This window comes from Paenibacillus sp. JT31N7, assembly GCF_059692095.1.
Genome location: NZ_JCAUAT010000013.1, coordinates 1 through 57671 on the forward strand (window position 1 = coordinate 1; position 57671 = coordinate 57671).

Genomic DNA, 57671 nt, shown 5'->3' on the forward strand with positions numbered 1-57671 from the left:
GAATTTCTTCTCATTAATGTCTCGATTTCTCGAGACGCTTCAATCACTCGTTGTTCAGTTTTCAAAGGACAATCTCGGCTTGTCAGCCTCGTTGTCGGCACCGTGTTTCAGCGGCGACTTAAATAAGATACCACGGCATAAATACGAAGTCAACAATTTTCAAACATACAATTTTAACCAGGTGAAATATATACGCCGGCAATTTACACAAGCACGACTTTGAGAGCGGTCAAAAGCATCAATCCGGGTACTCCTAGCACGGACACGGTTCCTACTGTGTAGATGTTAATCGGCAGTTCGAACCGCGTATATCCGCTTAACAGCTGTACACCATAAAGCAGGAATGCGGCTATTACAACATGGACCCCGATGCTTGAGAAAATCTTGCGGGCACCCGGCTGGCGAACCAACAAAAACAACAGGGCTCCGGCCGACAAAGCAAGCATTCCCCACACGGCCGGTTTCATCCCTTCACCTCCGCAGTAATATGATAAGCGGAAGTCACGTTCAGCTTTTTAGCTTGCCTGAGCAGCATCTCGTAGCGCTTTTCCGCCGCTTCTACCGCATAGATGGAATAATCAATCTCGTCTTTTTCCAAGGCATGTTCGAAATGGTGCTGCGCCGTTTTCCATTGCGAATGAGCCAATCTGATCTCGGCCAATAGCTCCTGCTTGTCCTGCTCGGCTGTTTTTCGGGTCCCCCGCTGAAACAAGAATGCACTCTTCCTCGGTTCATTCATGCCTTTTCCCCCTGTACTCATAATCGCCATGAGCCTGTCACCTTTAATATCTATGGAGAAAAGGGACCGGTTTAGAACCTGTCCGAAAACAAAAAAACCGCCTTCAAAAAAAAGGGCGGTTAGCTTTTATCTTCACCAAATTAAGAATGCAGTGTAGGCAGGCGAGATAACGTTTCTAGATCTCCCTGCGTCCTTCAAGCGCCTTGGTGAGCGTTACCTCGTCCGCATACTCTAAATCTCCCCCGACAGGAAGACCATGCGCGATACGGGTTACCTTAAGTCCGAAGCCTTTAACCAGCCTGGAAAGATACATGGCCGTAGCTTCTCCTTCAATGTTGGGGTTGGTTGCCAGAATCATCTCTTTGACCTGCTCGTCTCCGAGCCGTTTCAACAGTTCGGCAATGTGGATCTGATCCGGTCCAATGCCCTCCATGGGAGAGATGGCGCCGTGCAGAACATGATAGTAGCCGTCGAATTCTCTCGTCCGCTCCATCGCAACCAGATCCTTCGGCTCCTGAACCACGCAGATAACGGACCCATCGCGGCTCTTGTCCTGACAAATACGGCACGGATCGATATCCGTAATATTGCAGCAGACGGAGCAGTAATGCAGATTGCGCTTGACGTTCACGAGCGCCTTGGCAAAATCAAGCACATCTTCTTCCTTCATGCGGAGAACGTGAAAAGCCAGACGTCCGGCGGTTTTGGGGCCGACACCGGGCAAGCGTGTAAATGCGTCGATTAGTTTGGAAATCGGTTCTGGATAATGCAACGCCAGGTTTCTCCTTTTTGTAAATAAAGATGGAAAAAAGGCTTCTCACGAAGCCCTTTAGCTTAAAACAGACCCGGAATATTCATTCCGCCCGTAAATTTACCCATATCTTTACCAGCCACTTCTTCCGCTTTGTTAAGCGCATCGTTCACGGCTGTCAGAATAAGGTCCTGCAGCATTTCGACATCGTCCGGATCGACCGCTTCCGGCTTAATCGAGATTGCCGTCACTTTCTTATGCCCGTTTGCAGTGACCGTGACCACTCCGCCACCGGCCGTTCCTTCGACAGTTTTGCTGCCGAGCTCCTCTTGGACTTTCAGCATCTGCTCCTGCATTTTCTTCACTTGTTTCATCATTTGGTTCATGTTATTCATATTCCCAACTCCTTCGTCTTAATGGGGCCGATCCTTATTCATCCTTAATGCTCACCAGATCTTCGCCGAACAGCTTGATCGCTTCGTCAACCCACGGTTCCTTGTCCGGTTCCGTGTCTTCGGCTTGAAGCGTCAGTTCTTCTCTGGCAGGCTCGGAGGCACCTTCGCGGGCTTCCTTCCATTCTTTCTGCATGACGGTCGCCAGCTTAAGCGTTTCTCCGAGCGCTTCGGAAATCACTTGCTCGATCAACTGCTTGTTGGCCGGCTTCTCCGTCGTGTCACGGTGCATGGCGCTTTTGAAAGCTACAAGCACCGTGTCTCCGTGAACGGCGACGGGCTCCCCGTCCACCAGCCAGGCATGAACGGTGATCTTCCGTTCCTTGACCATGGCCAGAATTTGCGTCCACTTGCCAAGCGCGGCACGGGTATGGTGGCTGTCGGCTGCGGCCGTGAAATCGCCCAGCCGGACCGAAGCCTTGCGCACCGCGGCATTAGACGAGCGCGGCGCAACCGGAGACCGGGCTGCCGGCTGAGTCCCGGCGGCGGGCACTCCCCCTTGCATCAGTTTGGCAAGCTGTTCTTCCAGCTGCTGGATTCTGCGAGTAAGCTGGGAAAGGGCCTCCGGTTCCGGTTCAGCCGCCGAGCGGGAAACCGGCGGGACTTCAGCCGGACGGCCCCCGCCTCCCGAAGCGATGGCTCCGCACGCTTTCATAACCGCGACTTCCAGGATCGTCTGCGGCTGCACGGAATATTTCATTTCACTTTGGTACTGATTCAGCACTTCGATGATCGCGATAAGCTGTTCGGACCCGAAACGGGACGCAACCTGCTCCAGCCTGGCGACATCGAAAACGCGTTCCGTCAGCACGGACGAATCCGGAACGAGACGGATCATCAGAAGATCGCGGAAATAATGGATCAGATTCTCCATGCATTTATCCGCGCTCTTGCCTTCCTGCATAAACTGATCAATCAGCTCAAGTGCGGCACCAATGTCCTGTTCTTTCATGCTTCCGACCAGTTTCTCAAACTGATCCGATGCCAGGCCGCCCGTCATAGCGACCACATCGCTTGTCGTAATGGTTCCGACGGCAAAAGAAGATGCCTGGTCCAGCAGGCTTAAGGCATCCCGCATCCCGCCTTCCGACAGGCGCGCAATATAGTGAAGAGCCTCTTCATCGATAGATATGTTCTCTTCACGGCACACGTAGGCAAGCCGCCCGACCTGTTCTTCCATCGACACGCGGCGGAAATCAAACCGCTGGCAGCGAGAGATGATAGTAGCGGGAAGCTTGTGAGGTTCCGTCGTAGCCAAAATAAAGATAACGTGAGCCGGCGGCTCTTCCAACGTCTTGAGAAGCGCGTTGAAAGCTTCCGTGGTCAGCATATGGACTTCATCGATGATATATACTTTGTACCGAACTTCCGTCGGTGCATATTTCACTTTGTCCCGGATGTCGCGAATCTCTTCTACACCGCGATTTGACGCGGCGTCGATTTCGACGACGTCCATGACCGAACCCTCGGAAATCCGAATGCAGGCTTCACATTCATTGCACGGTTCTTCGGCAGGCCCGTGCACACAGTTAACGGCTTTGGCCAAAATCTTGGCCGCGCTCGTCTTCCCTGTACCGCGGGGACCGCTGAATAAATAAGCATGGGTAAATCGTTGTTCACGCAGAGAATTCTGCAGCGTCTGTACGATCGGCTTCTGGCCGACTAACTCCCGGAAAGCTTGGGATCGCCAAGTCCGGTATAAAGCGATATGTGTCATATGTTTACTCTCCAATAATTCGTTCTGAATTATTGAACCCATTATACTATAACCCGGGCGGGAATAAAACTCGGAAAGCGCGTGGGATCAGATACAGGGGATGCTGACAGTGAAGGTCGTTCCATAGCCTTTGGACGATACGCGTATATGACCGCCCATATCGTGGATAATCCGCTGGCAGACCGATAGACCGAGTCCCGTTCCTTCCTCTTTGGTCGTAAAGAACGGATCGAATATTTTATCGATGACATAAACCGGGATTCCGGGGCCTGTATCGTGCACTTCGATATTGACGAATCTGCCGTCGGGATCTAATTTCTCCACGATGGTCAGGGTGCCCCCATCCGTCAGCGCCTCGATGCCGTTTTTGCATATATTCAGAAAAACCTGCTTTAAAAGCTCCTGGTCGGCGATAACGGGCGGCAGTCCGCTGGATTCTTCGTAGTTCATGTGCACTTTATGCAGGATCGCTTCATTGTTGATGATCGGCAGTATTCCTTTGATTACCGTGGAAACGTCGATTTTCTGCAGCAGAACGTTTTTGGGCTTGCCGAGGAGCAGGAATTCGTTAACCAGTTCGTTTACCCGATTGATCTCATCCAGCATAACATCGATATAACCCTGTTCTTTGGCCATATCCTTGGATTCGAACGTCTTCTTAAGCACCTGCAAAAATCCCTTAATCGACGTTAACGGATTTCTTATTTCGTGTGCCGTACCCGCGGCAATCTGTCCGATCATGGCCAGGCGGTCGCTGCGCTGAACCTGGGCTTCGAGAGACCTAAGGTTGGTCACATCTTTAAAAATAATGTAAGCGCCAACGATTTGATCTTCATTATCCCTCAGCAAGTTGGAATCCAGCAGCAGTTCGTACCGTTCTTGATTGTTCATCCACGAAACCGCATGATTCCTTACGATTCTCCCGTCCAGAAGAGTTCTTTCAACCAGCCGGTGTTCCGGCGGGACCGAAGCGAAGATATCTTCTATTCTTTTGAACAGGATGGATTCTTTATGAAAGCCCAGCACCCGGCAGGCCATATCGCTGATATCCACGAGCCGGAATTCGGTATCTATGAGCAGAACGCCCAGATTGACATCTCTTAAAAAGGTACCCGAGAAACGCTGGAGCAAATTTTGTTCCGCTATTTCCTCTAGGTCGTCGAGCAGAAAGAGATAATGAGGTTCGCTGTTTACTTCCGCAAACAACATGCTGCATTTCTGCATCTGGATAAATCCCTGGCTGTCTTTTACGATCGCGATGGGATCCGTCTTGTCGCTGCCTGTATCGAAATGCCGGTTATAAAAACGGTCAACCGGTTCAGGAAGTTGGATGACCTCCGAAAAAGGCGCCATTTTCATGTCCTCCGCGGTATATCCGGTTCGAGTCAAAAATGGTTGGTTTACGTACACCATCTCATTGTGAGCATTAGCTACAATCAAACAGCCCTTAAACATTTCTTCCAATCTTACTCCCAGCTCAGCTGCGGAAATGAACACCCCTATATGATGAAGGCTGGCATCCAACATTTGTCCTTCCCCCTCTTTATAACAGCTTTAAGCCGAAAGACTGCGAATGTTTACCTATTCTCTCATTATTAGCATTTTCCTTCTATTGGAAAACAAAAATCGACGAACTGTCATTTTTATGTAGAAAAAGAGGACGCAAAAAAAGCCCTCCGCTACCGGAAGGCTCGTTTTTTGTAATCTTATATAAGGCCGTGCACCTGTTATTGATAAAGCGATACGAACGTACCTTTATCGTTAGCTCAAGTTAGGCAACCCCTCGGCACATGGGCGGTCCTGCTTACGGCTGCTTCCTTCCGGACCTGACCGGGTTCACTGGTGCTCATTGCGAAGGACCCGACTCTCAACACCACGTGTAAAGGCCGAACCTCACATCGACAGTACCTCTAACAGGGATTCAACCCCGCTACAGCGGATTGCGGGCAACAGGGCACCGCTACCTCCCCGTCTAGCACGGCAAAAATAAGTATAGCCCATTGTGAAGCAAAGTGCAACTCCGGGGAGAAACTTACCAAAGGACAGCGACAAAATTCTGGAATAAAGGCGTTATTCTACCGTTTAACGGTAACGATAAACCGGTATCTCGGCAATTGCGTGTGCAGATCCTGCTCGGCTTGTGCCCGGATCGCGGCCGCTTTCTCCGGCGGTGTACCCGGCGGGACGGACAGCTTCACGTAACCGATCGGACCGTTAAACTGAAGATGAGTGTCCACGACGCCTTTCAGCCGTCCCAGCACCGACAGCGCGATGTCAGAGTCGGCCTGGTAAGTGTGGTAGCCCGGGTTTAACGCCAGATTCGGATTTGCGCTTGTCGTGCCCAAATATCCGTCACTGGAGTAATTGTACGCTCTCGGACCGGCCGGCTGACCCGGACTGCATCCGGTTATGGCTGCGGCCATCGCAAGACCGGCCAATAAGCCTCCTGCAAACCGCTTGACAATAACGTTTCCCAAAGCAAAAACCCCCCTTGGTATCCTGCTTCGTGCAAGGCACGCTATTAGGATGACCCAGGAGGGTTGTGTTATGCAATCCGAATTGAGGAAAAACCTCGAATTAGATACCGTATTTCTTCTTGAACTTGTCCACACGACCGCCGGCATCGATAAACTTCTGTTTGCCGGTGAAGAACGGATGGCAGTTGGAGCAAATCTCAACGCGGAGGTTCTCTCTAACAGAGCCGCTCTCGAAAGTGTTGCCGCATGCGCAAGTTACCGTTGTTTCGTGATAGTTGGGATGGATCCCTTGTTTCATTCCCATTCACCTCTTTCCGCCCTGGATCTATTCGTCGAACCAGAGTTATGATGACACATAAACTCATTATAGCATGAGTGTATCTTTTATTGCAATGGGGTTGTTCAAGCCCGCTGTGCACGGTCGAAGAAAGCCGGGATATGCGTGTACGAACCGATTACCACATCGGGCAGTTCCTCACGGTAAATGTCCAGCATCTGCTTCATGCCCAGAATGTCCCCTTGGGCTTTCGGAATCAGATTCAGATAGCTCTCCGGATCGATGTTGAGATTCCTCATCTGGATCAGACGCAGTCCGGTCCGGCGCACAAATTCGATCATCGCTTCCACTTCTTCTTCCCGGTCGGTTACACCCGGAAAAATCAAATAGTTGATCGACGTGATGACGCCTTTGCTTGAAGCATATTTCAGCGATTTCTCGACGTTGGCGAGCGTGTATCCCCGCGGCTTGTAGTACGCGTTATAGTGATCGTCGAGAGCCGAAATGGTGCTTACCCGCATGAGATTAAGCCCCGCGTCTACAATTCCGCGGATATGGTCGCTTAAGCCCGCGTTGGTATTGATATTGATATAGCCCATATCGGTCCGGCTTCGCACTTCGCGCATCGCCTCGATAATGAGTTTGGCCTGTGTGGACGGCTCGCCTTCGCAGCCTTGACCGAAGGAAATAATGCTGTCCGGCGTCTTGAGATGCTCCAGCATAACCTCGGCGAGTTCTTTAGCCTGCGGTTTGAAGTTCATCCGTGTCTGCGGGGCGGGAAATCCGCTGTCGTCGGGTTGTTCGGAGATGCAGCCGAAGCAGCCTGCGTTGCAGGAGAAAGAAACCGGCACCGCGCCTTCCCAGCGGTTCAGGAAGGTATTCGACGCGGTCAGGCATTCGTATTCCAGCGCGCATTTGGACAGATGCTCGTACAGGCGGTTCTCCGGATACCGGGCGCGCAGCTTTTCAACGCTGACCTCCAGCTCGTCCGGATCGCAGTTGCGCGGGTTCCACGGTTCCGGATCGTCGCACTGCTCCGCGGCTACGTAGAAGGCCCCGTCTTTCCACACGACGGCCGTATAACCGAACAGAGGAAACTTCTCCTCTTTATCGGTTTTCACGTAACCGGGCAGCATAAGTCGTGTAAAACCCTGGGGCAGAAGCGCGCCTACGGCCGCAAAATCCCCGGGCAGCACTTCCATCTCGCCCGTTTCCGTGTTGATCCCAACCGCCCTCGTATGAGGCAGACTTACCAAAGTCGCCCCCTCCGGCAGCGGGATCAGCTCTTCTTCCAGTAGTTCCACAATCTGATCGGCACTCCGTCCGAGCGCTTCGTAATCGGGATGATCGAATACATTGCCGGACGGGTCCGCATAAACCACATTCATTGTCAGGTACTCCTTTGAATGGGTAATTGAAGCGAATTTTTCAGCAACCTACACTCAGGAAGCGGAATTTTTCATTTTCCCTTTACCCAACGTTACGTTCCCGTTGTTGGTTTCCAGGGAATCTAGGAATTCCTGATTCGTCTTCGTCTCACCCAGTTTCTTGATGAAAGCTTCCGTATATTCATAAGTATCGTTCATGCTTTTGCGCAATCCCCATACCTTCTCGAGTTCTTCTTTGGTAAGCAGACTTTCTTCGCGGCGCGTGCCCGAACGGCGGATATCGATGGCCGGGAAGGTCCGGCGTTCCGCAAGTTTACGGTCCAGATGCAGCTCCATGTTCCCCGTGCCTTTAAATTCTTCATAAATGACGTCATCCATACGCGATCCCGTTTCGACAAGCGCGGTGGCCAGAATGGTCAGGCTGCCGCCTTCTTCGATATTCCGGGCGGCACCGAAGAAACGCTTCGGACGATGGAACGCGCCTGGATCGATACCACCGGACAAAGTGCGTCCGGACGGCGGAACAACGAGGTTATAGGCGCGAGCCAAGCGGGTAATGCTGTCCAAAAGAATGACGACATCCTTCTTATGTTCCACAAGACGCTGCGCGCGCTCCAGAACAAGTTCCGCTACCTTGATGTGATTTTCCGGCAGCTCATCGAAAGTGGAAGCGACAACTTCCCCTTTGACGGAACGCTGCATATCCGTCACTTCTTCCGGTCGTTCGTCGATCAGAAGAACGAAAAGCTCGATCTCCGGATAATTGGTGGAAATGCTGTTCGCGATTTCTTTGAGAAGCAGGGTTTTCCCCGCTTTCGGAGGCGCAACGATCAGACCGCGCTGTCCGAGACCGACGGGTGCCATAAGGTCCATGATTCTCGTCGAGAGCTTCTCGGGAGAGGTTTCGAGAACAACTTTTGTCTGCGGATACAGCGGCGTGAGAGCCGGAAAGTGCAGACGTTCGGACGCCGTGTCGGGGCTTTCGCCGTTGACGGCTTCCACTTGCAGAAGTCCGAAATATCGCTCGTTCTCTTTCGGCGGGCGGCATTTACCGGAAACAAGATCTCCTGAGCGGAGGTCGAATTTACGGATCTGGGAGGCAGAAATGTAGATGTCCTCCGTACTCGGAAGGTAGTTAATCGGTCGCAGGAAACCAAAGCCCTCCTGCAGAACCTCCAGAACTCCTTCCATAAACATGAGGCCGCTTTCCGCTGCCTGGGCCCGCAGAATGGAAAAGATGAGCTCTTTTTTCTTAAGCTGCCCATAGTACGGGATCTGATATTTTTTGGCGAGCTTATAAAGCTCCGTAAGCTTGAGTGCCTCCAACTGAGCGAGGTGCATATCCATTCTATTCAACCACCAAACTAGTAAGTTATTAATTTCATAAATCTAGAAAGTTAGTACCCAGTGTTGCCCTAAGGCCGCTTTCTTATTCCGGGCCTATTCTTCGCCGTTCTCGCGCCATACTTCCGCGCCAAGTAGAGTCAGGTTGGCAACAAGATTGTCATAACCGCGGTCGATATATTCCACACCTGTAACCTCCGTAACATCGGACGGCACGGTAAGACCCGCAATAACCAAGGCTGCGCCTGCCCGCAGGTCGCTTGCTTTCACTTTTGCCGCACTTAGCGTGCCGCCCTCGATGATGGCTGTCCGGCCCTCTACTTTGATCTTTGCTCCCATGCGGACCAGTTCAGGCACATGCTTGAACCGGTTGCTGTAGACAAGGTCCGTCAGCATGCTCACACCGCTGGTCTGCGTAAGCAGACTCGTCATCGGGGATTGAAGGTCCGTCGCAAAGCCGGGATAAACCAGCGCTTTTACATCTATACTGTCGTAAAGAGCTCGACCCACCACGCGGATCGACTCATCCATCTCGTGAATTTCAACGCCCATTTCCTGCAGTTTGGCCGTCATCGCTTCCATATGCTTCGGAATAATATTATCTACCGTTACGTCTCCCCTTGTTGCCGCTGCGGCAATCATATAGGTCCCTGCCTGTATACGGTCAGGGATTATGGAGTGACGGCAGCCGTGCATCTCGTCTACCCCTTCGATGCGGATCGTTTCCGTCCCGGCTCCTTTGATTTTCGCTCCCATGGAGTTAAGGAGTGTCGCTACATCTATAATTTCAGGCTCTTTGGCCGCATTTTCAATCAAAGTGAAGCCTTTGGCACGGGAGGCGGCAAGCATGATGTTGATCGTTGCGCCTACACTGACCATATCCAAATAAATTTTGGCTCCGCGGAGCTGTTTGGCCCGAATATGCAGCGAGCCGTTCTCATTGGAAATTTCGGCGCCCAGCGCCTCGAACCCTTTGATATGCAAATCAATCGGACGCGGCTCGAAATTGCAGCCCCCCGGCAAGCCGATTATGGCCTCGCCGAATCTTCCAAGCATGGCTCCCATGAGATAGTAGGAGGCTCTAAGCTTCTTCACGTTGCCGTTGGGCATCGGCTTGCTCTTCATGGCGCTCGGATCGATAATCATCTGCTCGTTGTTCCATTCGATGGAAGCCCCGAGTTCGCTAAGAATTTCTGTATAGATAGCCACATCGCTGAGGTGCGGCAAATTGTCCAAGGTAACCGTCGATTCGGCGAGTATCGCGGCGGGTATTAAAGCAACGGCACTGTTCTTGGCCCCGCTGATTGTTACTGTCCCTTTGAGCGGACGTCCGCCTGCGATCATTAATTTTTCCATAATGCGTTATCTTCCCCCTGCTTCCGGTAGATAGCTTAGCTGCTTAACTACAATTTGTAAAAAAAATCAAAAGTGACCTGCTGCAACAACTAGAAGCAGCTCTTGTTTGGCTGCATACAAAAATAGAAGGCCGCCCGCTAAATCGGGGGCTGGCTCCTGGCTCACACAATAAACGTATCGGATAGAAATCAAGTATACATATCTAAATAAAACGCAGTTTACGTGCGTTGTCAACTTTTAAGGGAGTATGGGGCGTCTGGGATGGATACGGAACCTAAAATAGAAGAGAGAAATGCATCCGTTAAGATGCATTTCCCGTCTCTGTCTCTATCTGAATCGGTATTAAGCTTGGTTCGCGCTGCCGAACAGTTGAATTTTGGATTTCACAACTTCAACCATCGCTTTGCGTGCTGGGGTGAGGTATTTGCGAGGATCGTATACTTTAGCGTCGGCACCGAGAACTTCACGGATAGCGGCTGTAGCGGCCACTTGGTTCTCCGTGTTCACGTTAACTTTGCCTGCGCCTGCTGCGATCGCTTTCTTGATCATTTCGTCCGGTACGCCGGATCCGCCGTGAAGAACGACAGGAATCGGGATGGCCTGCGAAACTTTCTCGATGATGTCAAAGTGAATGTTCGGCTCGCCTGCATACATGCCGTGTGCAGTTCCGACCGCGATTGCCACACAATCGACTCCGGTTTCTTCGTAGTAGCGGATAGCTTCTTCCGGCTTCGCCAGGTTAGCATCGGCTTCGTCTACGGAGATATCATCTTCAACGCCGCCGATCGTTCCAAGCTCGCCTTCAACGGAAACGCCCATTGCATGCGCGGCTTTTACGACTTCTTTGGTCAGGCGTACATTCTCTTCATAAGAGTAGTGGGAACCGTCGAACATAACGGAGCTGAAGCCGGCACGGATACATTTCATCGCCACTTCAAAAGAGCTGCCGTGGTCGAGGTGAAGAGCAATCGGAAGGCCGGACTGCTTGGCAGCCGCTTCCGCGATCGCTACCGTGTATTCGATCCCCATATACTTGAGTGCGCCTTCGCTGACACCGAAAATGAACGGAGAGTTCAGCTCCATAGCCGCTTCCGTGATCGCTTGGGCAAACTCCAGGTTGTTCATGTTGAACTGGCCTACCGCAAACTTGTTTGCTTTAGCCTTAGGTAAAAATTCATTCATTGAAACCAATGGCATGATTTCTTCCTCCTACTGTGTGTGTTGGCTTGATCGTTTTTAAGATGCGCTGCCGCTCTTTTTGTCATACGGTGTTATTATAGCACACTCCCTGACAAAACGTAACCGAGCCTGCCGGGCGACGTGAAAGTTTTCACAAAAAAAGGACCCTTTGCAATCAGGATCCCAGCGGCGTAGTTTCAATCAACTGCGTATGAACAGCCAGTCTTAATTCGTCGATATCGAACGGTTTTGTAAAATGCATGATGGCTCCAAGTTCGGTAGCTTCCTTGATCATATCCAGCTCTCCGTAGGCGGTCATCATAATGACCTTGATGGAGGGATCGATACTTTTGACGTGCTTCAGAATATCTAAACCGTCCATGCCTGGTATTTTCATATCCAGCAGGACCAGATCGGGAGAATGCGTTTTAACAATCTCCAAGGCGGTTTTGCCGTTAGGCGCTTGATAGGTTTCGTAACCCTCGTTGCTGAATACTTCCATAAGAAGCATCCGGATTCCATTCTGATCATCCACGATTAGGATTTTTTTACTCACGGGAAAGCCTCCTTCCACAAGCTTAAGGCTGAGTTCCGAATATGAACTTTGCAGCCGTGCGAACTCGAACTCCCCCCTACTTCGCTATCGACTCGCCGATTTCCTCCCTCCCCTCGGGGAGAATGAACAAATAAGTAAAAAAAAAGAAAAATCCCGGCTATTACGCCCGGGATTCTTGCTTATGATTAAAGGCTGCTTTCACGAACTCACGGAAAAGCGGCTGCGGACGATTCGGACGGGACGTAAATTCCGGATGGAATTGAACGGCCAGGAACCAAGGGTGGTCCGGAAGCTCGACGATTTCGACCAGGCGGCCGTCCGGAGAAGTACCGGAGATGAGCAGCCCTGCGGATTCGATGATTTCACGGTATTCGTTGTTAAACTCGTACCGGTGACGGTGACGTTCGTACACGAGCTCGTCATTGTAGCACTGCATGGCCAGGGAACCTTCCACCAATTTGCAAGGGTAGAGTCCCAGACGCATCGTTCCGCCAAGGTTCTCGATATCCTTCTGCTCAGGCAGCAGGTCGATAACCGGGTAAGGCGTGACCGGGTTGATCTCGGAGCTGTTCGCTCCCTCGAGACTGGCAAGCGCGCGTGCATACTCGATCACCGCAACCTGCATACCCAGGCAGATACCGAAGAAAGGAATCCTCTTCTCGCGCGCATGGCGGATGGCGATAACCTTGCCCTCGATGCCGCGGTCTCCAAACCCACCCGGAACGAGGATGCCGTCCACGCCGCCGAGAAGCTCGTCCACGTTGTGATCGTACACTTCTTCCGCGTTGACCCAACGAATCTTCACTTCGGCTCCGTTGTCGATACCGGCATGGCCGAGCGATTCCACGATGCTGAGGTAGGCGTCATGCAGGGCGACATATTTGCCGACAATGGCGATCTCGGTCGTTTCTTTCAAGCCTTTGACGCGCTGGACGAGCTGTTCCCACTCGGTCATGTCCGGCTGTGCCGCGCCGCCGAGCTTCAAGTGGTTGACGACGATATCGTCAAGCCCCTGCTCTCTGAGCATCATCGGCACTTCGTACAAGGTTTCGGCGTCCAGGCATTCCACGACCGCTTCCGGATCCGTGTCGCAGAATTGGGCGATCTTGCGCTTCATGTCTTCCGTAAGAGCATGCTCCGTACGGCAGACGATCACGTGCGGCTGGATACCGAGGCTGCGCAATTCTTTTACGCTGTGCTGCGTCGGTTTCGTTTTGACTTCGCCCGCGGCTTTGATGTAAGGAATCAGGGTAACGTGAATGTACATCACGTTCTCGCGGCCGATGTCGCTCTTGATCTGCCGGATCGCTTCGAGGAACGGAAGGCTCTCGATATCGCCCACGGTTCCGCCAATTTCGGTAATAACTACATCCGAACCCGCTTCGCGGCCCGCACGGAACACGCGGTCCTTGATTTCATTTGTAATGTGAGGAATAACTTGTACCGTTCCGCCCAGATATTCGCCTCTGCGCTCTTTGGTAATAACGGAAGAATACACTTTACCCGTCGTTACGTTGGAGTTCTTAGAGAGATTGATGTCAATAAACCGTTCATAGTGACCCAGATCGAGGTCAGTCTCGGCGCCGTCGTCCGTTACGAAAACTTCCCCGTGCTGGTAAGGGCTCATCGTCCCCGGATCGATGTTAATGTAGGGATCGAACTTCTGGATGGTCACTTTCAGACCCCGGTTTTTGAGCAAGCGGCCCAGAGAAGCCGCCGTGATGCCTTTACCGAGCGAGGAAACGACACCCCCGGTTACAAAAATATACTTAGTCATCTGAGAACTCCTTTCGAGCATATCTAAAGTCTTGGGTGCATAAAGGTTCGCCGTACAAAAGTGGGGGACCGAACGTCTGATTGCATGCCGCATATGCGGCAGTCCAAGAAAACGGCCGGTCCCTTCTAGGCTTCCACCAAAACCTCCGGGACATCAAATAATGTCCCTGAAAAAACAAAAAAAGTGACACCCGTGGTATACGGGGCACTTTTTATATGGCGTAAATTTGGTCGTTCTTTTTAAAGCCCATGCAATAGTTTACTAAGAACGACATCCTCTGTCAAGAACAGCCACGATGAATTATTTATCCTTCTCGTCGCCCGCCTCGAAATCTTCATCGTCGTCCGAATCTTCGTCGGTTTCCTCATCGACTTCTTCGTCGATTTCGGCACCTTCCAGCTCTTCGTCTATCTCTTCTTCTTCGAAGAATTCGGTCTCTTCCTCTTCCTCTTCTTCCTCTTCTTCTTCTTCTTCGGTGTCTTTGCTGTCAAAGCCGTCCGGAGTGAAGGTATCGTACTCTTCTTCTTTGTATCCTTCTTCCTCGGAGTACGGATCCTCGTCGAGATCGTCGTCTTCGTCGTTGATAATACGCGGACGCTTGGCGTTGCCTACGGCGTCGTCCGATTTCTCGACCGGATACCAGCGCTTCAGGCCCCACAGGTTTGTTCCGACGCAGGCAAAACGGCCATCGATATTAATCTCTGTATATAGTTGGGCAATGACATTCATCGTTTCATTTTCAGCCAAGCCTTTGATTTTCGCGATTTCCTGCATCAGGTCGCGATAATAGAACGGCGTGTTGGCCGCTTTAAGCACCTCAAACGCCAGATCCACCATCGGCATTTCCGCGGCTTTTTCCGGCTTGATTTTCAGTGTGTACGGGCTACTCATTTGTGGCACTTCCCTTCACCGTATTAACAATACTTTAACTACCTTATCCCATTTCATCCTTAAGTAAAACCTATTTTATGTAAAAATGCAACTCCTGCCCGCTTGTCCCCCGATACAAGAGTAAAAGCGAAGGTTTCCCTCCGCTTCCCGACTGTATCCTGCGGTTACGAACGAATCGCCGATCCGCTCATCCCCGCCCCTTGAAACCGAGAGATATTTCACCTCTCCCTTTATGTTATGTAGGCAAGAGCACGTTGACACGGCACTGCACCTAATTATTTGGAAAGGGGCCTTATTCTCAGTCGGGCCCCCCGACCTGTACATATAATAAGCCAGAATTGCACCTTCGGTTTATGGGAGGAATGGGGCTTTGGACTCGAAACGATTGCTCATGATGCTGCATGAAGAAATCCAGGCATCGCAGGGGGAGCGCCGGCACATCATTCTTTTCCAGAGCGATCGGGATTACCGGCAGGTCACCGAGCTTATCCGCCTGCACAAAGATACGCACTCCAGCCTGTCTTCCGTATCTGATCTGAAACTGGTCCGGGGGATCTCGTGCCCTATCCGTAATGTTGCGGAACTGATTAAGCATCCCGCTGTTCTCTCTATTGAAGAGGATGCGGCCATAAATATCCAGCTGCGGCCCAGAAAGACAGTAAAAACATCGGAAATCGTCGAAAAAACGTCCGAAGGCTCTCAGTTTATCCCCTGGGGCGTCCAACAGGTCAAAGCTCCGGACGTATGGAAAAAAGCCAAAGGAAGCCGCGTCACGATCGGCGTTATCGACACCGGCATTGACTACTACCATCCGGACTTGCAGGCCTCGGTCGCGCGGGGCATCAACCTGCTCAATCGCAGCCAGCCCCCCTATGACGACAACGGACACGGGACACATATAGCCGGAACCATCGCCGCTGCGGGACGGATAGGAATCATCGGAGTGGCTCCCAAAGCCGTCATCCACGCGGTTAAAGCATTCGATATGAACGGAAGCGCGTTCGTCTCGGATATTGTGGCGGGGATCGACTGGTGTGTGCGCAACGGCCTGGACATCATCAACATGAGCTTTGGAATGAAAACGTACAGCCGGGCGCTGGAGGAAGCGGTGATCAACGCCTATCAATCCGGCACCATCGTCGTCGCTTCTTCCGGCAATGACGGCAAGGGGGCGGCGATTGACTATCCGGCGCGTTTTCCGAGTGTCTTCTCCGTAGGGGCGACAACCAAGGTCAACAAAGTCGCCCCCTTCAGCAACCGCGGCAAACGCATAGATATTTATGCGCCGGGCGAAAGCATTTATTCCTGCTGGCTGCACGGCAAGTACAACGAGCTCAGCGGCACCTCGATGGCGACCGCGCATGTGAGCGGTGTCATCGCCCTTATGCTATCGGTGAGGCCGTCCCTGCGGCCGCAGCAGATCAAGCAGATTCTCCGGCGCAGCGCAACGCCGCTCACGAAAGCGAAACCGCCGGAGGGTACGGATGCTCCCGGCCTCATCCATGCGAGGCGGGCCGTAACCGCTCTGCTCAAAACAAACACAACCTGACGCCGCTGAAAGCGTCAGGTTGTGTTTGTTTTGGTGCCGTGAAGCGGCAAGGCCGCTGCCGGGGAAGCAAGGCGGGCGCATGCCGGCAGGCACAAAGCGGACGGTCCGGGACGGCTGTCCCATTCAAACGGGAATGGACCGCCGGGTCCCGGGACAGCCGCGTAAAGCCGCCCATGCTCAGCCGCCGCCATGCGGCTCTCCACGACGCGCCGGAAGCTCGCGCGTTGCTTGACGCATAGCGAGAGCCTGTGCCCTGGGGCGGGAAGCGCATGAACGCGGCTGCGCAGTTGTGTACGGCCGCAGCCTACATCCGGTCCGGAGCGGATACGCCTACGACCGCCAGCACATTGGCGATAACGGTGCGCAGCGCGCCCAGCAGTGCCAGGCGGGCCTGCGTCTGCTCCGCATCCTCGGTAATCACGCGCTCCGCTCTGTAGTAGCTGTGGAACAGCCCGGCCAGATCGTACACGTAGCGGATCAGGCGGTGCGGCGCATACAGCTCGGCCGCGATGGCGACTTCCTGCGGAAGCTCGCCGATTTTGCGCAGCAGCTCATATTCGGCTTCCGTCGATAGCCGGGACAAGTCTACCTGCGCCAGACCGCGCAGCTCCACGCCCTGCTCTTCCGCCTGCCGGAAGATGCTGCATATCCGTGCATGTGCATACTGCACGTAGAACACGGGGTTCTCATTGGATTTGGAAATCGCCAAATCCATGTCGAAATCAAGATGCGAGTCCATGCTGCGCATCGTGAAGAAATAACGGATGGCGTCGACGCCGACTTCGTCCATCAGGTCTTCCATCGTAACCGCTTTGCCGGTACGCTTGGACATTTTCACTTTCTCGCCGTTCTGGAACAGGCTCACCATCTGGGCGATAAGCACCGTCAGACGGTTCGCGTCGTAGCCGAGCGCCGTCATGGCCGCTTTCATACGCGGAATATAGCCGTGATGGTCCGCTCCCCATATATTGATCAGTTCGTCGTAGCCGCGCTGGAACTTGTTTCGGTGGTAAGCCACGTCCGGCGTCAAATACGTGAAGGAACCGTCGTTTTTGATCAGGACACGGTCCTTATCGTCGCCAAGCTCTGTCGTACGCAGCCAGGTTGCTCCATCCAGCTCGTACACGTAACCGGATTCACGGAGTTTGCCGAGCACGTCGTCAATCAGGTTATTTTCATAAATGGAGGTTTCAGAGAACCACTCATCAAATTTAACGCCGAACCGTCCGAGGTCGCGCTTGATTTTATCGAGTTCTTTTTTCAGCCCGTACTGGCGGAAATAAGACAAACGCTCGTCCTGTCCGAGCTTGGTCAGACGGTCGCCCTCTTCGGCCGCAAGCTCGCTGGCGAATCCTTTGATATCTTCGCCGTGGTAGCCGTCTTCCGGCATTTCGGCATCCTGGCCGAGAGCCTGCAGATAGCGCGCTTCGATGGATTTGGCCAGGTTGTTCACCTGGTTGCCCGCATCGTTGATGTAGTATTCGCGCGTAACGTTGTAACCGGCAAGAGCCAGCACGTTGCACAGGGCGTCGCCCACCGCCGCGCCGCGTGCGTGTCCGAGGTGCAGGGAACCGGTCGGATTCGCGCTGACGAACTCCATCTGCACCTTGCGTCCTTGTCCCAAGTTTACTGCGCCGTAGGCGTCCGCCTGCTCCGCCACTTGGGCAAGAATCGGATAGAGGTAGCTTTTGTCCATACGGAAATTGATAAAACCGGGACCCGCGATTTGAACATCCGCGATCTGAGCCTTCTCTTTGTCGAGTTTCTGGATCAGCTGTTCCGCAATCACACGCGGATTCTGCTTGGCTATCCGGGAAAGCTGCATGGCCAGGTTGGTCGCAAAATCACCGTGAGCTTTATCTTTCGGGACTTCCAGCACAATCTCGGGAAGCTCCGAAGCCTGTACGAGTCCCGCTGCGACCGCGGCCTCGCCTATGGTTATTTTAAGCGTTTCTTTTACCTGCTCGAGCACATTCATCTTACATCCTCCTGAATCGTTAACGATAATGTATATAAACCGGCATGTTCTTCACCTACATACAGGTCGTAGCTCCAATCAATGACACCGATGCCGTCACGGAGATTCCGGACGTACGTCCGCGTACGCGTTTCGATGGGGAGCGAGCCTTCCGGCATCCGGTACCAGCCTGTCCGGGAATGACCCGCTACAAACGCCTGCTCGGATCCGACTTGCCCTTTTCTCGTGATCTTGAGCTCCTCGGGACCCGCCTTTACCATAGTCGAGGTGCTGCCCATTTCCTCCGATGTCTCCTGGTAGAGGACATATACTTTCCCTTCCCGGATGTACAGCTCTCCGCGGGCTTCCTGTATGATCGATTCCTGTCCGGAAACGCTTGTTATGCGGATGCGGACGTTTTTCTTGTTGGACATGATCCGAACGCTCCGTTCTTTCTTGACTGCGCCTGCCGCTTCGGGGAATTTCCCGGCTAAAATCGCCTTCTCGCCCGTGCGGTCCGGCAAAAAACAAAGTTAGCTTTAAGTGTATAGTATCATACGGGTATTTTCAATGGATCATTGCATCCGCAGCCAAAAGCCTTTATCCGCCGGCGCCGTCGTATACGAAAACCCCGATGAGTAAAAATCCCCCAGACACAAGGCCTGGAGGATGGGATTACGCATCATATGTTGTTGAGGATTAAAAGCTATTTCACCAGACCCAGCAAAATCTCGCGGATCAGCTTGGCCGCGACGATCTGCGTCTGTTCGGACGGATCGTAAACCGGGGCCACTTCAACCACGTCGGCGCCGACGATGTTCAGCTCGGAACCTGCGATAGCGTGAACGGCGGCAAGCAGTTCCTTGCTGGTGATACCGCCAGCTTCGGCCGTGCCTGTGCCCGGCGCCGCAGACGGATCGAGCACGTCGATGTCGATCGTCAGGTAAACCGGACGGCCCGCAAGCTCCGGCAGCACCTTCTTGAGGGGCTCCAGAACTTCGAACGGGTACAAGTTCAGGTTCTTGCGCGCGTATTCGAACTCTTCGCGCATACCGGAACGGATGCCGAACTGGTACACGTTCTTACCGCCGATAAGCTCGGCCGCCTTGCGGATCGGCGTCGAGTGGGACAGCGGCTCGCCTTCGTACTGCTCGCGAAGGTCGGCATGCGCATCGATGTGAATGAGCGCCAGATCCGGATACTTCGCGTACACTTCGCGGATGACCGGCCAGGATACGAGGTGCTCGCCGCCCATTCCGAGCGGGAACTTGCCGTCGCTCAGAAGACCGCGGACGTATTCGCCGATGATGTCCAGGCTGCGTCCCGCGTTGCCGAAAGGCAGCATCAGGTCGCCTGCATCGAAGTATTTCACTTCGTCGAGGCTTCTATCGAGATAGGGGCTGTATTCTTCCAGCCCGATGGAAACTTCGCGGATGCGTGCAGGGCCGAAGCGGGAACCCGGACGGAAGCTGACCGTGTAGTCCATAGGCATTCCGTAAAGTACGGCACGGGAGGACGCGTAGTCCTCGGAGGAGGCGATAAAAATGTTGCCGGAGTAAGCTTGATCTAAACGCATGCAGTCGTCGCACCTTTCTGTTCGGAAACGGTCCTTATTTTACGAGATCTTCAACGAATTTAGGCAGGGCAAACGCGGCCTTGTGAAGGCGCGGCGTGTAGTATTTCGTTTCAAATTCGGGAATCGACGCCTCTTCGACTTGAAGCGGATCGTATTTTTTGCTGCCCATGGTGAATGTCCAGAGACCGCTCGGGTAAGTCGGAATATTCGCGCCGTAAACACGGACGATCGGGAAGATCTCACGAACGTCGCGGTTAACCGTTTGAATCAGGTCCGCTTTGAACCAAGGGTTGTCCGTCTGCGCCACGAAAATGCCGTCTTCTTTAAGAGCATCGTAGATGCCCTGGTAGAAGCCTTTCGAGAACAGTTCCACGGCCGGTCCGACAGGCTCGGTGGAATCCACCATGATCACGTCGTATGTATTTTTGTGATCGTGGATATGCATGTAGCCGTCGTTGACGATCACTTCGACACGAGGGTTGTCCAGCTCGCCGGCAATCTCGGGAAGGTATTTCTTCGAATACTCGATTACTTTGCCGTCGATTTCAACCAGAACGGCTTTTTCCACTTTCGGGTGCTTAAGCACTTCACGGATGACGCCGCCGTCGCCGCCGCCTACAACAAGAACGTTCTTAGGGTTCGGGTGGGTAACCAGGGCCGGATGCGCAACCATTTCATGATAGACGAATTCGTCTCTTACGGTCGTCATGACCATGCCGTCCAGAACGAGCATGCGGCCCCATTCGGCTGTATCGATCATGGCCAGATCCTGAAAATCGGTTTTCTCGGTCACCAGCGTTTCTTTAATCTTGGCGGTGATGCCGAAGTCTTCCGTCTGTTTCTCTGTATACCAAAGTTCCATATTCCCAGCCTCTTTTCTTAAGTATAGTGATGTAAGGAGTGCATGCGGACAAGCCGAAAATGAGACCGACCGCTCCATTATTTCGTACTGAATAGTATCCTCATCATTGTACCACAAGCGGGTAAATCCATGCGCGGAATGAGCCTTGCGCCTTGAGGGTTTGCACACACAAATTGTATTATAGAGGATTGAACCCGAAATGCAAGAAATTTGCAGGACGGGCGGGCCGTTTTACGAAATTTTAGGAAGCGGGAGGAAAAATACCTGAATAGGGGCCGGAAAGCTTTTCCATACTGTGTAATATGCCGCTATTATCTATCCTAAAGCTTACGCTTGATCCCGCTAGGCCCGACAAGAAAGGAGAGTGAGGGACTCTTGGCCGATGAACAGAAAGAACCCGATAACAATGCCGCTCCCGACAAAAAGCCACAAGGTCCGGCGGATAAGAACTGGCCTCACCGTTTAAAACGGGGATTCGCTTTCTCCTTTACGACGTTTCTGGTCCTGTGCGTACTGGGAGGAGTATTCCTTCTCTACCTGCGCTCGCAGGCGCTTCCGGTCACGAAGATACTCCAGACGTCCCAAATTTTTGACGTTAACGGAACTTTAATCGATACGCTGGATTCCGGTCAAAACCGCAAGATCGTGCCGATCAGCGACATTTCCGTGTATGTGGTTAAAGCGACGCTCGCGATAGAAGATCAGAACTTCTACAATCATCCGGGTTTCGATGTCAAAAGCATAGCGCGCGCGGCCATCGTCAATCTGAAAAGCATGTCCAAGGTGCAGGGAGCCGGTACGATCACCCAGCAGCTGGCACGGAACTTGTATTTGAATCATGACCGTACCTGGACGCGTAAAATCAAAGAAACGGTGTACGCCGTGCAGATGGAGATGCAGTTGACCAAAGATCAGATCCTGGAAAGCTACCTGAATCAGATTTACTACGGCCATTCCACGTATGGAATCGAAGCGGCTTCCCAGCTGTTCTTCGGCAAGCATGCCAAGGACTTGTCCCTGGCGCAGAGCGCCATGCTCGTAGGCGTGCCGAAAGGGCCGAAATTTTATTCGCCCTACTATAACATGGAGAATGCGATGGACCGGAAAAACGTCGTGCTCCAGACGATGGCCAAAGAAGGCTTCATCACCCAACAGGAAGCTGACGCGGCCAAGCAGGAGAAGCTGACCGTCCAGCCTCTGGTGGAGAAAAAGCCTTCGCAGGCTCCTTACTTCCGCGACTATATCAAAACGCTGGCCGTGCAGAAGCTGGGCATTACGGAAGACCAGTTCGAACAAGGCGGCCTGAATATTTATACGACGCTGGATCTGAAGGCGCAGAAAATCGCGGAAGAACAGATGGCCAAGCAGCTTCCGAAAGAAAGCGAGATTCAAGGCGCCCTAATCTCGCTCGATCCGCGGACCGGCTACGTTAAGGCGATGGTAGGCGGCAAGGATTATGCAGCGAATCAGTTTAACCGCGTGTTCGCTACGACTCGCCAGCCAGGCTCCTCCTTCAAGCCGTTCGTCTACCTTACGGCTCTGCAGAACGGCTTTACGCCGCTCAGCACGGTCCGAAGCGAACCGACCGTCTTCAAGTACGATGAGGGCCGGCAGTCTTACACGCCCCGCAACTATAATGACCAGTACGAAAATGCGGACATCGACATGCGCCGGGCGATCGCCAAGTCGGACAATATTTTCGCGGTCGATACGATTCTGAAGGTCGGTCCCCAGAAGGTCATCGACAACGCGCGGAAGTTCGGCATCACGAGCGACTTGAAGCCGCTGCCCTCCCTCGCGCTGGGCACCTACCCGGTAAGCCCGTACGAGATGGCGGCCGCCTTCTCGGCGCTGGCCAACCAGGGAGTCCGCGTCGAGCCGACGGCCATTATCAAGATCGAAGATATGGCCGGCAGCGTCCTCTACCAGGCTGCGCCGAAAAGCGAACGCGTCGCCGATGCCGCGCCCGCTTACGTACTCACCCATATGATGGAGAGCGTATTCGAGGATGGCGGTACCGGCAGCCGGGTGGCCGCCACGATCAAGCGGCCCGTCGCGGGCAAGACGGGCACGACCGACGCCGACGCGTGGATGGTCGGCTATACGCCCGAGCTGGTCACCGCCGTCTGGGTCGGCTACGACAAAGGACGGGCGATCAACACGGCGGAATCGCATCTCGCCTCGCCCATCTTCGCCGGCTACACCGAAGCCGTCCTGGAGGCGATTCCGCCGAAGCTCTTCCCGGTGCCGGAGGGAGTCACGACCGTCTACATTGATCCGAAGAGCGGCAAGCTCGCCAATGAAGACTGTACGACCGGCGCGCGCAACGAGGCATTCCTCTCCGGCACGGAGCCGAAGGAGTACTGCACGAACCGTGCCGCCAAAGGCAAAGGGTTCGGCAGCGGAGCGCGCTCCTGGTGGGAAGATGTGAAGCGCTGGTGGAACGAGTAGCAGCAGAGGCAGGCAGCATCGTCATCCCGTATAAGGGATGACGGCCTGTCATGCGGCGTTCCGGCCGCTCCGCTTCCGGTAAGGCGGAAGCCCGGCGGAGGGAAACCCCGTGCGGGAACAAACGCCCGGGACCTCGCTCGGGAGCAATGGAGGAGTTCTTGGTTGACCACCTTCATGTGACGCCGTGCACCGCTCGCACCCGGAACTCGCGTGCGAGCAATAGAATTGTCCGGTCCCGCCATTGCTCGAAGTTTCAGCCTCTTCATTGGAAGAAATCATAAAAAGACGGATACGAGCCAAAGCCCGTATCCGTCTTTTTATTGTACGCCCCTATGACCGGCAGAGACCTTTCCGCAGCTTCTTTTATTGAAGGTTTTCCCAGCGGCGAAAGCTCTTTTAAAGGGAATAACCGGCAGCGGAGTCATTTATCTCCAACGCAAAAAGGCAGAACTAAGCGTCCTTAGTCTGCCTTTTTGCTGTCCTAGTATATGAGTGTAACATACACTAGTGTTAGTATACCCGCTTCCATTGGGTCTCACAATCCATGACACAATTTGTACACATTTTCCGTGAGGCTAGGCAAGCGCCTGTTTGAGCTCCTCGGAAGAGTGATTCCACCATTCCTCATTATGCTCGATCAAAGCCTTGCGCAGCGCGGCTTTTTCCGTTTCGTCCAGACCTTCTACCATGATCTTGCGCTTCATTGCGGCGTCCATCCGGTTCACGTGATCGGCGAGGATTTTCCAGCCTCTGCGCGCTTCCGTATCGATCAGCATCTCGCAAGCCGTCACTCCGGCGTAGAAAGTTCCTTCCGGGGAGCGGTCCACGGCCACCCATACGATCCAGCAGCGGCGTCCGTCCGGGACGTCTTCTTTGTTCGTCGAGAATTTGATCCGTTTCTCCACCTGGCTCTTCGCGTGCAGCGCGCCCATGTCGAGATAAGCTTCATCTCCGTCGATGATGAGGCTGGATACGTTGCTCAGATCAATCGAACCCGCTCCGAATCCTTTGTGATTCACCTTCGTGCTGACGATATTCAATGCCGCCGGTTTTTTCTTCGGTTCTTCTTTATGGGAATCCATGAAAGGCACCTACGCTTTCCTAGAAAAATAATTCTGCTCTTCTTCATTTATTTTAGCTAATAATCCCCGGAATGCAAACATATACATGCTGTAGATGCTTGTCAACGGGGTGAAAATCATGAAAGTAAAGATGGCCAACCGAAAAAAAGCCTGGCTCGTATCCGCGGCCGCCGCATTTCTGGGCGCAGCCTTCCTCGCCAATTCGCTCCTTTCTTCCCCTGAAGAAAGGACGGGCCAGACAAGCCGGGCCGTTCTGTCCGGGACCGCTCAGAATCCAGTCTCCCCGGTGAACGCGGAACCCTCTTCTTCAATCGGTCAACCGCCGGTGTCAGGAGAAGGTGTCCACCAGCCTCTCAGCAAGCGCATCGTCGAATATCACATCAATGTGGAATACAGCCCCGAAAACCAGAAGCTCCTCGGCCAACAGACCCTCACCTGGAAAAACCCGGGCAGTCAGCCTGTACAGGAACTGTACATGCATCTTTATCCGAACGCCTTCGCATCGGAAAAGACGACTTTTATGAAGGAATCCGGCGGCAAGCTGCGGGGAGACGAAGCCAAAAAAGGCAGCTTCGGCGATATGGAACTGCGCAGCATCAAGACCGAGGACGAAACCGACCTCAGCTCCGCGATGCAGTTCGTCCAGCCCGATGACGGAAACCCCGACGACCGGACGCTGATCAAGATTACGCTTCCGAAGCCCGTCGCCGCAGGAGCCGCCATTACGCTGCATACGGATTTTGCGGTCAAGCTTCCGCAAGTGTTCGCCCGCATGGGCGTAACGAAAGATTTCGTTATGGCCGGCCAGTGGTTTCCCAAGCTTGCCGTGTACGAGCCTGCCGGCACCCGGGGACGGACCGCGGAAGGCTGGAACCTGCACCAGTACCACGGCAATTCGGAGTTTTACGCGGACTTCGGCATTTTCGATGTCCGGGTGAAAGTCCCGGCGGATTACATCGTGGCCGCCACCGGTTTTCCGACCAAAAATCCGGTCGTCGAAGCCGGGAAGAAAACCTATCAGTTTTATGCGGATGACGTGCATGATTTCGCCTGGTCCGCTTCGCCCAACTTCAAGATGTTTGAAGAGCCCTATGCCGCTCCCAATTTGCCGGGGGTCAAGATCAAGCTGTACCTCGACCCCAAGCATGAACCGTACAAGTCCCGCTATATGATCGCCGCCAAAAAAGCGTTGAGCCGGTACTCCCAGTGGTATGGTACGTATCCGTACTCGACCTTATCCATCGTTGTGCCTCCTGAGGAAGCCAACGGGGCGGGCGGCATGGAATATCCCACGCTCGTTACCGCTTGGGGAGCCTCCGAGGGGACTCCCGACCTGGAACTCGAGCGCGTTGTCGTCCATGAGATCGGCCACCAGTTCTGGTACGGACTCGTCGCCAGCAACGAGTTCGAGGAAGCCTGGCTTGACGAAGGGTTCACTTCCTACACGGAGGATAAGCTGATGGAACTGGAATACGGGACGAAGCCCAACCTTCCGGTCGAATCCAGTTACATCACCGCTCCGGCTGCTCTGCAGAAAAATGCGTGGGGTTACCGCAGCCACGGCGAATACGCCGACAACGTGTATACCCGCGCCAAGCTGGTTCTCAAGGAAATCGAGCACCGGGTCGGGCTTAACACGATGGACCGTATTATGAAAACATACTTCCAGCGTTGGAAATTCAAGCATCCGGGCACCCGCGATTTTCAAACGGTCGTGGAGGAAATCACCAAAACGAAATGGACGGAGTTTTTCGATCAGTATGTATACGGCAGCATGATGACCGACTATGCGGTCGATAACATCCGCATCCGCCAGGCGAACGAGTCGGGACAGACGTTGTACGAAAGCAGCGTGCTGGTCCGCAAGTTCGGAGGCAATGTACCGGCTGTGCCGATCCGGTTCCATTTTGCCGACGGCTCGGCGACAGAGAAGGTCTGGGACGGACAGGGCGAGCAGATCGAGTACAAGCTGACCCATAAATCCCCGGTGGATTGGGTTTCTCTGGACCCCGCATACACCATGAAGCTCGAAAACCGGCATATCAACAACTATATGAAAACCGAAGTCGACACCACGTGGAGAATCCGCTGGACCCTCGGCGTCGTCAAACTGCTGGAAACGCTGTTCGATACTGTAGCCTGGTGAGGTGATGAGATGCTCCGCTATCTTCGACAAGGCTTGACGGCCGCCCTCAAGCAGCCGTTCGCCGTTTGCGTGCTGTATGTGTACCAGTTTGCCTGGGGGATTCTGCTTTATAAATGGGTCCAATCCATTATCGTCCCCCTGCTCCACCGTTATCCGGCAAGCGATCAGCCCCAGAGCGCCATTCATTTGTTCGTGGCGGAAAGCCAGTTCCGACTTGTAAAAACGGATCTCATCCAGCCGTATCTCGAATGGTTTCTCATTCTGCTGGCCGTCCGGATGCTGATTAGTCCCATGCTGAACGCAGGCGTCCTGTACTCTCTGGAACACCGGCAGATGAATGCGGGTTACCGGTTTATGAAAGGAATACGCGAGCTTCTGCTGCCCTTCTTCCTCTATTATCTTCTTCAAACGGTCCTGGTGCTTGCTCCGCTCTACTGGCTGGCTCCCAAAGCACTTGCTTTGTTCAACGAAGCCTACGCATTCGAGCAGCTTCTCCTGTCCCTGCTTCCTTGGGCGGCTCTCTATGCCGTGTATGCCCTGCTCATTCAGCTTATCTTCCTGTTCCTGCAGTTCGGCCGGGCCTCCGAGGATCGACGTGGACTTCTCGCGGTGCTTCCGGTCGTGTTCCGCCAAGGCTTGCGGATCACGTGCAATGCCCTGCTGCTCATCCTGCTCGGCTTCCTTCTTGCCGTTGCGGCTACTACCGCATCCTATGTGTGGGCAGGCTTGACGGCCCTCATTATCCACCAGATATACCCCCTGGTCCGCACCTTTGTCAAAATGTGGTCCATCGCGGCGCAGCGTGAAATCTGGGAAAGCTACCGGACCTAGAAATGCCCGTTATTCTGCCCGTAAGCCGGGAGGCAAAACAGACGCGTCTCAATCGTCGGACCGTCTTATCAGCCGTTCTCTTTCCGGATGGTTCCGGCGCGATATCCGTCTCCCCCTGCCGTTCACCGGCCAGGGGGGTTTTTAGTTTCCATTTGCGTTTTTTTCAGCTATCATGGAAAGATAGAAGATAAAAGGAGGCATTACCGATGATATCCCCACGGACAAGCACCGTCGTGGCGGCAGTAATTGGCCTTTGTGTCGCCGCCGGGTCGTTCTTTTACGGACAGTCCGACGTTAAAGCCAAAGAGGTTGTGGCGATCGGTCACGACGTCCGCATTTCCAATCAGGCATTCGACAAAATGAAAGCCGAAGTCGACCTGGCCTTTCAAATGCAGGGCGCTCAAAACAATTTGACCAACGATCAGCTGCTCGATCTGATGCTTAAGGACGAGCTCTTCGTCCGTTACGGCCAGAAGCGCGGCGTCAAAGTCAAGGAAGCCGAAGTGAAGCAGGCTGTCGATCAGCAGCGCAAAGCGCTGGAAGCAGCCGGCCCCGAAGCGGCTCAGTTGAAAGAGATGCTCTACAAAAGCGCCGGCTTGACCGAAGCGACCTACTGGACCGATCCTAAAACCGTCAACCAGTACGCCAAATATCTCCTCCAGCAAAAAACGATCGAGTATCTCGTCAAAAAAGGCGAGCTGAAAACGCAGGAAGACCTCAACGCCCTGCAGGAAAAACTGCTTGCCGAAACGAAACCGGGGCTGCGCGTGAAGTTTCCGGATCAACCGAAGACTTAGATTGCCTCTAAGCTGAAAGACATGGAAAACCCGCCCTCTTTATACAAGAAGGCGGGTTTTTTGATCTATTTTTTGCCCTGAAATCCGACTAAATAACTGCTTTTGAAACTTTTTTGTAACTATTTTTAGTTTTTTGGAAGGAATTTCTGGACCTATGGCGAATATTTAGTGTCGAACAGAAAAAGATTGCCGAATTTCTTCTTAGACGAAAAGGAAGAGAACGGGGGATCCACTCTGGGTGAATTGATCTTGCAACAAAGGGATCATAGGGGACACCTTCTACCGAACCCTCCAGCTAACCTCGTAGGCACAGGAAGGAGCAACACAGTTGAAGAAAGTCTTGTTGTTTGTTTTGAGCTTGACCCTGTTTTTGAGTGTGGAAATCGGCAGCGCATCCGCGAAGTCGACGCTCAGCTCCACGATTGACGGATTGGTAGGGACGCCTTACAAGTATTCGGGCACATCGACCAGCGGTTTTGATTGCTCGGGCTTCACGTCCTACGTATTCGACCGGTTCGGCGTTGATCTGGCACGCACTTCAAAAGCACAGAACGGCCAAGGATCCTCGGTTGCGAAAAGCGATCTGAGACCGGGTGACCTGGTATTTTTTAACACCGACGGAAAAGGCATCTCCCATGTAGGTATTTACATCGGGAACAACAAGTTCGCCCACTCCGCCACGAACAAAGGTGTTACAAAGAGTGACTTGAGCGAATCTTACTATGCGAAACGATACGTTTCTGCACGCCGCGTTATCGGCGATGACCTTTTTAACAAGATCACTGCAGACTAGTAAGACGCACTCGTAATGGAACGCAGCATATACCCGAAAGGGAGCCCCGTAATCCAGGTTGCCGCCTGGCTTGCCGGGCTTCTTTTCATTTGCGCCGGTTTTCCTGTTACTATGAAGTTAGACGAAAAAGCAAGGAGCGTCCCTTCATTATGATCCTTTTTATTCATCGCAAAGATTTGCGGATTGATGACATGACTGCGTTTGATTACATTCACAGCTTGGGGCGTCCAAGCCTGCACATCCTGATTCTGGACCCTTTCCTTCTGCGCGACGGCCGGGAGCGGGAACACAGCGGAGTCAACTTCCTCCGTCACGTCTCCAGGCTGATCCGCGAATACCGGAAAGCGGGCGCGCATCTGGAGGTGCTTGCCGGCGAGCCTCATGCCGTGGTGGATCATCTGCTGGCCGAGCTCCCCATTGAAGAAATCGTCCTGCACGGCGACGTTACGCCCTATGCATTAGTACGTGACCGCAAACTGAAGGTTTCAGCTTCCGCCCGCGGCGTTCCGGTTACTACGCTGATCGACCATACTCTCGCCGATTTCGGGGATTTCCAGCACTTTGCGGAGCGCAGCACTCCTTACCAAGTATTTACCCCTTTTTATAAAAAATGGAACGCTTACATGCACCTTTTTTTCCGGCCGTCGTCGGCCGTCACCGTGCGCGATTTGCAGACACGGCCGCTGCCGGACCGCGAAGCCTGGTCCGCGCGATTTCCGCTTCCGCTGGACCCGGAAGCGGCCGGCACGGCGCCTGATCCCGCTCAGACTCTGAGCGGCTTTCTCGAAGGAGGTCTCCGCGCTTATGAAGCGCAAAGAGACCGGTACGCCTTCGAGACGACCAGCGGGATCAGCCGCCACCTGAACACCGGCGCGCTCTCCGTGCGCCGGGCGTATGAAGCCGCTCTCGGCAGCGAGCGGCACGAAGCCTGGACGCGCCAGCTGGCGTGGCGCGACTTCTACCTGTACCAGGCCGTCTATAACCCGGATTTCTTCGTCTACGAGAAGAAATTCGATTTCTCCGGCCTGGAGGACACGCTCTTCGAGCGGTGGTGCCGGGGGCAGACCGGCATTCCGGTCGTGGATGCGGCCATGGCGGAGCTGAACGCCACGGGGCACATGCCGAACCGGCTGCGGATGGTGACGGCCATGTTCCTGACCAAGAACCTGCGCTGTCCCTTCACGCTGGGTGAGCGGTATTTCCGGCGCAAGCTCGCCGATTACGACAACGTGCTCAACCGGGGCGGCTGGCTGTGGAGCGCTTCGCTCGGCTTCGACGCGTCTCCGTACTTCCGGGTGATGAACCCCGTCACGCAGTCGGAGACCCATGATCCGACGGGGATGTACATCCGGCGGTGGCTTCCCCGGCTCGCTCATCTGAGCGATAAGGAAATTCACAAGCCGCAGACGGACGCGATCGTCGATCTGAAGAGCTCCCGCGCCGCAGCGATCGAGATTTACAAGCAAATGCTGGCGGAAGCCAAACCTGCTGTCGGCCCGGGTCCGGCCGGAGCTTCCCGAAATGACTGCCCCCCTGTTTAAAGCTTCGTTCTTCGGGTAAATAGAAGTACGAGGTGATAAACATGGAAAATCCAATGGTGAAATGCAGCATTGCCAACTGCGAATACTGGGAGCAGGGCAATAACTGCAATGCGGAAGTTATTATGATCGAAGTAAACGCTCATTCGAACAAGCCACAACCGCAAGAACGGGACGGTCTGCCTTACGATTCCGGGCATCAGGATTCCGCCGAGGGCATCACCGACACCTGCTGTCAAACTTTCGAGGAACGTCATCATCACTAATTCAATCGAACTTTTCATTAAAAAATGAAAATGCCGACAGCAGAGGAACCGTAGAGTTCCCCTACTGTCGGCTTACAAAAATAATCCCGCTGAGCCAGCGGGTGATTAAGGCCGGACAGGCTTCATGCTGTCCGGCTTTTTTCGTGTGGAACGCTCCGCTTACTACCCCAGCCTTCTACGGGTCCCCTACCCTTTATCACTTACCAGCCGAGATCCAGTTTCTTTCCAGTCTCCACAAACGTTTTGATGGTGCTCAGCAGCATCCACCATGCGGAGTCCGTCTTCTCGTAGGATGGATGATTTTCAACCCACTCATCGTTGATCAGGGTCAGCTTGGTGCAGCCGCCGACCGGCTCCAGCTTAATGGTTACCCGCGTAGTGATATCCGCATGATTCGGATAATACGAAGGACCGGGATGTTCGATGTAACTTAGGACGCGGTTCGGCTCGTATTCCAGCACTTCTCCGTAAATGTGGACCGTCTGCTCGCCGTCATTGCCGGGTCCGATAAACCGGATAGATTCACCGGGGACATAAGAAGAATCGATCACACAGTCGAAAAAGATTTTACGGGTTTTTTCCGGCGTTACGAAAACATCCCACACCTGCTCCGGGCTGCCGTCGATATAAAAATGATAAGTAAGATCCATTGAAAATTCCTCCCTAGCCTAGTGTCGGCGTCTTGTGATAGCTTGTCTGTTTTGCTACCATCAACTTTACAGGGCCACGGCGCAAACGGATTGTAAAAAAGCGACATCTTCCCTGAGACTTCATCTGGAACGGAGGCGGCTCCGCATGAAACCCGAAGAGAATCCGGCCGTCATCAACAAAGGCATTTTAAATTATGAGATTGGCCGGCAAAAGTTCACCATTTCCCGAAGATTGCCCGCTCCGGAGCTGGCTTTTTTTATCCGGCATTACTGGCTGATTCATTGGGACTTGAGAGGACTTCCTTCCCATACCCAGGAGGTGATCCAGCCTCCCTGCTTTAATCTGGTCTTCGAAAGAAACAACACGCGGATCTACGGGACGAATAAAGGGAAAACATCGCAGCTTCTTGAGGGCCAAGGAGAAGTATTCGGCGTTTTGTTCCGGCCGGGCGGATTTTATCCGTTTTACCGGCGTCCGGCTTCGGAGTTGGTTAACCGCAGCCTGGCTTTCCGGGAGGTTTTCGGTATAAGCAGCCTTCCGCTGGAAGAGGCCATTTTCTCCAAACCGGATGAAGATGCGAAGGTAAGCTTCGTGGATGACTTTTTCAATAGAGAGCGGCCCCCGGCTGACGAACAAATCGAAATCGTCAATTCGGTGATCGATTATATTGCGGGACACAGGGAAATCAACCGGGTTGAGGACGTTGGAGCCAGGTTCGGCATTTCCTTAAGAACGATGCAGCGGTTGTTCAGCCAGTATGTCGGTGCCAGCCCGAAATGGGTGATCAAGAGATACCGGCTGCAGGATGCCGCTCTAATGGCGGATGCGGGAGGATCGCCGGACTGGTCGAAGCTCGCGGTAGATCTGGGCTATTACGACCAGGCTCATCTTATTAAAGATTTCAAAACGGTTGTCGGCAAATCTCCGGAGGAGTACGTGCGCAGCAAGCAAGGTTAACCCTGAAAAGCTTTCATGGGAAAATATAACGGCCTGCTGCCGACCTGCACATCGGGCAAATCAGCGATTTAAAATATTCGTGGAGTCTGAATGCTTGAATTAGTCTGTTTTCCGCAAAAGCGAGAGCTTAACAGAAACATGCCGATCTTCCGTCAACAGAGCCTCAGGAACGCCGAAAAGGCCGCATGGATACTTTGCGTATCTCATGCAGCCTTTTAGAGAGAAGATCCCTCAAGATTCGGGCGGAATAATCCCGGCTACCGATTAATTTTTGTACAGCTTGCCGTGCCAGTTAATAAAATTGTTCACGACCACGTTGAGAAACTCAATAGTAGGCTCGTGATGCAGGTTGCCGTCTTTATCGATTTTTTCATGGACAAGACCTACGTACACTTCGTTGCCGGGGAGCAGTACAGAAGAAATGCCGGGCGAGAACAGAATGTCGCGTAGATTCTCCTGTGCGCGCACAGTGCCCAGAGTTCCCATCGAAGCGCCCATGATCCAGGATGGCTTGCCGATCATCACGCGGTCCCCGCGTGACAGCCAGTCGAGGGCATTTTTCAGCACGCCGGGGATCGAGTAATTATACTCGGGCGTAACCCAAAGCACGGCGTCGGCGCCCGCAATTTTGCTGCGGAAATCCAGCACCGACTGCTCCGGATTCAGCTCGATATCTTCGTTGTAAAACGGCAGATCGTTCACTCTGACAATTTCCACGTCGAGCCGATCTTTGAAGGTTTTTTGCACATACTCCGCAAGCTTCAAGTTATATGAGTTTTTGCGGTTGCTTCCGATAACTGCTGCGATTTTCATAAGCGAACCCTCCGATATAGTTTTTTAGTTGCTATATCAACCAAAAGATGAACAGGAGCGCAAGACGGGCTACCGCTTACGCACATTCTCGCGGATCTTTGTAAGAAGCCTCTTCAGCTCAGCTGTCTCTTCAGCCGTAAAGCCTGCTCTAAGATGCTGTTTCATATGGCTGCTGATCTCTTCCACGCTTGCTTTTAACGCCCGTCCCTCATCGGTCAAATACACTTCAATCGAGCGGCGGTCGCCTGTACTGGGAGTACGGCGGATAAAGCCTTTGTTCTCCAGACTGGCAAGCATTCGCGTAATACCCGATTTATCTTTGCTGAGACGTTCCGCGATCTCGTTCTGTGACAAGCCCTCCTGCCTCAGTAGAAGCGCGATCACCAGATGCTGTTCGGGAGCAAGCTGCATGGGAGCCAGCCGTTTCTTCAAGTAGCTGGTAATCTCCAAATCCGCCATATGGATCATCAAACCGATATGCTCTTCCATGTCCCGTTCCATTCGTTCACCCTGATCACATTAGTTGTTATATCAACAATCACAAGTTTATTATCTTAAATGCCGGGGGGATTGTCAAGGGCAGCGGAACTGGTACAGGCCGGTTTTGGATAAATTGGATAAATTTAAACTCAACCTTGATACTAACGGAAAATTGTCCGACGATGGTTTGTAGGGGAACAGACAATCCGCGCACATGCTTAAAGCCTTTGAATCCCAATTAGCGACTTGAAAGAGTGATGTAATTTGAATAGGAAGAAAAACACAAAGAGCCTTCGCAACGTTAAGGGGATGGATATCCCTGGCTCACCGGAGTGGACCGTTCAGCTTGACGATAAGCTGCTGGAAGAATATGAGCGGATAAGTGAACGTTACCGACCAAGCGTCGAACTCAAGCCCATTGATGAGAATAACTGGTATGACTGCACCGAGCTTGAAGTTACGGACGAGCAGAAGAACGTATTTCCTGTTCCGATTGTATATTGGCTGGCAGAGTCCGCTTATTGCGGGTTTACTCCTCTAGCCGTGTATACCGGAGAAGAATTAATCGGATTTGCGGTCTACGCCGTCGACCCTGACGATGGGAGCTACTGGATTATGGCCTACATGATCGATCATAAATTCCAGCATAAAGGCTTGGGACGATCCGGCATGGAAGAGCTGGTACGTTATATCCATGAAAAGCACGGCTGCGATAAAATCGTACTCGGGCATCGGGCCGAAAACGAACGTGCAGCCCATTTATATGCTTCAATAGGTTTTGAAGAAGTTTCCCGGGACGGCATCGAAATTATACGGGAATTGCGCTTTTGATTCGTAACGGGATTTCGGAAGCGACCTTCACAGCTATAAGTATACCGTTCGAACTGTTTTTGCAGTTGTTCAAGCCTGTGAAGAAGCGGGTCTTTACTAAAAACGTTGTATATCTCCGCTACGCTTCTATAAGCAGGCTCTTGTAACATTCTACTTTATTTCTCCTTGATTGTTTGGTCTGTTTGAAGCCCACTCAGTCGCTCTTACCATTAATTTGCTAACAAATAACTCCTTGCCTTCTTGATACTTATACGTGTCGTCCGGGAACATTTCAGCCAGGCTTATTTTCAATTCACCGTATTTTTTAGCTTCTTCAGGATGGGCGAGTAAGTATCCTTTGAAATCCAAATGCTTTTTAATGTTTATATTGCCGGCAGCATAGGTATGTACGTGATGGGTTCTCTTATAGCCACCCTTTGTAAAATATCTTCTTCCTTCAATCCCTCGCTCCCCTCGGGGGGCATACCCCAGTTCGGCCATTTCATTAACGTGTGAGTCGACTATACTAATATCCCTCACAACAACTAATAGGTCTATAATCGGTTTTGCATAACCAATATAGGGAACTGATGTGCTTCCAATATGATAAGTATCGAGAATACTGTCACCAAAAATTCGTCTTATTTCCTTTGCTTCTATAGAAAACATCTCATCCCATTTCTCAGTCCAAGCAGATATTATCGTTTTTCGCATAAACCCTCCTTAGATTTAAGTTCTCTTTCAGCATGAAACTTGCCTGTTTGTCAGACAACTGCTTTCCTCCACCTCTTGTTTGCAAACTGTTGAACGGAAACGCAAAAAAAAGACCGCAACAGCCCGCCCCTCGGCAGTCTGTCACAGCCCTCTCAACCCGCAGCCGCGATAACCTGCGGCCTATTCCTCGTCCCCCGTCGCCACCGGATTGTCCGCGTAGCTGACCCAATCGCTCCAGCTCCCCGCGTACAGCTTCACGCCCGGGATTCCAGCTTCCGCCAGTGCGAGCACGTTCGGGCAGGCGGTGACGCCGGAGCCGCAGTACACGATCAGCTCTTCCGCATTCTCCAGCCCGCGGAACCTCTCCTTCTGCTCCTCGGCGCTCCGCCAGGAGCCCTGCGCGTCGAGCGCGTCCTTCCAGAAGCGGTTCCGCGCGCCCGGGATGTGTCCCGCCACCGGGTCGATCGCTTCCTGCTCGCCGCGGTAGCGGGCTCCCTCGCGCGAATCGATCAGGATGGTGTCCTTCCCGCCCAGCTTCGCCTTCACCTCGTCCATGCTCGCCAGCATGTGCCGCTGAACCTTCGGCGAGAAGGTCGCCGGGCTTGCTTGCGGAGTCTCGGCCGTTACGGGGTAACCGGCCGCCTTCCACTGCGAATAGCCGCGGTCAAGCACGTAAACGCGCTCATGACCGAGAAAGCGCAGCATCCACCACAGCCTCGCTGCCATCGCTCCGCCCTGGTCGTCATAAGCGACGACCGTTTTGGATGCGTCGACTCCGATTGCACTCGCGCGCATAGAGAAAGCGCCGAGGTCCGGCAGAGGATGGCGGCCGCCATGCTCCCGCTTCTCGCCGGACATGTCTTCCTCCAGATCCACGTAGAAAGCACCGGGGATATGGTCGATGCTGTAGTCCTGGCGGCCGCTCCACGGCTCACCCAGCGCAAACCGGCAGTCCGCGATCAGAAGATCGGGGTCCTGCAGGTGTTCGTTAAGCCATTCCAAACTAACAATATTCCGCATCCGAATCAATGTCCTCCCCGCCCTAGCAGGCTGCATAATGAGTTTAAAACCGAAGGGCGGAGCGGGAAGAACCGGCCCCTCTCCGGCAAATCGCAGCCGTCCCGGCTATGGAACCGGCCGACAGCCTAGTCTCCTACACCGATGACAGGCTTGATGGAGTAAGGGTACCATTCTTCTCGTTCTCCGCCCATTTTCTCATAAAACTTCTGGGCATTCTCATTGGCCTTGGACGTTTCCCAAAGCATCGCCACATAGCCATTATAAGCGGCATACTGGTTGCATGCACGGAACAATTTGGTGCCGACGCCCTGAATCCGGCATTTCTCCGTTACGAAAAGGTCGTTCATAATGACGACTTTGCCCGTGCGGAGCGTACTATATGTAAAATATAAGGTGGCGAAACCGACTAACTCCCCGTCGTACACGGCGACGAATTGCGTACCTGCTTTCTTTTCCAACAAGACATCCAACAGATTCTCCAACTTTTCCTCTTCCGGACGCGGATATTGATAAAAATCATAAATATAAGTGTTCATCAACCCACGGAGAGCATCACGGTCGTTCAGCTCCGCCTCGCGTATTTCCACACGGCTCATACACAACCTCCTCTTCTAACCCTTAGTATTCCTTAAATTCCCATTCCTGTCACTTGATTTTTATCGACAAAAAATGTAGGATTTCTTTTTGCCCTTATAGACAAGGTATTTTATAATAGAGATAATAAACGGGGATAAGTATAAGTTTACCATATGGAACCCTATAAGAAAAATATCTATAGCGGTATATGATTTAGATCTAAATATTTATTTAGAATCCTATGCCCGGTAAAGGAGATGGATCATGCCCGAACAGGGTTATCTTGAGATGGAACAGTCCTTCAGACAGCTCTTGAGGAAATTGTCCAATGAATGGACGAAGTACGTCGATCGCTCTTTTTCCAAATCGCAGTTTCTTATTCTGGAAAAGCTGGTCAAAGAAGGACCCCAGAAAGTGTCGAGCCTGGCGGACGCGTTGTTTATTACGGCGGGAGCTATCACGGGAATGTCGGACAAACTGATTGCCGGGGGTTATGCGGAACGGATACGGACGGAAGAAGACCGTCGTGTCGTGTTCCTGGATGTTACCGATAAAGGCCGTGAGATGGTAAAAGTAATGAGCGAATATCGGCTCGGCATTATCAAGCGTATGATGCAGGGCTTAACCGACGAAGACACGACCAACATGTCGCGGATTTTCGCCCATATGATCGACAACCTCGATAAGGCAGAAGAAACGGCAGATTAGCTTGGCAATGCCTGTCCCCCCTGCGCAAGCGGCTGCACTTCCGAATATTTTACACAAAATAACGGCCTATTCCTTCATGCTAACCGCCGGGGATAAGGGGCCGTTTTTACTTTTATACCGGAATTATCGCGGATTCTCTTCCCATTCACAGCATTCGTTTCCGAAACTTGTTCTTAGTCTGTATAAGGTTAAGTTCAAACCTGTTCTAATACAGAATTCTGTTCTATAATAGACCCAATCCTATTTTAACCAAAGGCGGACAAAACATGACTCATGCAACCTCATGGCGCGTGCGCCCTTTTACCGAAACCGATGGAAAGGCCATCTGCACCTGGTCCTATCCCGCCCCCTACAGCGTATACAATTGGCCCTCCTGGGAAGAACTTTCAGCGAGAGCGGAAGAATTCGCCGATCCCGATATCCGTGAAAAACAGTATGCGGCCATTGTCGACGAACGGGACGAGTTGTGCGGGTTTGCGCAATTTTTCCCTCTGACAGGCGTGACCCGCCTCGGACTCGGAATCCGTCCGGATCTGTGCGGACAGGGACTCGGGCCTTCCTACGTGGAATGCCTGGTTGCCGAAGCACGCAGACGGAATCCCGGCAACGAAATTGACTTGGAAGTACTCGTGCGCAACGAGCGTGCCATTAAAGCTTACATCCGGGCGGGTTTTGCCATCACGGATACGTACGAGCGGATGACGCCAACCGGCATGGCTATGATGCACTGTATGGTTCACGGAGCGGAGCCGGCGTAAGCTTATCCGGTTACGGCTTCCGACAATCTCCTCGGCGGCCTTTCTTTTGGCATGGGCCTGCGCTACCCTGTTATGATAGCGTTTACAAATAAGCGGACGCCTTCGTTGCATACCGGATATAGAAGCTGTACATTATAAACGATCTGTAACCTGTTGTCCGGCAAGGGAGGGGGGAATTAAGGCCCCCCTCCCTTCTTGCTTTCTAACGGGACCGGTCTCCACAAGTCCGCAAGCTGCACTAGACGCCCCTTTTCAGCCGGGAAGCGGGAACCCAGGCGTCTTTCTCGTACCCCCGCACTTCCCAGTACCCGATATGCTCGTCGCGGATCAGCTCGATGCTTTGAAGCCACTTAACCGATTTGTAGGCGTACATACTCGGGACGATCAGGCGTACAGGACCTCCAAGCTGCTGCGGGATGGGTTTGCCGTCCATGAGCAGCGCGACTAGCACTTCATCCATGGAAGCCTGATCCAAGCTGAGGCAGTCGGTATAAACGCCGTCACCGGAGATGAACTTCACGAATCCGGCTCCGGGCTGTACCCCTGCCCGGCCGAGCAGCTCGGACAGCCGGATGCCCTCCCAGGTCACGCTGTTCACCGACCAGCCGGTCACGCAGTGAAAGTCGCTGACCTGGACGAGGCGTTCCATCTGCTGCAGCTCCTCCCAGGTGAACCGGAGCGGCTTGTCGACCATTCCCGACACGCTGAACGCCCAGTTGTCGGAAGAGAACGCGGGGATTTCCGTGACCGTGTAAATCCGGAAATCCCCCTTCGCCCCGCCGCCGATGGGAGGCGACGAGTCCGCCAGCGGCACGGGGGCGGGAAGCATGCGGTTCGCATCGGCGCGCACCGCCTCTTCCAGCCCTCCCCCGCCGAAGAGATTGCCGCGCGCCCACCTGACGAACGATGGGCCGATCACGGCCGCGAGCACCGCCGCCGCGCCCAGCTTCAGGAAGGCGCCGCGTGTCAGGCGCCTTCCCAGCGACTCGCTCCACGCGCTCGCTTGAGTCGCCGCTCCGCCCGCATCGCGCGTCTCGTCGCGGAAAACGGCTCCCGTATCCGCGCGGAGAATAGGCTGCGGCACCTCCGCCCGGGCATGTGCCGCTTCGGCTGCCGGTGCAGCCCCGCTCGGCGCGGACGCCGATGCGGACCGCTCCGCGCTGCGCTTCTTCACCCAGCGGCTGCGGGTGACGGAGTGGTAGAGCAGATACGGCACGCCTACCCACGTAAAAGCATCGTGGATGAACAGGGCCGTATTGCTCCACACCGGCGGCAGGCTGCGGAACTGCCACAGGATGACGCCGCTGACTATCCAGCCGGCCGTAAACACCAGCACGCCGGCGAGATTGCCCTGCTGCCCGGCTTTCCTGCGCTTGCGCAGCTGCCCCGCATGCTTGGGGAGCAGAGGCACGTACAGCGCCAGCAGGAGGATGGAGAAGACGCCGAGCCAGATGTGCCCCTGCTTCAGCACCACACGCAGAGCTCCTAGGCCGCCGCGGATCCAGCCGATGCTGAGCACGATGCCGGTCAGGGCCAGAATAAGCGTGACCCAGGCATTCCAGGCGTGCAGACGGGTCAGCTTTTTGCCGAATCCGGCCGACAGCCAGTTGTTCTTACGTTCCATACCGACCTGCTCCTCCCGCTTCATAGTTAACATGATTAACTTTTTTTCATGTGAATGGTTTTTCTTCTATTTTAACAAACGGCCATGCCTTCCCACAAAAAGAGACCGCAACACAGCGGTCCTCTATCTATCCATCCAGTCGGAACCGGAAGCTAAACTACGGGAAGCACACCATCGTATTGTACCGCTGAAGTAAAATCAAGATCTGTGAGACCGCCGGCATCATGCGTGCTGAGCTGCATCGTTACCCGTCTGTCGTCCACTTTGATAAAGGGATGATGCTTTAGAGTCTCTGCCACATCGGCCACACGGCGGACAAAATCAATGGCCGTTTTGAAGTCATGGCATTCATAGGTTTTCTCGATGGTGCGCTCATCCCGCAAATTCCAGCCGTTCAAACCGGCCAGCTTCACAGCCACCTGATCGTACGAAAGCTTGTTTGCAGCAGCCATTGTGTTCCCTCCTTTTCCCTCTATGCAGAAATACCCTCCAGGAAAGGAATTCGAATCTCGATTTGCACACCTTTTCCACGTTCGGTATCCATATGAAACTCCCCGTTCATCAGCAGCACCCTCCCCTGCATCTGATCGAGCCCGATGCCCGCTCCCGAAATAATCCGGTTCTTGCGGTTCAGCTCTTTTAACTGGGGTTCGAACCCGACGCCGTCGTCCTCATAAAACAGACTAATGATGCTGTTCTCCTCCACCAGCCGGATCGTGACGTGCTCGGCCTGCGAGTGCTTCTTCGCATTATTGAGCAGCTCCTGGATCACCCGGAACAGATGCTTCTTCCTTTCAACCTCCAGCAGCTCGATCTGACCCGTGCAGTCCGCGATAAAATCAACCTGAAATTCGCTGTAGGAACTCTCCACATCGACCAGTTTGCGGATACTGCCGACCAGCCCTGTCTTTTGCAGCACGTAAGGGTTCAGCTCGAAACAGCTCTGCCGCAAATTTTCGTTAATCAAATCGATATGCGTGAGAATCCCCGTCAGCTGCCCGTACTCGTCCGTCATTTTTGGGAAACGTTGAAGAATCGGGTACAGCCTTCTTTTGAGCAGGAAAAGATCCTGCATCGTCGTATCGTGCAAGTCCATCGCAATGCGGATGCGCTCCTTCTCCTGGATGTCGTACATCGTTTTGCGGAGCCACACAAATTCCGGCGTCGCCTCCTCGTTCGGGATGTTAGCCATGAGTTCGTACATTTTCAGCGTCAGCTTGCGGATCAGGTATACGTTCTCCAGACTTGCGGACAAGTAAGTCACGATTAAATTGATCCAGTGCCGGTCCTCTTGGCCGAGATGGGTGTTGGACTTTTTGCCCGTTATTATTAAGAAACTGCAATACTCTTCATGTTTATTAATTTCAAATGAAGTATATTTATCGACCCTGCACTTTTCATTTTCCATTAGAGACCTCAGATCACTTTCGTCTATATCTCCCGACGTAATGACTTGTACTCCATCCACTCCCACAAACATGATTGCAGCCCCGTGTATATCCAGGGTATTTACAATATCATTCAGAATAATTTCCTTTAGAGCGCTAAAATTCGTTATTGAACCAAGAGATTTTGATATTTTCTTTAATGATTTTTTTAAAAAGTATTTGCGCGGAAACATGAATCTTTCTAACTTTGTCGTAAGATATTCCATTGAGTAAGCAAAAATAGCAAATATGAATAAAATAACTATGAACATATAAGTAATTTGCACCCAACGAATTGGTTGGTGATCTAGAAAAATAACCGTAGCAACAGTTAAAGCAGCAGGCAGAACAGACACCAGAATAGTAAACAGAATTCTTCGAAGGTATAAGTCAATATCATAAAGTTTTTTTGATAAAATGAGGTAAGCAAAAGACATCGGGAAAATAAGTATAAACCAACTACTATAAAATGAATTAACAAGCTCAATCCCCATAAATAACATGGGTAGAAACGACAAGAAAGAAAAGGGGGCAAAACTTAAAAGGAAAGCGTATAAAATGCTTTTGATAAGAAAGCGCATATGAGGTTGTTTTTTTAACTGGCGATAAGCTTCAACAAGGAAATAGATATTAAAAAATATTCCGGCTAAAAAGATCGGTATTACCGTGGATTCTCCATATTCGTAATAAAAATAAGCCGTATTTTCATTAAAATATAGCATTCTTAGAAATGCCGCTATTCCGGTTATTATATATAATAGTTTTAAAAAAATACCCGGAAATACGACAGCTTCTCTTTCTTTGAAAAAAGTTGTAAGAAATTTTAAAAATGTTATTGGAACCACTAAAATAACGGTCGTTATTATATATTTACCTATAGCATCACCTCGCGAAGATGCCCCTAGTGCCATAAATTCCAATCCTATAGCCAGGAAAACTATGGCCAAGTATCTGGCCGATGAAGAGGAGCTTGCTTTTAAATATAGAAAATAAGCCATAAGTAAACTAAGTGCCTCAATAATAAGCGCGCCTAAATCCATACTGAATAAGGAGTCATCCTTTGGCACTTTTATTTGTATGGTCTCTCCGTTTCTACTCACGTCTATAAAGTTTGTTTGCTCTAAACTACGCCATCGCTTCCACTGGTCATGGTTTAATTTCTCCTCATTATCTATACGAATTATTATGTCCCCAATCATAAGACCAAAATCTTTCCCTTTGGCCAACTTTTCAAACTGCACTATAGACCATTGGTTATATTCATTTTGTTCGGTTATTGCCCCTATGTAAGGGTATTCATAGGTCAACCACAAAAAACGGATTTGTAAAACACCAAATAATAAAATAATCACACAAAAAATTTTTTTATCTTTCATACTTATCCGCTCCAAATGTAAAATTACTATAGAAATACCATTTTAATAATAAGGAGTGATTTATTTGAAACAAAATGTTCTTATTTGGAATTATTCATTAAAAGGGGTTATTAAATCGTACAGGAAGGAAGGAGTACTGTCAGAGAATTATAAAAAGCTAACACCTTCTGAAAAAACGGTTTTAGGCAAAGTCTTATCGGCCCGAATTGAAACTCAGGGAGGTCATTATTGGAGATAATAGACGGTTATTAGAATTATTCAACAAAAGCAAGCATTTTCCTCTAATCACAATTTTTATATAAAATATTAATAACTCTTTGCTTTTAATAGAAGATGCCTGAACCACATTATCAAAAAGTCCGCTCCTAAGCGGACTTTTCTTTTTACGGCAAAAAAGCATTCTTTAAGAATTAGTGGAATCAGCCTACGCCTTTTCCCAACCTATCCTTAAAGAATGCCCTATAAGTGCCTATAAACAATAAGTCCCTTACCTTACATCAAAACTCTCCCGCGTAAGCCTCCTGCTCCCGTACATATTCCTGCAAAAGCTCCAGGAAAGGAAGACCGTAGTTGCGGAACTTTACCTCGCCGACGCCTTTGATCTTCAGCATCTGGGCTTCGGTCGTCGGACAGCGCTCGCTCATTTCACGAAGCGTGCTGTCGTTGAAAATAATGTACGGCGGCACTTTTTCCTTCGCGGCCATGTCCCGGCGGAGCAAACGCAGCTGCTCGAACAGCATGTTGTCCACGGCCGACTCCAGCGGCTGGCTCGGGGTGACCTTCTGGAACACCTGCACGCGCCCCTGCAGAACCTCTACAGCCGGCGCTTGAAGCCGGACCACAGGATACTGCCCTTCGGACAATCCCATGTACCCTTCGGCGATGAGCACATTAATCAGATCGGCGATTTCTTTCTCGGTCCGGTCCTTCATAATGCCGTACGTCGGCAGGTTGTCGAATTTGTACTGAAGCACCTTCTTGTTTCTCGATCCTTTCAGGACGCCGGCAACCATCGAGATACCGAACCGTTCCTGCATACGGCGGACACAGGAGAAGATTTTCTGCGCTTCTACCGTAATATCGACGGTTTCACGGTCATCTTTGCACGAGCTGCAGTTGCCGCAAGGGACAAGCTCGCCTTCATCTCCGAAATACTGCAAAATATAATTTTGCAGGCAGCGCGGTGTGTGGCAGTAGTCGATCATCGTCTGCAGCTTCTTGTACTCGTTGCTCTTGCGGTCCTGGGAATGCTGATTCTGCTCAATGAGGAATTTCTGCGTCAGAATGTCCTGGGCGCTGAACAGCAGCATACATTCGCTGGGATCGCCGTCACGGCCCGCACGGCCCGCTTCCTGATAATAGGCCTCCATGTTTTTAGGCATATTGTAGTGGATCACGTACCGGACGTTGGACTTGTCGATCCCCATCCCGAACGCGTTCGTGGCGACCATCACCCGCACGTCATCGTAGAGAAAGGCCTCCTGGTTGCGGGCCCGCTCCTCGTCGGAAAGTCCGGCGTGATAGTGCCCGGCGGCCAGCCCTTTACGGCGCAGCTGCTCGTACAGCTCGTCCACCTCTTTACGCGTGGCGGCGTAGACGATGCCGGGCTGGTGAGTATGCGCCTTGGCATAGTCGAAAACAAAGTCGCGTTTGTTGACGCCACGCAGTACGGACAGCTCCAGATTGCTCCGGCCGAAGCCCGTCACCACGACCTCCGGGTCGTCGAGTTCCAGCAGCCGGGCGATATCCTGCGTGACCTCCGTTGTCGCCGTCGCGGTAAAAGCCGCAACGAGCGGACGGCTCGGAAGGTCCTGCACGAACGGGGCTATATTGACATAGCTGGGGCGGAAGTCATGTCCCCACTGAGAGACGCAGTGCGCCTCATCTATCGCGACGAATGAGATATTCATGGAATGCATCCACTGGCGGAACCAGTCGGATTCAAGGCGTTCGGGCGCGATGTACAACAGCTTGTACTTGCCCTGCATCGCTTCCCGGATGCGGCGTCCGGCTTCTCCCGCCTCCAGCGTGCTGTTCAGGAAAGTCGCCGGAATTCCGACCGTATGCAGAGCATCGACTTGATCCTTCATCAGCGAGATGAGCGGCGAGACGACAAGCGTTACGCCCTCCAGCATCAGCGCCGGGATCTGATAACAGATCGACTTCCCGCCGCCGGTCGGCATAATGCCGAGTGTATCCCTTCCTTCCAGGAGGGCGCTAATGATGCGTTTCTGCCCTTCCCGGAATTCCGGATATCCGTAATACTGCTGCAGAAGCTCTTGCGCTTTGGCTAGCATGTTAGATTGCACCTCTTGTTTCTTTTCCTGGGCGGCCAGGCCTTCAAAGACCCGGACCTCTTTCGTGTCCGTGCTACGCGGATGTCAGCCGCACAATCGTGACAACCTGATCGTCATGGTCGATCTGGATCAGGTGTCTCTCCTTCAAATAGCGCACCTTCGCGTCCGCAATCTGGAGCAGCGGCTCGGAACCGAGCCCGTAGAACACATCGTCGGCCAGCGTACGAAGGCATTCCTGACGGTCTTCCTCGGGAAGTTCCTGCCAGTCCGCCTTGCTCATTTCAAAAAATCCGTAAAACCCGTCCACATGCCCGAGCCCGTTCATCAAATCGCGGATGATGTCTTCGTACTCTCTGCCGAACTTGATCCCCATACGTTTCGAGTACCTCCCTTAAGTGGAAAAAGCTCCTGCTCCGGAGCCTTGCTCTTGTGTTCCCAGTATACCACCGGGATGTTTGAATTTCCAAACCTGCGTTCGTTTTTTATTATTTTAGCCGAATTCCTGAATCAGCAGACGTATAATGGTAAAATGGTAGGAAGGCCCCGGCGGCCTCACCTTTTTTTTCCTGCCGGTTTATCTTCTTTTTATTACATGCCGGACCGTGCGCAAGCGTGCTCCCGGGCAAGGATTGCCGCCTCCCGGCTGATGCGGTTTTTTTACAGGGCCGAGGCCCCTTTTACTTATCTTGATGGCACGTCTAAAAAATCCTCCATTAGCCCATCCTAAACCAATGGGCAAAACAGGAAAAAATCTGGTACTATGGAGAGATAAGGATACCCCGGAGGTTCAGACGGAATGCTCGAACTGCAAATACCCAAGAACAGAATGAACTACTTGATCAAGCAGATGCAGACCCACATGGACCCCGAGGATATGGAACGGGGTTGGATGTTTCACCACAAAGGCCGCGTGAGCGGCATGGAACTTGTGGGGGGGACGGTCGTGCATGCATCGGTACGGGGCAACGACCGTTACCACACCACGATCGATCTGGAAAACTTCGCTGCAGGTGACTGCACCTGCTCGTTCGATACACCGTGCAGACACATGGCGGCGGTTATATTTGCTTTGTACGTTCCTCACGGCAGGCCCGAACTGCTTGTTCAGGAACTGAAGCGTGCGATGACGACGAAGCGGAAGTCTGCCAAAAATGCCGACCGCGAGTCCAAACGCCGTACTTCCGAACCGGTGCCGGGAGGCTCTCCCGAAGATTGGCACCGCTTTTTTGAAGCTCAGTATCACGGCTTTTCGATTTCTCATCAGTACTCGTTCGATCTGTTTGTCACTTCCGCTTTCGAGCGGTTTCAAGCTTATGCCTCCGGCTGGCCGGACGGCATCCGCCTTTTATACGACCTGCACGTGACCTTTTTTGTGATGCACCGCATGGAACAGTTTTTTGGAGATACGAAAAATTCCTACTTATCCGGCTTTCATGAGTCCAACGCCAAAACGGCCGCGGCCGACTGCCTGTCCCGTCTGGACCGTCTTCTGGTTTCGCCGGTACTTCCGGTATCGGTCAAAGAACACCCCAAGCGCTGGACGGAAGCGCTCAGCCGCCTGGCCTCCCTGGCCCTGCAGGGCAAAGAGGGACCGAACGACTGGCTGTATGCCTACCGGGCGGTATGGTGGGCTCTGCCGAAGAAAGCGGAATGGATCAAGCGCGAGAAAGAACGGCTGGATAAACAGCTCCAGGAACGGGAGGAAGGCCGCAGGAACCGCAAGCAGGACGTTCTGCTTGTGGCCCGGGCTCATTTTGACCTCATGGAGAACAATGCGGACGCGGCGTTTCTTAGACTGGAGGCTCTGCATCAGCGAAGAGCAAGAGATTTTATCCTCTATATGAGACGCTGCCATGAACGCGCCGAATGGGACACCCTGCTGAGTTGGCTCCGCTGGCTCGCTCCGACCATGCAGTCGGCGGCCCAGGACGACTTCCGCCTGCTCTGCCAATATTGGACGGACGCCGCCAAGCATGCCCATGCGGACGACGAATGGGTTCACATTATGGAGACGCTTCTTCCGCGTTCCTACTATGTATACACCGGCTATCTGCTTCAAACGAAGCGCTACCGCCAATGGGTGGATCTGCAAATCGCCAACCGGATCGGTCCCCAGAACCTGTATGCCCTGGAGTTGAGATCGGTGGAAGAGTCCGATCCGTCTCTGCTTCTCCCGCTGTATCATCAGGCCGTGGAACGGTCCGTGCTGGAGAAGAACCGGACTTCCTATAAAACCGCTGTCCGCCTTCTGAAAAAGCTTCACGGCTATTACACGACCCTCGGACGGAAGCGTGAATGGGAGACATACATTAACCGGTTGTCGGATCACTTCATCCGGCTCCGCGCGTTTCAGGAAGAACTGGAGAAAGGAAACTGGCTGCCATGATAGAAACGAGTCCGCTGACGGTTCATGCCGTCTGGATGCCGTCCGGCGCCTTCTTCTTATGGGGAACGCGGGAGAACGGCGGCATCTGGGATGCACAAGATCTGAAGGGTCTGCTTTTCGCCTGGCATGCCCCTTCCTTTTACGGAACCTTTATTGAAACGACCGAATGGGGACACCGTGAAGGTTTGTCCCTGCCGGCGCTCACGGCGCTGGATTTTTTCGGCGATCCGCATACGGTGAAACACCTTTCCATCCGTTGGGATACGGACACAACAAATCTCCGGAAGCTCGCTCCCGAAGTTAAGGAAGCGCTTGCCGGAGGACGCTTCGTTCCCGATTACGAACAGTGGAAGGCTGGCAATCTGAGCTGGAAACTGCAGCTCGAAGGGGAAGCCGCCGCGTCCGTCACCTCGCAGGCGGAGCTGTGGCTCGATCAGCTCATCCCCGCCTGGATCGAAGCCGACGGCTCCCGCAAAGCGGCGCTCCGCCGGCTCGAAGAGGCGCATCCGCTGCTGCGCCTGGGCACACGTCCGGCCGATACTTGGCTGGACGAAGAGGACTGGCTCGTGTCGATCGGCTGGAAGCACGATCCGACGCCGTTCCGCTCCAGCCTCCAGCTCATGGAACCTGAAGGGGACCCGGACTGGACGCTGCAGATCCTGCTGCAGGACCGCTCCGACGACACGGTCCTGCGCGCCGTAACTCCGGCGGGCGAGCCGCTGGAAGGCGAGCTGGCCCTGCCGGAGTCCTGGACCGCGGACCTCGGACGCGTCCCGCGGGATGTCGGCAGATGGCTGCGCCTTCTGCCGTGGTTGAACGCGGCGGACGAAGGAGAGCCGCCGCAGCTGCGCACGCGCCTGAGCGACGAGGAGGCGTGGCGCTTCCTCGCGGAAGGCAGCGTGCGGCTCGTGGAGGCGGGCTTCGCCGTCATGCTGCCCGCCTGGTGGGAACGGGCGCGCAAGCTGCGCCCCAAGCTCCAGGCCAAGCTCAAGAATTCGCTTGGCGGCGGGGGCGGCGACTCGATGTTCGGGCTTACCCAGCTCATGCAGTTTGACTGGCGCGTAGCCATCGACGATTTCGAGCTGAGCGAGGAAGAGTTCCTCCAACTGCTCGAAGAGAAGCGCAAGCTCATCCGCATCCGCGGCCGCTGGGTCCAGCTCGATCCGCAGTTTCTGCGCCAGGCCGAGGAGCTGCTCGCCAGGGCGGACCGCCAACAGGGGCTTACCCTGCGGGAGGTTCTGGAGCTTCAGCTGCTGGGCGGCGGCACCGTCGGGGAGGCGGAAGGACCGGCGGATGGAGCCGCCGATCCCGACAATCGGCCGCCCGCCGTCGAAATCGAGCTGACCGGCCAGATTCGCCGGTTGTTCCAGCAGCTCACGCGCACGGCCGAGCTGCCCCGCATCGATCCCCCGGCTTCGTTCCTGGGGACGCTGCGGCCCTATCAGCTGGAGGGCAGCACGTGGCTGCTCTTCCTGCGGCGCTTCGGCCTGGGGGCTTGTCTTGCCGACGACATGGGTCTCGGCAAGACCATCCAGTACATCACCTATCTGCTTCAGGTGAAGGAAACCGAAGCCCCGGATGCGCCTTCCCTGCTCATCTGCCCGACCTCCGTAATCGGAAACTGGCAGATGGAACTTCGCCGTTTTGCGCCGAACCTCCGCGTTCACGTTCACTACGGGCCGCAGCGCGCGAAGGGAAGCTTCTTCGCGGAATCCGTAGAAGGCGCCGACCTGGTTATCACCTCGTACACGCTTTCCCATCTCGATGAGGAGGAACTGCGCGAGGTGTCCTGGAGCTGCATCTGTCTGGACGAAGCCCAGAACGTCAAAAATCCGTACACGAAACAAGCGGCTGCTATCCGCAGCTTCTCGGGCCTCCACCGGATCGCCTTGACGGGAACACCGATGGAAAACAGGCTGACGGAGCTGTGGTCCATCTTCGATTTCCTCAATCCCGGCTATCTCGGTACGCTCACGCAGTTTACGCGGCGTTTCGTCACGCCGATCGAGAAATCCCGCGACAGCGGCCTGATCTCCGGCGTACAACGCCTCGTGCGGCCGTTCTTGATGCGCCGCATCAAGAAAGACCCCGCCATCCAGCTCGATCTTCCGGAGAAGAACGAGTCGAAGACGTTCGTAACGCTTACGGCCGAGCAGGGTACGCTCTACGAGCATTACATCCGCGACCTCTTCGAGAAAGTCGACGCGATGTCTCCGATGGAGCGCAGAGGGCACATTCTTGCCGCTTTGACGAAGCTCAAGCAGATCTGCAACCACCCTGCGCTCATTATGCGCGAAGGACCGCGCACCGATTGGCGCAACCGCTCCGGCAAAGTGGAGCGTCTGCTCGACATGGTGCAGGAGCTGCGCCAGCAGGGCGATAAGTGCCTGATCTTCACTCAATTCGTGGAGACCGGCCATCTTCTCCAGGAAATTTTGCAGAGCGAACTCGGCGAGTCCGTTTCCTTCCTGCACGGAGGCACCCCTCGGCAGACAAGGGATGCGATGATCGCCCGTTTTCAGAACGCGGAGCTTCCCCTGGAAGAGCAGTTCTCCGTCTTTCTGCTATCGCTTAAAGCCGGCGGAACCGGTCTGAACCTGACGGCCGCGAATCACGTCTTTCATTTTGACCGCTGGTGGAATCCCGCCGTGGAGAACCAGGCGACGGACCGCGCTTTCCGGATCGGACAGACGCGGGACGTGCAGGTGCACAAATTCGTTACGCTCGGTACGCTGGAAGAGAAAATCGATGAAATGATCGAGAGGAAGCTCGGCCTGAGCGAGCAAATTGTGGGCAGCGGGGAAAATTGGATTACGGAGCTGTCTACGGACGAGCTGCGTGATCTGCTTGCTTTGCGGATGGAATGGATGAATGGGTGAAATGGTAAAAAATGCTATAACTTTTCCCATATTGGTGGTATACTAAAGTTACAATAGACTAGGCATTTTCAAGGGTGGTCGGCTAACCTTCTCAAGTAGGAGGTGATGCCCTGTGGAAGTTAAAGACGCTTTGACGCTGATGATCTCATTTGCGAGCTTAGTGGTTCTCATTCTTTCACAGAAGAAGAAATAGACCTCCCTTGGGCAACCGGCCTTGGAGGTCTATCTTCGTCACACCGTATGCAGCTGATCACCCTTGAAGGGCGAGCTATTGAAAAAGACCGCAGATGCCCCCGCATCCGCGGTCTTTTTGGCATGGAGAACGGTATAGCTTATGCATAAAAATACAGAAGTGCCACGCCTGCGGCACACACATAATCCATCTATACGTTAGTTACCCGTATTTTAACACAGTGCATCGGCAAAACAAAATCAATTCTTCCTTAAATCCCTGCATCCGGGTCGGCATTACGGCTTGGTCTACTTCCATTTTACCCCATTTCGCTCTGGAGAACAATGACGAAAAGCACGCTCGTTTTATGCAGGATTTCGTCTTTTCATGTCGAATGTGGACTGTTGCTGGATTTTTCCAGAATTATTTTCAGAAACCAGGTGAACGCATGAAATTCAACCGCTCGCGCTTATCTCTTTCGTACGTGATTGCCATCGTTTTGCTTCTTGCTCTCGTCGGAACTTCCAGCTACATTTCCTCATTGAATATGGAGCGGCAGAGCGATGCGGTTATGGAAGACGCCATACCCGTCATCTCGGCGGCCAGCAATCTTCTTCAAGACCTGCTCAACCAGGAAACGGGCATACGCGGCTATCTCATCTCCGGCGATCCGAAATATCTGGGGCCTTACGAAGACGGCAAAGCGGCCCTTCAGAAAGACCTGGGAATCATTCGCACGCTAGAATCGGGTCATGACGATCTTCGCATTCTTATACAGACTCAAGTGAATCCACACATTCAGAAAATGCTTGCGTATTACACCTCCCAAATCGAGCTTGTGCAAGCCGGTAAGCTGCAGGAAGCCCAAGGGCGCATCAATATCGGCAAACAGTACATGGACCAGTACAGAACTCTGCACCTTAGCATCCTGGAAGCGTTGAACAAAATCAGCGACTCTTCCCATGACTCCATTAAGAGAGCCGGGTCCGTCTCGCGGATGATCATTTTGAGCGGCGGCCTTCTCGGTATCCTGATCGGAATCTGGTCAGGCCTGATCCAACTGCGCGCCAGCCGTGCCGAATCTCAGCTCCGCAAGAGCGAGGAAACCTACCGGTTCATGGCGGAAAGTCTGGAAGCCCAGAACGAGGAAATTATCGCCCAGCAGGAAGAGCAGCAGATTACGCTGGCTAAGCTGTCCGACCGCGAACGGGAGCTGGAGCTGATCTCGAATTATCAGGAGAAGCTGACGGGCTTTACGGAGCTCAAGCAATTCCTGCAGCATTCGATCCCTGCCCTTCTCGATTCCGTCAGCTATGACGCGGCTCTTGTCGTTCTGAAGAGCAAGGAGGCCGAACACTATGAGGTTCTCTTCTCCAGCGGCTATCCGCGCAGCTTCGCCTCCAGAGCCCAAAGCGAGCTTTACGGCGCGTCTCAGCGGGTGTTCGACGAAGGCTGCGCTTTTGTTCAGAAGCGGGAAGCGACCGAGGCGGAGCGGGGATTTCATGACGGCATTTCCGTTGCCGTCGATCATTACTTCCCTTTGCAGGATGACCAGCAGCAGGTGATCGGCTTCCTGCTCCTGACCAACTTCCACGGCTTCGACCGGCATGAAGAGAAGGAGCGGCTGACGCTGGGGTTAATCCGTCAGTTCGATCTGGCCTTCTATGCCCAGATTACGAACGACGAGCGCCGCAAGCAGGCTGCGCATCTGGAAGAGCTCAACGATCAGCTTGTCCTGGAGAAGCAGTATATCGAGTCCCAGCGCGATCTTATCGAGGGGATTCTAGAGGCGGCGCATGAAGGCATGATGATGTGCGACCGAAACGGCAAAATTCTGATCGCGAACAATCAGATGCATAGGTTTTTCCATCTGGATGAACAAATTGGGCGAGACTTCGTGGATTCCTGCCGCGAAATTGCCGCGGCGTCGAGCGGATTCACCGGCGTTTCGCAGTCCATTAAAGCGCTTTTTGACGGCGATATCAACCAGCTTAACGAGCGATTCACCTTTATGAACGGAGAAGAGCCGCAGTTCACGGAGATTTACGCTACTTCGGTCGGCGAGAACGATAGCGATGAATCCGGTTATCTGTTCGTATTCCGCGACCGGACGGAGGAAGAACGTATCGACGCGATGAAAAACGAGTTCGTCAGCATCGTGTCCCACGAGCTTCGTACGCCTCTGGCCAGCGTGCTCGGTTTCATCGAGATTCTCATACATCGTGAGCTTCCGCGCGAGAAGCAGCAAAAATACCTGGATACCATTTTCAAAGAGGCTACGCGGCTCGCCAATCTCATTAACGATTTCCTCGATCTCCAGCGGATGGAATCCGGTCGCCAGGTATACCATTTTGCCCCGGTGGATATGAAAGAGCTCGTTTACGATATCGTGGAGAAATGGCAGGACAAACAGAACCACAATATTGTGGTGTCGGCCCTTTCACCGGCAGAAGCTTGGGTCCGTGGGGATAGTGACCGGCTCCGCCAGGTCGTGCAGAACCTGCTCAGCAATGCGATCAAATATTCGCCGGGTGCGGAACGGGTCGATCTGCAGGTCCGCGAAAGCGGCGGTTCCGTTTTCATCGATGTGACCGACTACGGACTCGGAATTCCGAATGAAGCTAAAGAGCATCTTTTCTCTAAGTTCTACCGGGTAGATAACTCCGACCGCAGGCAAATCGGCGGCACCGGATTAGGACTTGCCATCGTTAAAGAGATCGTGGAAGGCCATCAGGGCAAGCTCACCTTCCATTCCCAGATGGGTAAAGGGTCCACGTTTACAATCGAGCTGGTTCCGTTTGAATTGGTCTCGCTAAATAACAAAATCGTTATTTTCGAGGACGACGATAACTTGGCCAAACTGATCCAGGTCGCGCTTGCGAAGCTTCGGCTTCCTTCCGTGCAGCTCCGCTCTGCCGAGGAAGGCATTCTCTCGCTAAAACGCAAAACGACGGAAACGCCGCTGCTTTTCATCGTCGACATTCATCTGGAAGGCAGCCTGACGGGGTGGGATTTCATTTCGGAGCTTTACCACCATCCGGTTTATAACCGGACACCGGTGATTGTCTCCACCGCTCTGGAGCCTCCACTCGATTATCACGAGAAGGATATCGAGAAGTTCATGCGGAAGCCGTTCACTATGGAAAGACTCATTCAAGTCGCACAGGACCTTCTCAGCAACAGGGACAAACCTTCTTATGTCTTTCCGTCGCAAGACCGCAATCTGATCACTTCCTCGTTGAAGCGTAACGGGATCAAAGTACATGATGTCAAAGTAAACGCAGACACCATTGAATTTGAGATCGAAACGGAAGATGAGGAGAAATAATCCCGGCCTTGCAGGTTAAAAAAACAAAAAGAAGCTATCCCGTTGATCCGGTGATAGCTTCTTTTCTTTTATCGGTTAACGTGGATTGTACGCCTGGCTGGGGTCAGATCTGGCGCTTATCCCCTTTGCCTTTCTTGTCCGGTTTTCCCGGCTTCTGCTGTTTCTCTTTTACCTGCTTCGGTTTCGGCTGTTTGACTTTTTTGTCCTTGCCTGCCTTGTCGTCGGCTTCGTTGTCCCCAGATGCGTCCCGCTCTACGGTAAACTTGCCGGAAAGTTCCTGAAGCTCGGAAGCTAACCGGGTAAGCTCGGATGCGGAGATGACGATCTCTTTCATACCGGCGTGCTGCTCTTCCGTGGAACGCGACATGCCGTTCATTTTACCAAGCGAGTCTCTGGAAATTTGAACCGTTTCCTGCATGGAAGCCGCAACTTCTTCCGTACCGGCCGAAATTTGCTGCGCTGCCGCGGAAACTTCCTGGATTTGTCCGTTAATCGAGGATACGGTCCCAAGAATATCCTCAAACACCTTATCCGTATTGCGTACCTGCTCTACGCCCCGGTCCACTTCGGCTTTGCCGTGTGACATCGACGCGGCAGCCTGTTTGGTGGCCGACAGTACTTGTTTGATCGTGTCGTTGATTTGAACCGTTGCTCCGGAGGTTTGTTCCGCAAGATTTTTCACTTCTTGCGCAACCACTGCGAACCCTCTGCCGTGTTCTCCCGCGCGTGCCGCCTCAATAGAAGCGTTTAAAGCAAGCAAATTCGTCTGTTTGGCGATTTCGGATATAAACCCGACTACTTGATGAATACGGGCTGAGCTTTCCTCCAGCGCCTTTATAGTCAGGGAAGTCGCTTCCACTGCTTCGCTTGCCTGCCGGATTTGGTGAATGGCGTCCTGCATGTCTCTTGAGCCCTGGTTTACTCTTTGCACGGCTCCCTGCGCGACTTCCGACACCGTAGAGGCCGAGTCCGCAATTTTGGTCACGCCCGCCGCCATTTCATTCATGGCCTCCGTTGTTTGTTCGGCCGTTTCGAATTGAGTCTCCGCACCTTTTACCATAACCAGAACGGTCTGATTCACACTCTGGGAAACATCCGCCGATTGGGTTGCAATAGCGCTTAACTGCTGGGAGGAAGCCGCCATGTGCTCAATAGCCACGCTTAACTGCTGGAGAAGCGCAGAGAAGGAATTCAGCATCTCGTTGATGTTCTGCTGCACGTCCCCCATCTCATCCTGCGATTGTACCTTTAATCTTCTGGACAAGTCTCCTCCGGCAATCCGTTTCATCATGGCGGAAATACCGAGAAGAGGCTTCAAAATAAACGTAGACAGCCAAATAGCGGCAGCTACTACAACAACAGCGGATACGAGAACGATGATCTTGGCGACGAAGTTTACCTGATCGACCTGCGAGTAAATTTCATCCGAGTTTCCTGTTACGACTATGCGCCAGCCGGGAACCTTGATTTCTTCGTAAGCCGCGACCTTATTGGTATTATCTTTTTCCTTATAAGAAACTTGCCCCTGCTCTTTAACAAGCACCGTCTTTTTGAAAAGCTCCAGTCTTTCCGGGGTCGCTATATCCGATAACGGCTTACCGATCCGGTCCAGTTGAGGATGAACCATATAGATACCTTCTTTGGACATGAGATACGCATACCCGGTTTCGCCAATCTTTACCTTGTTGACCTGACTGATCATCCGGCTCGGATTTATTGCGGTTTGCAGCATACCTGCGAATTGTCCATCCGCCCCTATGACAGGCGCGCTGACTTTTAAAGAATATTGATTGGAGCTGGAGTCCTTGATGATGTCGGACACAACCCGTTTCTTCGTTTCTTTGACGCTCTTAAACGTCTCATCGTTTGCGAGACTGCTTTTCTTACCATTCTGGTCGACCGCTTGTCCGTCCTTGTCCGCGAATAGAGCAATCTTTACCTCCGTATCGTTTTCCGACATCGTTTTAAGAACCGCGATTCTTTGAGCTTCCGTTTGAGTACCAAGCTCCGTATGATTTTGGATCACACTCTGTACCGTAGAAACTTTCTGGACAAGTGTCGAGGATATGTAATCGGCCGTATACGTGGTTATCTTCGTTTGATTCTCCTCTATGCTCTTCCGGAGTACCGATGTGAATTGATTACTGAGAAAATATTCCGAGACAAGCAGCGGAACCAATGCAAGAATTAACAAAAGAAGCGGAATTTTCACCTTCAACGAGTTCCGGTTCAATCCTTTAAAGCTTTTCGTTAGCATTTGTTTTTTCATCTCTTTAATCCCCCTCTTCCTGTTTAACATCTATGTGTATTTACCTAAAAGAGATGACATCCATATTTTATGTCCTAATCAATTATATCGGTTTAATTGGGTTAAAAGTTTTGAACAAGGGTCAAAAAATACACATAAAATTTACATCAAATAACATGCAAAGTCAGCTTTTTTAAGCAGAAAATTCTGAAAAACCCGATCAATGAATTAATGATAGCCCTTTCATTATTCGCTTTTATAAAATATACAAGAATATGCAGCTTCACACTTAAACTTAGGAAAAGAGGGCATAGAGTAAGTCACAGGGCTAAGAAAAAGGGAAAATGAGCAGAATCATCACCGGAAAAACGAGAATAACAAAAGAAGCGCAGATCCCGTAAGATCTGCGCTTCCTGTGACGTCCCAGGAGGGATTCGAACCCCCGACACACGGCTTAGAAGGCCGTTGCTCTATCCAACTGAGCTACTGGGACAGACGTATCGGGACGACACGATTTGAACATGCGACCCCCTGGTCCCAAACCAGGTGCTCTACCAAGCTGAGCTACGTCCCGAAAGTAATAATGGCGTGCCCTGAGAGATTCGAACTCCCGGCCTTTTGATTCGTAGTCAAACGCTCTATCCAGCTGAGCTAAGGGCACGTATGAAATTATGGAGCGGAAGACGGGAATCGAACCCGCGACCCTCGCCTTGGCAAGGCGATGCTCTACCGCTGAGCCACTTCCGCATAAAACTGGTGCGCGTGGAGGGACTTGAACCCCCACGTCAAAGACGCTAGATCCTAAGTCTAGTGCGTCTGCCAATTCCGCCACACGCGCACATAAAACAATCATGGTGAGCCATGAAGGACTCGAACCTTCGACACCCTGATTAAAAGTCAGGTGCTCTACCAACTGAGCTAATGGCTCATAACTAAATGGCTGGGGGTATAGGATTTGAACCTATGCATGACGGAGTCAAAGTCCGTTGCCTTACCGCTTGGCTAACCCCCAACATTTAAAACTCATATCAAGGTAATGGGGCGGACGAGGGGAATTGAACCCCCGAATGTCGGATCCACAAACCGATGCGTTAACCACTTCGCCACGACCGCCACAAAAACTAGTGTTGTTAAAATGGCGGAGCTGACGGGATTCGAACCCGCGGTCTCCTGCGTGACAGGCAGGCATGTTAGGCCTCTACACCACAGCTCCATGTAAATTGGTTGCGGGGGCAGGATTTGAACCTGCGGCCTTCGGGTTATGAGCCCGACGAGCTACCGGGCTGCTCCACCCCGCGTCAGAAAAAGCATATATGGTGGACGCTGACGGGATCGAACCGCCGACCCTCTGCTTGTAAGGCAGATGCTCTCCCAGCTGAGCTAAGCGTCCATAATTAGATCTTGCTTTATTACTTCTCACCTCAAAAAAGGTAAATGACCCGTAGGGGATTCGAACCCCTGTTACCTCCGTGAAAGGGAGGTGTCTTAACCCCTTGACCAACGGGCCTTATGTATCTATAGCGGCGGAGGGGCTCGAACCCCCGACCTCACGGGTATGAACCGTACGCTCTAGCCAGCTGAGCTACGCCGCCTTAATACTGGCGGAGAGAGAGGGATTCGAACCCTCGAGACGCTTTTGGCGCCTACACGATTTCCAATCGTGCTCCTTCGGCCAGCTCGGACACCTCTCCATTG

Annotated in this window: 48 protein-coding genes, 14 tRNA genes, 1 other RNA gene and 1 riboswitch; of the genes, 16 read left to right on the forward strand and 47 right to left on the reverse strand. The window is 52.9% G+C overall.

Annotated elements, in window-relative coordinates:
• Window positions 1-203: 203 nt before the first annotated feature.
• The 16 genes from AC58P5_RS27325 to rpoE form a co-directional block, all read right to left on the reverse strand.
• Complete coding sequence (locus AC58P5_RS27325) at window positions 204-467, reverse strand: pro-sigmaK processing inhibitor BofA family protein (RefSeq protein ID WP_497392169.1); 264 nt, start codon at window positions 465-467, stop codon at window positions 204-206.
• The gene (locus tag AC58P5_RS27330; RefSeq protein WP_497392171.1) at window positions 464-739 is read right to left on the reverse strand and encodes a DUF2508 family protein; all 276 of its coding nucleotides are present in this window, start codon (window positions 737-739) and stop codon (window positions 464-466) included. Before AC58P5_RS27330 ends, AC58P5_RS27325 begins: the two co-directional genes overlap by 4 nt.
• A 175-nt stretch (window positions 740-914) precedes the next feature.
• Window positions 915-1511 carry a recombination mediator RecR gene (gene recR / locus AC58P5_RS27335; protein ID WP_009671618.1) on the reverse strand — a complete coding sequence of 199 codons (597 nt, stop codon included), beginning with the start codon at window positions 1509-1511 and terminating at the stop codon, window positions 915-917.
• A 62-nt stretch (window positions 1512-1573) separates the two neighbouring features.
• The gene (locus tag AC58P5_RS27340; RefSeq protein WP_497392173.1) at window positions 1574-1885 is read right to left on the reverse strand and encodes a YbaB/EbfC family nucleoid-associated protein; all 312 of its coding nucleotides are present in this window, start codon (window positions 1883-1885) and stop codon (window positions 1574-1576) included.
• 34 nt (window positions 1886-1919) lie between these two features.
• Window positions 1920-3659 (reverse strand): DNA polymerase III subunit gamma/tau, encoded by a 1740-nt coding sequence (dnaX, locus tag AC58P5_RS27345; protein WP_497392175.1) that lies wholly within the window; start codon window positions 3657-3659, stop codon window positions 1920-1922.
• Window positions 3660-3746: 87 nt separating this feature from the next.
• Window positions 3747-5186 carry an ATP-binding protein gene (locus AC58P5_RS27350; RefSeq protein ID WP_497392177.1) on the reverse strand — a complete coding sequence of 480 codons (1440 nt, stop codon included), beginning with the start codon at window positions 5184-5186 and terminating at the stop codon, window positions 3747-3749.
• A gap of 189 nt (window positions 5187-5375) precedes the next feature.
• Window positions 5376-5640: signal recognition particle sRNA large type (ffs, locus tag AC58P5_RS27355), an RNA gene on the reverse strand.
• 94 nt (window positions 5641-5734) lie between these two features.
• On the reverse strand, window positions 5735-6136 hold the full coding sequence (locus AC58P5_RS27360) for a hypothetical protein (RefSeq protein WP_497392179.1): 402 nt from the start codon (window positions 6134-6136) through the stop codon (window positions 5735-5737).
• Window positions 6137-6236: 100 nt separating this feature from the next.
• Window positions 6237-6434: a 50S ribosomal protein L31 gene (gene rpmE, locus AC58P5_RS27365; protein WP_016423669.1), complete on the reverse strand. Its 198-nt coding sequence runs from the start codon at window positions 6432-6434 to the stop codon at window positions 6237-6239.
• A 104-nt stretch (window positions 6435-6538) separates the two neighbouring features.
• Window positions 6539-7801, reverse strand: coding sequence for a radical SAM family protein (locus tag AC58P5_RS27370; protein ID WP_497392181.1), 1263 nt, complete (start codon window positions 7799-7801; stop codon window positions 6539-6541).
• Window positions 7802-7855: 54 nt separating this feature from the next.
• Window positions 7856-9148 (reverse strand): transcription termination factor Rho, encoded by a 1293-nt coding sequence (gene rho, locus AC58P5_RS27375; RefSeq protein ID WP_497392183.1) that lies wholly within the window; start codon window positions 9146-9148, stop codon window positions 7856-7858.
• Window positions 9149-9241: 93 nt separating this feature from the next.
• Window positions 9242-10501: a UDP-N-acetylglucosamine 1-carboxyvinyltransferase gene (murA, locus tag AC58P5_RS27380; protein ID WP_497392185.1), complete on the reverse strand. Its 1260-nt coding sequence runs from the start codon at window positions 10499-10501 to the stop codon at window positions 9242-9244.
• A 342-nt stretch (window positions 10502-10843) separates the two neighbouring features.
• Window positions 10844-11698, reverse strand: coding sequence for a class II fructose-1,6-bisphosphate aldolase (gene fba, locus AC58P5_RS27385; RefSeq protein ID WP_009671622.1), 855 nt, complete (start codon window positions 11696-11698; stop codon window positions 10844-10846).
• Between the two features lie 157 nt (window positions 11699-11855).
• Window positions 11856-12236, reverse strand: coding sequence for a response regulator (locus AC58P5_RS27390; protein ID WP_009671611.1), 381 nt, complete (start codon window positions 12234-12236; stop codon window positions 11856-11858).
• Window positions 12237-12396: 160 nt separating this feature from the next.
• Entirely contained in the window at window positions 12397-14013 is a 1617-nt protein-coding gene (pyrG, locus tag AC58P5_RS27395) for a CTP synthase (RefSeq protein ID WP_497392188.1), read from the reverse strand.
• Between the two features lie 300 nt (window positions 14014-14313).
• Window positions 14314-14904: a DNA-directed RNA polymerase subunit delta gene (gene rpoE / locus AC58P5_RS27400; RefSeq protein ID WP_497392190.1), complete on the reverse strand. Its 591-nt coding sequence runs from the start codon at window positions 14902-14904 to the stop codon at window positions 14314-14316.
• 370 nt (window positions 14905-15274) lie between these two features.
• On the opposite strand from rpoE, the gene AC58P5_RS27405 reads away from it, so the two are divergent.
• Entirely contained in the window at window positions 15275-16453 is a 1179-nt protein-coding gene (locus AC58P5_RS27405) for a S8 family peptidase (protein WP_497392192.1), read from the forward strand.
• 304 nt (window positions 16454-16757) lie between these two features.
• Here the strand turns inward: AC58P5_RS27405 and argS are convergent, their stop codons facing one another.
• The 4 genes from argS to speE form a co-directional block, all read right to left on the reverse strand.
• On the reverse strand, window positions 16758-18431 hold the full coding sequence (gene argS, locus AC58P5_RS27410; RefSeq protein ID WP_497392194.1) for an arginine--tRNA ligase: 1674 nt from the start codon (window positions 18429-18431) through the stop codon (window positions 16758-16760).
• Window positions 18428-18844 (reverse strand): YwiB family protein, encoded by a 417-nt coding sequence (locus AC58P5_RS27415; protein WP_497392196.1) that lies wholly within the window; start codon window positions 18842-18844, stop codon window positions 18428-18430. Before AC58P5_RS27415 ends, argS begins: the two co-directional genes overlap by 4 nt.
• Window positions 18845-19116: 272 nt before the next feature.
• Window positions 19117-19986, reverse strand: a complete 870-nt coding sequence (speB, locus tag AC58P5_RS27420) for an agmatinase (protein ID WP_497392198.1) — start codon at window positions 19984-19986, stop codon at window positions 19117-19119.
• 34 nt (window positions 19987-20020) lie between these two features.
• Window positions 20021-20848, reverse strand: coding sequence for a polyamine aminopropyltransferase (speE, locus tag AC58P5_RS27425; RefSeq protein ID WP_009671582.1), 828 nt, complete (start codon window positions 20846-20848; stop codon window positions 20021-20023).
• 375 nt (window positions 20849-21223) lie between these two features.
• On the opposite strand from speE, the gene AC58P5_RS27430 reads away from it, so the two are divergent.
• On the forward strand, window positions 21224-23299 hold the full coding sequence (locus tag AC58P5_RS27430; protein ID WP_497392200.1) for a transglycosylase domain-containing protein: 2076 nt from the start codon (window positions 21224-21226) through the stop codon (window positions 23297-23299).
• Between the two features lie 575 nt (window positions 23300-23874).
• Here AC58P5_RS27430 and AC58P5_RS27435 read toward each other — a convergent pair.
• On the reverse strand, window positions 23875-24381 hold the full coding sequence (locus AC58P5_RS27435) for a YwhD family protein (RefSeq protein ID WP_497392202.1): 507 nt from the start codon (window positions 24379-24381) through the stop codon (window positions 23875-23877).
• Between the two features lie 118 nt (window positions 24382-24499).
• On the opposite strand from AC58P5_RS27435, the gene AC58P5_RS27440 reads away from it, so the two are divergent.
• The 6 genes from AC58P5_RS27440 (at window position 24500) to AC58P5_RS27465 (ending at window position 30752) form a co-directional block, all read left to right on the forward strand.
• Entirely contained in the window at window positions 24500-26527 is a 2028-nt protein-coding gene (locus AC58P5_RS27440; RefSeq protein ID WP_497392204.1) for a M1 family metallopeptidase, read from the forward strand.
• Window positions 26528-26536: 9 nt separating this feature from the next.
• Complete coding sequence (locus tag AC58P5_RS27445; RefSeq protein WP_497392206.1) at window positions 26537-27358, forward strand: hypothetical protein; 822 nt, start codon at window positions 26537-26539, stop codon at window positions 27356-27358.
• Window positions 27359-27564: 206 nt separating this feature from the next.
• Entirely contained in the window at window positions 27565-28155 is a 591-nt protein-coding gene (locus tag AC58P5_RS27450; RefSeq protein WP_497392208.1) for a SurA N-terminal domain-containing protein, read from the forward strand.
• A gap of 177 nt (window positions 28156-28332) precedes the next feature.
• A riboswitch (cyclic di-AMP (ydaO/yuaA leader) is annotated at window positions 28333-28480 on the forward strand.
• Between the two features lie 3 nt (window positions 28481-28483).
• The gene (locus AC58P5_RS27455) at window positions 28484-28948 is read left to right on the forward strand and encodes a C40 family peptidase (protein ID WP_103997967.1); all 465 of its coding nucleotides are present in this window, start codon (window positions 28484-28486) and stop codon (window positions 28946-28948) included.
• Between the two features lie 149 nt (window positions 28949-29097).
• Complete coding sequence (locus AC58P5_RS27460; protein ID WP_497392210.1) at window positions 29098-30489, forward strand: cryptochrome/photolyase family protein; 1392 nt, start codon at window positions 29098-29100, stop codon at window positions 30487-30489.
• A gap of 41 nt (window positions 30490-30530) precedes the next feature.
• A complete protein-coding gene (locus AC58P5_RS27465) occupies window positions 30531-30752 on the forward strand; it encodes a DUF1540 domain-containing protein (protein ID WP_497392212.1) in 222 nt (73 codons plus the stop codon).
• A gap of 200 nt (window positions 30753-30952) precedes the next feature.
• On the opposite strand, the gene AC58P5_RS27470 is transcribed toward AC58P5_RS27465, so the two are convergent.
• Window positions 30953-31402, reverse strand: coding sequence for an SRPBCC domain-containing protein (locus AC58P5_RS27470; RefSeq protein WP_497392214.1), 450 nt, complete (start codon window positions 31400-31402; stop codon window positions 30953-30955).
• Window positions 31403-31547: 145 nt separating this feature from the next.
• Here AC58P5_RS27470 and AC58P5_RS27475 point away from each other — a divergent pair, with 145 nt between their 5' ends.
• A complete protein-coding gene (locus tag AC58P5_RS27475) occupies window positions 31548-32360 on the forward strand; it encodes a DUF6597 domain-containing transcriptional factor (protein ID WP_497392216.1) in 813 nt (270 codons plus the stop codon).
• Window positions 32361-32624: 264 nt separating this feature from the next.
• On the opposite strand, the gene AC58P5_RS27480 is transcribed toward AC58P5_RS27475, so the two are convergent.
• Both AC58P5_RS27480 and AC58P5_RS27485 read right to left on the reverse strand, forming a co-directional pair.
• Window positions 32625-33173: an NADPH-dependent FMN reductase gene (locus tag AC58P5_RS27480; RefSeq protein WP_497392218.1), complete on the reverse strand. Its 549-nt coding sequence runs from the start codon at window positions 33171-33173 to the stop codon at window positions 32625-32627.
• A 69-nt stretch (window positions 33174-33242) separates the two neighbouring features.
• On the reverse strand, window positions 33243-33674 hold the full coding sequence (locus tag AC58P5_RS27485) for a MarR family winged helix-turn-helix transcriptional regulator (RefSeq protein WP_497392220.1): 432 nt from the start codon (window positions 33672-33674) through the stop codon (window positions 33243-33245).
• A gap of 288 nt (window positions 33675-33962) precedes the next feature.
• Between AC58P5_RS27485 and AC58P5_RS27490 the strand changes: the two genes are divergently transcribed.
• Complete coding sequence (locus AC58P5_RS27490) at window positions 33963-34484, forward strand: GNAT family N-acetyltransferase (RefSeq protein WP_497392222.1); 522 nt, start codon at window positions 33963-33965, stop codon at window positions 34482-34484.
• A 150-nt stretch (window positions 34485-34634) separates the two neighbouring features.
• Here AC58P5_RS27490 and AC58P5_RS27495 read toward each other — a convergent pair whose 3' ends face one another.
• The 3 genes from AC58P5_RS27495 to AC58P5_RS27505 all read right to left on the reverse strand — a co-directional run bounded on the left by AC58P5_RS27495 (window position 34635) and on the right by AC58P5_RS27505 (window position 36793).
• Window positions 34635-35177 carry a GrpB family protein gene (locus AC58P5_RS27495; RefSeq protein WP_497392224.1) on the reverse strand — a complete coding sequence of 181 codons (543 nt, stop codon included), beginning with the start codon at window positions 35175-35177 and terminating at the stop codon, window positions 34635-34637.
• A gap of 180 nt (window positions 35178-35357) precedes the next feature.
• Window positions 35358-36197 carry a sulfurtransferase gene (locus AC58P5_RS27500; RefSeq protein WP_497392226.1) on the reverse strand — a complete coding sequence of 280 codons (840 nt, stop codon included), beginning with the start codon at window positions 36195-36197 and terminating at the stop codon, window positions 35358-35360.
• 125 nt (window positions 36198-36322) lie between these two features.
• Window positions 36323-36793 carry a GNAT family N-acetyltransferase gene (locus tag AC58P5_RS27505; RefSeq protein WP_497392229.1) on the reverse strand — a complete coding sequence of 157 codons (471 nt, stop codon included), beginning with the start codon at window positions 36791-36793 and terminating at the stop codon, window positions 36323-36325.
• 244 nt (window positions 36794-37037) lie between these two features.
• Between AC58P5_RS27505 and AC58P5_RS27510 the strand changes: the two genes are divergently transcribed.
• Together AC58P5_RS27510 and AC58P5_RS27515 are read left to right on the forward strand one after the other, a co-directional pair.
• Entirely contained in the window at window positions 37038-37481 is a 444-nt protein-coding gene (locus AC58P5_RS27510; RefSeq protein WP_497392231.1) for a MarR family winged helix-turn-helix transcriptional regulator, read from the forward strand.
• 266 nt (window positions 37482-37747) lie between these two features.
• Window positions 37748-38239 carry a GNAT family N-acetyltransferase gene (locus AC58P5_RS27515; protein WP_497392233.1) on the forward strand — a complete coding sequence of 164 codons (492 nt, stop codon included), beginning with the start codon at window positions 37748-37750 and terminating at the stop codon, window positions 38237-38239.
• A gap of 238 nt (window positions 38240-38477) precedes the next feature.
• Here the strand turns inward: AC58P5_RS27515 and AC58P5_RS27520 are convergent, their stop codons facing one another.
• From AC58P5_RS27520 to AC58P5_RS27540, 5 genes are all read right to left on the reverse strand, one after another.
• Window positions 38478-39863, reverse strand: coding sequence for a molybdopterin-dependent oxidoreductase (locus tag AC58P5_RS27520; protein ID WP_497392235.1), 1386 nt, complete (start codon window positions 39861-39863; stop codon window positions 38478-38480).
• Window positions 39864-40015: 152 nt separating this feature from the next.
• Window positions 40016-40315 carry a 4a-hydroxytetrahydrobiopterin dehydratase gene (locus AC58P5_RS27525; protein ID WP_497392237.1) on the reverse strand — a complete coding sequence of 100 codons (300 nt, stop codon included), beginning with the start codon at window positions 40313-40315 and terminating at the stop codon, window positions 40016-40018.
• Between the two features lie 20 nt (window positions 40316-40335).
• On the reverse strand, window positions 40336-41343 hold the full coding sequence (locus tag AC58P5_RS27530) for a sensor histidine kinase (protein WP_497392239.1): 1008 nt from the start codon (window positions 41341-41343) through the stop codon (window positions 40336-40338).
• Between the two features lie 1820 nt (window positions 41344-43163).
• The gene (gene recQ / locus AC58P5_RS27535; protein WP_497392241.1) at window positions 43164-44963 is read right to left on the reverse strand and encodes a DNA helicase RecQ; all 1800 of its coding nucleotides are present in this window, start codon (window positions 44961-44963) and stop codon (window positions 43164-43166) included.
• 73 nt (window positions 44964-45036) lie between these two features.
• Window positions 45037-45336, reverse strand: a complete 300-nt coding sequence (locus tag AC58P5_RS27540; RefSeq protein WP_497392243.1) for a hypothetical protein — start codon at window positions 45334-45336, stop codon at window positions 45037-45039.
• A 423-nt stretch (window positions 45337-45759) separates the two neighbouring features.
• On the opposite strand from AC58P5_RS27540, the gene AC58P5_RS27545 reads away from it, so the two are divergent.
• From AC58P5_RS27545 to AC58P5_RS27560, 4 genes are all read left to right on the forward strand, one after another.
• On the forward strand, window positions 45760-47349 hold the full coding sequence (locus AC58P5_RS27545; protein WP_497392245.1) for an SWIM zinc finger family protein: 1590 nt from the start codon (window positions 45760-45762) through the stop codon (window positions 47347-47349).
• On the forward strand, window positions 47346-50228 hold the full coding sequence (locus AC58P5_RS27550; RefSeq protein ID WP_497392247.1) for a DEAD/DEAH box helicase: 2883 nt from the start codon (window positions 47346-47348) through the stop codon (window positions 50226-50228). Before AC58P5_RS27545 ends, AC58P5_RS27550 begins: the two co-directional genes overlap by 4 nt.
• 112 nt (window positions 50229-50340) lie before the next feature.
• On the forward strand, window positions 50341-50421 hold the full coding sequence (locus tag AC58P5_RS27555) for a putative holin-like toxin (protein ID WP_219819079.1): 81 nt from the start codon (window positions 50341-50343) through the stop codon (window positions 50419-50421).
• Window positions 50422-50848: 427 nt separating this feature from the next.
• Window positions 50849-53728: an ATP-binding protein gene (locus AC58P5_RS27560; RefSeq protein WP_497392248.1), complete on the forward strand. Its 2880-nt coding sequence runs from the start codon at window positions 50849-50851 to the stop codon at window positions 53726-53728.
• 103 nt (window positions 53729-53831) lie between these two features.
• Here AC58P5_RS27560 and AC58P5_RS27565 read toward each other — a convergent pair whose 3' ends face one another.
• The 15 genes from AC58P5_RS27565 to AC58P5_RS27635 form a co-directional block, all read right to left on the reverse strand.
• Window positions 53832-55997 (reverse strand): methyl-accepting chemotaxis protein, encoded by a 2166-nt coding sequence (locus tag AC58P5_RS27565; protein WP_497392250.1) that lies wholly within the window; start codon window positions 55995-55997, stop codon window positions 53832-53834.
• A gap of 398 nt (window positions 55998-56395) precedes the next feature.
• Window positions 56396-56469, reverse strand: a tRNA-Arg gene (locus tag AC58P5_RS27570).
• Between the two features lie 7 nt (window positions 56470-56476).
• Window positions 56477-56550, reverse strand: a tRNA-Pro gene (locus AC58P5_RS27575).
• 10 nt (window positions 56551-56560) lie between these two features.
• Window positions 56561-56637, reverse strand: a tRNA-Arg gene (locus AC58P5_RS27580).
• An 11-nt stretch (window positions 56638-56648) separates the two neighbouring features.
• A tRNA-Gly gene (locus tag AC58P5_RS27585) sits at window positions 56649-56723 on the reverse strand.
• Between the two features lie 7 nt (window positions 56724-56730).
• Window positions 56731-56814, reverse strand: a tRNA-Leu gene (locus AC58P5_RS27590).
• A gap of 14 nt (window positions 56815-56828) precedes the next feature.
• Window positions 56829-56904, reverse strand: a tRNA-Lys gene (locus tag AC58P5_RS27595).
• Between the two features lie 9 nt (window positions 56905-56913).
• Window positions 56914-56988 (reverse strand) — tRNA-Gln (locus AC58P5_RS27600).
• Window positions 56989-57013: 25 nt separating this feature from the next.
• A tRNA-His gene (locus tag AC58P5_RS27605) sits at window positions 57014-57089 on the reverse strand.
• 23 nt (window positions 57090-57112) lie between these two features.
• A tRNA-Asp gene (locus AC58P5_RS27610) sits at window positions 57113-57189 on the reverse strand.
• Window positions 57190-57197: 8 nt separating this feature from the next.
• Window positions 57198-57274 (reverse strand) — tRNA-Met (locus AC58P5_RS27615).
• Between the two features lie 16 nt (window positions 57275-57290).
• A tRNA-Val gene (locus AC58P5_RS27620) sits at window positions 57291-57366 on the reverse strand.
• 45 nt (window positions 57367-57411) lie between these two features.
• A tRNA-Glu gene (locus AC58P5_RS27625) sits at window positions 57412-57483 on the reverse strand.
• Window positions 57484-57494: 11 nt separating this feature from the next.
• Window positions 57495-57568, reverse strand: a tRNA-Met gene (locus AC58P5_RS27630).
• 7 nt (window positions 57569-57575) lie between these two features.
• Window positions 57576-57667: transfer RNA gene (locus AC58P5_RS27635), tRNA-Ser, on the reverse strand.
• Between the last annotated feature and the right edge of the window lie 4 nt (window positions 57668-57671).

Bases quoted from the DNA above. Each gene is read 5' to 3' on its own strand.
- AC58P5_RS27325 (WP_497392169.1), bottom strand. From the start codon at position 467: ATGAAACCGGCCGTGTGGGGAATGCTTGCTTTGTCGGCCGGAGCCCTG.
- AC58P5_RS27330 (WP_497392171.1), bottom strand. From the start codon at position 739: ATGAATGAACCGAGGAAGAGTGCATTCTTGTTTCAGCGGGGGACCCGA.
- AC58P5_RS27340 (WP_497392173.1), bottom strand. From the start codon at position 1,885: ATGAATAACATGAACCAAATGATGAAACAAGTGAAGAAAATGCAGGAG.
- dnaX (WP_497392175.1), bottom strand. From the start codon at position 3,659: ATGACACATATCGCTTTATACCGGACTTGGCGATCCCAAGCTTTCCGG.
- AC58P5_RS27350 (WP_497392177.1), bottom strand. From the start codon at position 5,186: ATGTTGGATGCCAGCCTTCATCATATAGGGGTGTTCATTTCCGCAGCT.
- rpmE (WP_016423669.1), bottom strand. From the start codon at position 6,434: ATGAAACAAGGGATCCATCCCAACTATCACGAAACAACGGTAACTTGC.
- AC58P5_RS27370 (WP_497392181.1), bottom strand. From the start codon at position 7,801: ATGAATGTGGTTTATGCGGACCCGTCCGGCAATGTATTCGATCATCCC.
- rho (WP_497392183.1), bottom strand. From the start codon at position 9,148: ATGGATATGCACCTCGCTCAGTTGGAGGCACTCAAGCTTACGGAGCTT.
- murA (WP_497392185.1), bottom strand. From the start codon at position 10,501: ATGGAAAAATTAATGATCGCAGGCGGACGTCCGCTCAAAGGGACAGTA.
- fba (WP_009671622.1), bottom strand. From the start codon at position 11,698: ATGCCATTGGTTTCAATGAATGAATTTTTACCTAAGGCTAAAGCAAAC.
- pyrG (WP_497392188.1), bottom strand. From the start codon at position 14,013: ATGACTAAGTATATTTTTGTAACCGGGGGTGTCGTTTCCTCGCTCGGT.
- rpoE (WP_497392190.1), bottom strand. From the start codon at position 14,904: ATGAGTAGCCCGTACACACTGAAAATCAAGCCGGAAAAAGCCGCGGAA.
- argS (WP_497392194.1), bottom strand. From the start codon at position 18,431: ATGAATGTGCTCGAGCAGGTAAAAGAAACGCTTAAAATAACCATAGGC.
- AC58P5_RS27415 (WP_497392196.1), bottom strand. From the start codon at position 18,844: ATGTCCAACAAGAAAAACGTCCGCATCCGCATAACAAGCGTTTCCGGA.
- speB (WP_497392198.1), bottom strand. From the start codon at position 19,986: ATGCGTTTAGATCAAGCTTACTCCGGCAACATTTTTATCGCCTCCTCC.
- speE (WP_009671582.1), bottom strand. From the start codon at position 20,848: ATGGAACTTTGGTATACAGAGAAACAGACGGAAGACTTCGGCATCACC.
- AC58P5_RS27435 (WP_497392202.1), bottom strand. From the start codon at position 24,381: ATGGATTCCCATAAAGAAGAACCGAAGAAAAAACCGGCGGCATTGAAT.
- AC58P5_RS27440 (WP_497392204.1), top strand. From the start codon at position 24,500: ATGAAAGTAAAGATGGCCAACCGAAAAAAAGCCTGGCTCGTATCCGCG.
- AC58P5_RS27445 (WP_497392206.1), top strand. From the start codon at position 26,537: ATGCTCCGCTATCTTCGACAAGGCTTGACGGCCGCCCTCAAGCAGCCG.
- AC58P5_RS27450 (WP_497392208.1), top strand. From the start codon at position 27,565: ATGATATCCCCACGGACAAGCACCGTCGTGGCGGCAGTAATTGGCCTT.
- AC58P5_RS27460 (WP_497392210.1), top strand. From the start codon at position 29,098: ATGATCCTTTTTATTCATCGCAAAGATTTGCGGATTGATGACATGACT.
- AC58P5_RS27465 (WP_497392212.1), top strand. From the start codon at position 30,531: ATGGAAAATCCAATGGTGAAATGCAGCATTGCCAACTGCGAATACTGG.
- AC58P5_RS27470 (WP_497392214.1), bottom strand. From the start codon at position 31,402: ATGGATCTTACTTATCATTTTTATATCGACGGCAGCCCGGAGCAGGTG.
- AC58P5_RS27475 (WP_497392216.1), top strand. From the start codon at position 31,548: ATGAAACCCGAAGAGAATCCGGCCGTCATCAACAAAGGCATTTTAAAT.
- AC58P5_RS27480 (WP_497392218.1), bottom strand. From the start codon at position 33,173: ATGAAAATCGCAGCAGTTATCGGAAGCAACCGCAAAAACTCATATAAC.
- AC58P5_RS27485 (WP_497392220.1), bottom strand. From the start codon at position 33,674: ATGGAACGGGACATGGAAGAGCATATCGGTTTGATGATCCATATGGCG.
- AC58P5_RS27490 (WP_497392222.1), top strand. From the start codon at position 33,963: ATGGATATCCCTGGCTCACCGGAGTGGACCGTTCAGCTTGACGATAAG.
- AC58P5_RS27495 (WP_497392224.1), bottom strand. From the start codon at position 35,177: ATGCGAAAAACGATAATATCTGCTTGGACTGAGAAATGGGATGAGATG.
- AC58P5_RS27500 (WP_497392226.1), bottom strand. From the start codon at position 36,197: ATGCGGAATATTGTTAGTTTGGAATGGCTTAACGAACACCTGCAGGAC.
- AC58P5_RS27505 (WP_497392229.1), bottom strand. From the start codon at position 36,793: ATGAGCCGTGTGGAAATACGCGAGGCGGAGCTGAACGACCGTGATGCT.
- AC58P5_RS27510 (WP_497392231.1), top strand. From the start codon at position 37,038: ATGCCCGAACAGGGTTATCTTGAGATGGAACAGTCCTTCAGACAGCTC.
- AC58P5_RS27515 (WP_497392233.1), top strand. From the start codon at position 37,748: ATGACTCATGCAACCTCATGGCGCGTGCGCCCTTTTACCGAAACCGAT.
- AC58P5_RS27520 (WP_497392235.1), bottom strand. From the start codon at position 39,863: ATGGAACGTAAGAACAACTGGCTGTCGGCCGGATTCGGCAAAAAGCTG.
- AC58P5_RS27525 (WP_497392237.1), bottom strand. From the start codon at position 40,315: ATGGCTGCTGCAAACAAGCTTTCGTACGATCAGGTGGCTGTGAAGCTG.
- AC58P5_RS27530 (WP_497392239.1), bottom strand. From the start codon at position 41,343: ATGTTTGTGGGAGTGGATGGAGTACAAGTCATTACGTCGGGAGATATA.
- recQ (WP_497392241.1), bottom strand. From the start codon at position 44,963: ATGCTAGCCAAAGCGCAAGAGCTTCTGCAGCAGTATTACGGATATCCG.
- AC58P5_RS27540 (WP_497392243.1), bottom strand. From the start codon at position 45,336: ATGGGGATCAAGTTCGGCAGAGAGTACGAAGACATCATCCGCGATTTG.
- AC58P5_RS27545 (WP_497392245.1), top strand. From the start codon at position 45,760: ATGCTCGAACTGCAAATACCCAAGAACAGAATGAACTACTTGATCAAG.
- AC58P5_RS27550 (WP_497392247.1), top strand. From the start codon at position 47,346: ATGATAGAAACGAGTCCGCTGACGGTTCATGCCGTCTGGATGCCGTCC.
- AC58P5_RS27560 (WP_497392248.1), top strand. From the start codon at position 50,849: ATGAAATTCAACCGCTCGCGCTTATCTCTTTCGTACGTGATTGCCATC.
- AC58P5_RS27565 (WP_497392250.1), bottom strand. From the start codon at position 55,997: ATGAAAAAACAAATGCTAACGAAAAGCTTTAAAGGATTGAACCGGAAC.